Annotated in this window: 41 protein-coding genes and 1 pseudogene; 33 read left to right on the top strand and 9 right to left on the bottom strand. The window is 45.9% G+C overall.

Going from position 1 to position 42,570, the window contains the following annotated elements; all coding sequences use genetic code 11:
• Positions 1 to 41 precede the first annotated feature (41 nt).
• From B5D26_RS14030 to hrpB, 18 genes are all read left to right on the top strand, one after another.
• Complete coding sequence (locus tag B5D26_RS14030; protein ID WP_078320905.1) at positions 42 to 467, top strand: hypothetical protein; 426 nt, start codon at positions 42 to 44, stop codon at positions 465 to 467.
• Between the two features lie 27 nt (positions 468 to 494).
• The gene (locus tag B5D26_RS14025; RefSeq protein WP_078746353.1) at positions 495 to 1,274 is read left to right on the top strand and encodes an alpha/beta fold hydrolase; all 780 of its coding nucleotides are present in this window, start codon (positions 495 to 497) and stop codon (positions 1,272 to 1,274) included.
• A 134-nt stretch (positions 1,275 to 1,408) separates the two neighbouring features.
• A complete protein-coding gene (locus B5D26_RS14020; RefSeq protein WP_078746352.1) occupies positions 1,409 to 1,777 on the top strand; it encodes a PH domain-containing protein in 369 nt (122 codons plus the stop codon).
• Between the two features lie 125 nt (positions 1,778 to 1,902).
• Complete coding sequence (locus tag B5D26_RS14015) at positions 1,903 to 2,319, top strand: VOC family protein (RefSeq protein WP_078746351.1); 417 nt, start codon at positions 1,903 to 1,905, stop codon at positions 2,317 to 2,319.
• An 86-nt stretch (positions 2,320 to 2,405) separates the two neighbouring features.
• Positions 2,406 to 3,485 carry a DUF418 domain-containing protein gene (locus B5D26_RS14010; protein ID WP_078746350.1) on the top strand — a complete coding sequence of 360 codons (1,080 nt, stop codon included), beginning with the start codon at positions 2,406 to 2,408 and terminating at the stop codon, positions 3,483 to 3,485.
• Positions 3,486 to 3,575: 90 nt separating this feature from the next.
• The gene (locus B5D26_RS14005) at positions 3,576 to 3,875 is read left to right on the top strand and encodes an antibiotic biosynthesis monooxygenase family protein (protein WP_078746349.1); all 300 of its coding nucleotides are present in this window, start codon (positions 3,576 to 3,578) and stop codon (positions 3,873 to 3,875) included.
• A gap of 141 nt (positions 3,876 to 4,016) precedes the next feature.
• Positions 4,017 to 4,487: a hypothetical protein gene (locus B5D26_RS14000; protein WP_078746348.1), complete on the top strand. Its 471-nt coding sequence runs from the start codon at positions 4,017 to 4,019 to the stop codon at positions 4,485 to 4,487.
• A 136-nt stretch (positions 4,488 to 4,623) separates the two neighbouring features.
• A complete protein-coding gene (locus tag B5D26_RS13995) occupies positions 4,624 to 5,079 on the top strand; it encodes a DUF6998 domain-containing protein (protein ID WP_078746347.1) in 456 nt (151 codons plus the stop codon).
• A gap of 111 nt (positions 5,080 to 5,190) precedes the next feature.
• Positions 5,191 to 5,928 carry a hypothetical protein gene (locus B5D26_RS13990; protein ID WP_078746346.1) on the top strand — a complete coding sequence of 246 codons (738 nt, stop codon included), beginning with the start codon at positions 5,191 to 5,193 and terminating at the stop codon, positions 5,926 to 5,928.
• A 121-nt stretch (positions 5,929 to 6,049) separates the two neighbouring features.
• Positions 6,050 to 7,227 (top strand): IS3 family transposase gene (locus B5D26_RS13985; protein ID WP_407668538.1). Its coding sequence is split into 2 segments (ribosomal slippage): positions 6,050 to 6,320 and positions 6,320 to 7,227, totalling 1,179 coding nucleotides; the frame shifts between segments, so codons are not numbered across the junction.
• A gap of 234 nt (positions 7,228 to 7,461) precedes the next feature.
• Entirely contained in the window at positions 7,462 to 9,267 is a 1,806-nt protein-coding gene (locus B5D26_RS13980; RefSeq protein WP_078746345.1) for a protein adenylyltransferase SelO, read from the top strand.
• A gap of 475 nt (positions 9,268 to 9,742) precedes the next feature.
• Positions 9,743 to 10,384, top strand: a complete 642-nt coding sequence (locus tag B5D26_RS13975) for a hypothetical protein (protein WP_078746344.1) — start codon at positions 9,743 to 9,745, stop codon at positions 10,382 to 10,384.
• Between the two features lie 127 nt (positions 10,385 to 10,511).
• Positions 10,512 to 10,877: a DUF4870 family protein gene (locus tag B5D26_RS13970; RefSeq protein ID WP_078746343.1), complete on the top strand. Its 366-nt coding sequence runs from the start codon at positions 10,512 to 10,514 to the stop codon at positions 10,875 to 10,877.
• A 109-nt stretch (positions 10,878 to 10,986) separates the two neighbouring features.
• Positions 10,987 to 11,493, top strand: a complete 507-nt coding sequence (locus B5D26_RS13965; protein ID WP_078746342.1) for a hypothetical protein — start codon at positions 10,987 to 10,989, stop codon at positions 11,491 to 11,493.
• A 103-nt stretch (positions 11,494 to 11,596) separates the two neighbouring features.
• Positions 11,597 to 11,902, top strand: a complete 306-nt coding sequence (locus B5D26_RS13960; protein WP_078746341.1) for a DUF1330 domain-containing protein — start codon at positions 11,597 to 11,599, stop codon at positions 11,900 to 11,902.
• Between the two features lie 112 nt (positions 11,903 to 12,014).
• Entirely contained in the window at positions 12,015 to 12,476 is a 462-nt protein-coding gene (locus B5D26_RS13955) for a hypothetical protein (protein WP_078746340.1), read from the top strand.
• A 223-nt stretch (positions 12,477 to 12,699) separates the two neighbouring features.
• The gene (locus tag B5D26_RS13950) at positions 12,700 to 12,948 is read left to right on the top strand and encodes a DUF6868 family protein (RefSeq protein ID WP_078746339.1); all 249 of its coding nucleotides are present in this window, start codon (positions 12,700 to 12,702) and stop codon (positions 12,946 to 12,948) included.
• A gap of 107 nt (positions 12,949 to 13,055) precedes the next feature.
• Positions 13,056 to 15,737 carry an ATP-dependent helicase HrpB gene (gene hrpB, locus B5D26_RS13945; RefSeq protein ID WP_078746338.1) on the top strand — a complete coding sequence of 894 codons (2,682 nt, stop codon included), beginning with the start codon at positions 13,056 to 13,058 and terminating at the stop codon, positions 15,735 to 15,737.
• A gap of 91 nt (positions 15,738 to 15,828) precedes the next feature.
• Here the strand turns inward: hrpB and B5D26_RS13940 are convergent, their stop codons facing one another.
• Positions 15,829 to 17,013, bottom strand: a complete 1,185-nt coding sequence (locus tag B5D26_RS13940; RefSeq protein WP_078746337.1) for a pyridoxal phosphate-dependent aminotransferase — start codon at positions 17,011 to 17,013, stop codon at positions 15,829 to 15,831.
• 194 nt (positions 17,014 to 17,207) lie between these two features.
• Between B5D26_RS13940 and uvrB the strand changes: the two genes are divergently transcribed.
• The 4 genes from uvrB to B5D26_RS13920 all read left to right on the top strand — a co-directional run bounded on the left by uvrB (position 17,208) and on the right by B5D26_RS13920 (position 24,359).
• Positions 17,208 to 19,229 (top strand): excinuclease ABC subunit UvrB, encoded by a 2,022-nt coding sequence (uvrB, locus tag B5D26_RS13935; RefSeq protein WP_078746336.1) that lies wholly within the window; start codon positions 17,208 to 17,210, stop codon positions 19,227 to 19,229.
• Between the two features lie 66 nt (positions 19,230 to 19,295).
• Positions 19,296 to 22,982 (top strand): PAS domain-containing hybrid sensor histidine kinase/response regulator, encoded by a 3,687-nt coding sequence (locus B5D26_RS13930; protein WP_159445673.1) that lies wholly within the window; start codon positions 19,296 to 19,298, stop codon positions 22,980 to 22,982.
• 79 nt (positions 22,983 to 23,061) lie between these two features.
• Positions 23,062 to 23,802, top strand: a complete 741-nt coding sequence (locus B5D26_RS13925; RefSeq protein ID WP_078746334.1) for a sporulation protein — start codon at positions 23,062 to 23,064, stop codon at positions 23,800 to 23,802.
• A gap of 38 nt (positions 23,803 to 23,840) precedes the next feature.
• Positions 23,841 to 24,359 (top strand): glycine cleavage system transcriptional repressor, encoded by a 519-nt coding sequence (locus tag B5D26_RS13920; protein ID WP_078746333.1) that lies wholly within the window; start codon positions 23,841 to 23,843, stop codon positions 24,357 to 24,359.
• Between the two features lie 92 nt (positions 24,360 to 24,451).
• Here the strand turns inward: B5D26_RS13920 and B5D26_RS13915 are convergent, their stop codons facing one another.
• Positions 24,452 to 25,714, bottom strand: coding sequence for an SLC13 family permease (locus B5D26_RS13915; protein WP_078746332.1), 1,263 nt, complete (start codon positions 25,712 to 25,714; stop codon positions 24,452 to 24,454).
• A 354-nt stretch (positions 25,715 to 26,068) separates the two neighbouring features.
• Complete coding sequence (locus tag B5D26_RS13910; RefSeq protein WP_234985308.1) at positions 26,069 to 27,250, bottom strand: pyridoxal-phosphate-dependent aminotransferase family protein; 1,182 nt, start codon at positions 27,248 to 27,250, stop codon at positions 26,069 to 26,071.
• Between the two features lie 427 nt (positions 27,251 to 27,677).
• Between B5D26_RS13910 and B5D26_RS13905 the strand changes: the two genes are divergently transcribed.
• Complete coding sequence (locus tag B5D26_RS13905) at positions 27,678 to 28,646, top strand: pentapeptide repeat-containing protein (RefSeq protein ID WP_078746331.1); 969 nt, start codon at positions 27,678 to 27,680, stop codon at positions 28,644 to 28,646.
• 349 nt (positions 28,647 to 28,995) lie between these two features.
• Here B5D26_RS13905 and B5D26_RS16210 read toward each other — a convergent pair whose 3' ends face one another.
• Entirely contained in the window at positions 28,996 to 29,331 is a 336-nt protein-coding gene (locus B5D26_RS16210) for a hypothetical protein (RefSeq protein ID WP_159445672.1), read from the bottom strand.
• Here B5D26_RS16210 and B5D26_RS13900 point away from each other — a divergent pair.
• The 8 genes from B5D26_RS13900 (at position 29,320) to B5D26_RS13865 (ending at position 38,025) form a co-directional block, all read left to right on the top strand.
• A complete protein-coding gene (locus tag B5D26_RS13900) occupies positions 29,320 to 29,814 on the top strand; it encodes a DUF3305 domain-containing protein (protein WP_159445671.1) in 495 nt (164 codons plus the stop codon). The two genes, B5D26_RS16210 and B5D26_RS13900, sit on opposite strands and share 12 nt — an antisense overlap.
• Positions 29,814 to 30,494, top strand: a complete 681-nt coding sequence (locus tag B5D26_RS13895; protein WP_078746329.1) for a DUF3306 domain-containing protein — start codon at positions 29,814 to 29,816, stop codon at positions 30,492 to 30,494. The genes B5D26_RS13900 and B5D26_RS13895 overlap by 1 nt, the downstream gene beginning before the upstream one ends.
• A 222-nt stretch (positions 30,495 to 30,716) precedes the next feature.
• On the top strand, positions 30,717 to 32,459 hold the full coding sequence (locus tag B5D26_RS13890) for a 4Fe-4S binding protein (protein WP_078746328.1): 1,743 nt from the start codon (positions 30,717 to 30,719) through the stop codon (positions 32,457 to 32,459).
• A gap of 15 nt (positions 32,460 to 32,474) precedes the next feature.
• Positions 32,475 to 33,110, top strand: coding sequence for a TorD/DmsD family molecular chaperone (locus tag B5D26_RS13885; RefSeq protein ID WP_078746327.1), 636 nt, complete (start codon positions 32,475 to 32,477; stop codon positions 33,108 to 33,110).
• Between the two features lie 11 nt (positions 33,111 to 33,121).
• Entirely contained in the window at positions 33,122 to 33,349 is a 228-nt protein-coding gene (locus tag B5D26_RS13880; protein WP_078746326.1) for a twin-arginine translocation signal domain-containing protein, read from the top strand.
• Between the two features lie 17 nt (positions 33,350 to 33,366).
• Positions 33,367 to 36,222, top strand: a complete 2,856-nt coding sequence (locus B5D26_RS13875) for a formate dehydrogenase subunit alpha (RefSeq protein ID WP_078746325.1) — start codon at positions 33,367 to 33,369, stop codon at positions 36,220 to 36,222.
• A 61-nt stretch (positions 36,223 to 36,283) separates the two neighbouring features.
• Positions 36,284 to 36,934, top strand: a complete 651-nt coding sequence (gene fdh3B, locus B5D26_RS13870) for a formate dehydrogenase FDH3 subunit beta (protein WP_078746324.1) — start codon at positions 36,284 to 36,286, stop codon at positions 36,932 to 36,934.
• A gap of 86 nt (positions 36,935 to 37,020) precedes the next feature.
• On the top strand, positions 37,021 to 38,025 hold the full coding sequence (locus B5D26_RS13865) for a formate dehydrogenase subunit gamma (RefSeq protein ID WP_078746323.1): 1,005 nt from the start codon (positions 37,021 to 37,023) through the stop codon (positions 38,023 to 38,025).
• An 87-nt stretch (positions 38,026 to 38,112) separates the two neighbouring features.
• Here B5D26_RS13865 and B5D26_RS13860 read toward each other — a convergent pair whose 3' ends face one another.
• The 3 genes from B5D26_RS13860 to B5D26_RS13850 all read right to left on the bottom strand — a co-directional run bounded on the left by B5D26_RS13860 (position 38,113) and on the right by B5D26_RS13850 (position 40,536).
• On the bottom strand, positions 38,113 to 38,442 hold the full coding sequence (locus B5D26_RS13860; protein ID WP_078746322.1) for a DUF4156 domain-containing protein: 330 nt from the start codon (positions 38,440 to 38,442) through the stop codon (positions 38,113 to 38,115).
• 42 nt (positions 38,443 to 38,484) lie between these two features.
• Entirely contained in the window at positions 38,485 to 39,786 is a 1,302-nt protein-coding gene (locus tag B5D26_RS13855) for a sensor domain-containing diguanylate cyclase (RefSeq protein ID WP_078746321.1), read from the bottom strand.
• Positions 39,787 to 39,987: 201 nt separating this feature from the next.
• Positions 39,988 to 40,536 (bottom strand): VOC family protein, encoded by a 549-nt coding sequence (locus B5D26_RS13850; protein WP_078746320.1) that lies wholly within the window; start codon positions 40,534 to 40,536, stop codon positions 39,988 to 39,990.
• Between the two features lie 181 nt (positions 40,537 to 40,717).
• Here B5D26_RS13850 and B5D26_RS13845 point away from each other — a divergent pair, with 181 nt between their 5' ends.
• Together B5D26_RS13845 and B5D26_RS16560 are read left to right on the top strand one after the other, a co-directional pair.
• Entirely contained in the window at positions 40,718 to 41,182 is a 465-nt protein-coding gene (locus B5D26_RS13845; RefSeq protein ID WP_078746319.1) for a MarR family winged helix-turn-helix transcriptional regulator, read from the top strand.
• A gap of 152 nt (positions 41,183 to 41,334) precedes the next feature.
• A complete protein-coding gene (locus B5D26_RS16560; protein WP_268808417.1) occupies positions 41,335 to 41,457 on the top strand; it encodes a hypothetical protein in 123 nt (40 codons plus the stop codon).
• A gap of 153 nt (positions 41,458 to 41,610) precedes the next feature.
• Here the strand turns inward: B5D26_RS16560 and B5D26_RS13840 are convergent, their stop codons facing one another.
• Both B5D26_RS13840 and B5D26_RS16475 read right to left on the bottom strand, forming a co-directional pair.
• The gene (locus B5D26_RS13840; protein WP_078746318.1) at positions 41,611 to 42,120 is read right to left on the bottom strand and encodes a MerR family transcriptional regulator; all 510 of its coding nucleotides are present in this window, start codon (positions 42,118 to 42,120) and stop codon (positions 41,611 to 41,613) included.
• A 67-nt stretch (positions 42,121 to 42,187) separates the two neighbouring features.
• Positions 42,188 to 42,570 (bottom strand): annotated as a pseudogene (locus tag B5D26_RS16475) (hypothetical protein); the annotation flags it as partial.

The following is a 42,570-nucleotide window of genomic DNA, read 5'->3' as shown; positions in this document are numbered from 1 at the left end:
GCAGCCCCACATTGAGGCGTTAGTGTTCAAAAGGAGAGAACATGTTTTTTACTTTACTACTCGTAACATTTGGATTGTCAGTCGCTGTTTCATTCGGCGTAGTCCAACTATTTAAGAAGCCCATTGGTGAGATATTCCATCGCATTATAAAAGATCCAATTAGTATCGCGTGGCAAAAATATATTACGTTCGCCACATACGTTGTAGGCATTTCTGGTGGAGTTAGGATTTATCAATTAGAAAGATATATTTCTGCAAGACATAAGGATACGGAGATACTCGAACTGACTATCGAAAGGTGGACTATTGAGGTTTATAGAGCAATCATAGAAACACTTCAAAGTATTGCGTGGATGTATCTAGTTATTTTTATATTTGCGTTAATAGCTTACGTTATTGTTCGTGGTTTTGAGCTTAAAAACACTAACAAGTCAATCCAGCCGACCACTGACGTGTCGGCTGATTGAGGCGTTAGCCCTTAATAGGAATATCATGTGAAATATTTTCAAAAAGGTAGTGGTGAATATTTAGTCTTGGTTCATGGAGCATTAACAGATGGTTCTATGTGGCTCCCTCATACAGATTCGTTGTCTCAGTATTTTGATGTAGTTTCAGTGACTTTAAGTCATTTTGATAATGATGATAACTTAATTTTTGGTCTGAACTCACACGCTCAAGAACTATGTGAGCTTGTGAAAAAGTTAGTTTCAGATAAGCCCGTGAATGTTGTTGGCTGGTCTTATGGTGCAGATGTTGCATTGAACATGATAGCAACGTCTCAATTGCCATTGTCTAAGGTATTTTTGTATGAGCTGGGATATCCCGGTTGTGTTCAAGAAGATGAAATGAAAACTTGGGTTGCGGATGCAGAGTCAATGTTTGAGCCTGTTTTTAATCATGTACATCAGGGGAATTTGAGTTTAGCTGTTGAATCATTGATTGACGGTTCTGGGAGTTGTCATGGTTACTTCGATAAGCAACCAACTGAGGTGAAGAGTTTACAGTTAAAGCAAGCTTATACATTGCCTTTGCAACTAAATCAGCAAGAACATCCATCGATTGATGCCCAAAGTTTATCGAATATCGATCTGTCTTTGATATTTGGGCATGGCGATAAAACACGAGACTTATTTAAGCTGGCCACACAGAGTGATGCACGAGCTTCAAGACACTCAAAATTGGTGGTTATTGAAAATGAATCTCACATGTTACCTCAAGAAAATCCAGAAAAGTTTTCGAGTTTACTAATTGATTTACTGGGGAAAAAGGGCTAACAAACGCTTCAAGAGGGACAGCCAACGCGCGGCATTTTTATTATGCGTTGGTTTTTGTGATTACGGTGTTTGCGGAAAGTTAGTAGTAGCGTTGTCTGCCCCTTAAGCGGGCGTTAGCAGAACAAGGAATAGTCATGATCGACTTTAACAATAAAGGTTTTTTCAAGCTCAAGCAGAACAGTGAATATGCAGAGAAAATTACCGCATTGCTGTTAGACAATGAGGAAATCATTGACTCATACAAATCCATGCGTGATGGCGTGGTTTTCACCAGCAAGAGAATTATTGCCGTCAACGTTCAAGGGTTAACCGGTAGCAAAAAAGATTTCACGTCCATTCCTTATAAAAACATTGTTGCCTATTCGGTGGAAACATCAGGAACGTTTGACCTTGATTCAGAATTGGAAATATATCTATCTTCTGTCGGCAAGGTTAAATTCGAGTTCACCGGAAAAACCTCAATGGTAGAAATATCGAAACACATATCAAAGCATCTGCTTTAATTTCAACTTACACAGTCAGCCGTTTGCTAACAACTGGTTCAAGTCGTTCGCTACGCTTACTCGGGACCGGCTAAAGCCGGCCCCTTAACCAAACGTTAGCCTAGGATAAGGAGGAGAGGTTAAACATGATTGAAACGAAAAGTTCATTTGTTGTATTTATTGTCGAGGATCTCGACGCTGCAAAATCTTTCTATACGAGCAACCTAGGTTTTGAAGTTGTATTCTCTGGTGAGTGGTACATTCATTTGATTTCAAAGTCAGGTATCCAGATCGGTTTCATGTTGCCAGATCAACCGTCCCAGCCAGAAATATTTCGAAAGGCATTTCCAGGGGAAGGTGCGATTTTCAGCTTGGAAGTAGAAGACGCGGATGCGGCATATGAAATAGCAAAATCACAATCACTTCATGTAGTGCTTGGGTTGAAGTCAGAAGATTGGGGGCAACGACATTTCTGCATTCAAGATCCCAACGGTGTTTATTTAGATATTGTTCAGTCATTTGAGCCAACGGAAGAATATGAGAGTGATTATGTCTCGGGGTGAAATTCTTCATTCTTAATTATCGGCTAACAAGTACAGCCAGCAGGACAAACCTACGCTGTAGGCGTTAGCTTTCTCAAGGAATTAATATGAAGAAAAGAGTTACTGGGTTTGACCTTGCAAGAGCTTTGGCGATATTCGGCATGGTCATTGTTAATTTTAAAATTGCCATGAACGCTGAAACTGGCAACTTGCTATTGATCAAATTTGCTGGGCTTTTTGAAGGTCGAGCATCCGCCTTGTTTGTTATTCTTGCAGGTGTTGGTGTGACATTTCTGACCAATAAAGCAAGAGAGTCTAGTGATGGGGCGTTTGTATTAAAAAATCGTTTATCGCTGATAAAGCGCGGGTTATTACTGATTGCGATTGGTCTTCTATATACTCCAATATGGGAAGCTGACATCCTCCATTTTTATGGATTTTATTTTTTAATTGCTGCAGCCATATTCACAGTTAAAGACAAGGCCTTGTTAATTATATCGGCGGTTATCATGCTAATATTCCCAGTCTTAATGCTGTTTCTGAATTATGAGCAGAATTGGAATTGGTCAACATTAACCTATGAAAATTTATGGTCATTCGATGGAATGATTAGGCATATAGTATTTAACGGCTTTCACCCCGTCTTTCCATGGGCAGCATTCTTGATATTTGGGATGTGGCTGGGGAGGCAGGATTTATCTCAAAGCTTGATGAGAAAAAAGTTGCTTGCTTGGTCACTCATCACTTTGCTTGTGACCGAATTTAGTTTTTATTTGATAAGAGTAACTATTGGAGATGGTAGTGCGCTTGAAATGACATCTGAAGAAGTAACATTTCTGTTTTCAACATCTATTATACCTCCATTGCCCCAATACATAATCTCTGCTGGCAGTTCCGCCGTTGTTGTGCTAATTGCCTGCTTATATTTTTCAGATAGATTTTCTGAAAGCAACATCAACAAATGGCTGTACAAAACAGGGCAATTGTCTTTGACCTTGTATGTTGCTCACGTCATTATTGGTATGGGTACTCTTGAGTCAATCGGTCGGTTAGAAAACCAGACAATAAATTTCTCACTACTTAGCGCATTAATATTTTGTGTTTGTGGGATAGTTTTTAGTGTTGTATGGCTTAAGTTTTTTAAAGCTGGACCGTTAGAGTGGGTTTTCCGTAAATTAGCAAGCTAACAAAGCATTGCAGCGGACAAGCTGCTGAATGCGGCGTTATGTGCCTAATGCTTTTCAACATCTATGCTAGTTGTCTTACAAGGAAATCATATGTTTAGAGTTATATATGAGTGGCGAGTGCCGGTTGATAAAATGGATGAATTTCAAAAAGTCTGGTGCTCTACAACTGACTCTATTCATCATACAGTCGAAGGTGCTCTTGGCAGTTTTATGCTTAATTCCTTTGAGAAACCAGAAAAGGTACTAACGATTGCTAAGTGGCGCTCTCGACAAGATTGGGAGTTATTTTGGGAAAATAGTAATCCTGAAAAAATGCAGAAAATGCGCGAAATCGCTGAACGAATTTCGGTTGAGTCATTCGATGAAATAGAAGATCGGACTAAATCATGACCCCGGCACATAACAAACGCTTCAAGAGGGACAGCCAACGCGTGGCATTTTTACTGTGCGTTGTTTTTTGTGATTACGGTGTAATGCGGAAAGTCAGTAGTAGCGTTGTCTGCCCCTTAAGCAGGCGTTATATAGAAGTTCATGAAAACATTTACTATTGAAAATAAACTAAGAGCAGACTCAGGCATTAGCTCTTCTTTTAGATGGCCGTTCATAGCTCTATTCTGGGGGCTTTTCCTTTTTAGCTATGTTAGTTACTCCCAAATTAACTTTGTAGCGTTAGTTTTTGGTGTCATTTACACATTTGGCTTTTTCTATAAGCCTTCACGGAAGGTAAACGATTATTCATTTGGCTTTACAAGATTGGAATTTGGCGAAGAAAACCTCTTGTATAAAAATGGGGACTCAATAATTTGGCACATTCCATATAAAAGGCTGGAGAAAATTCAAGTTTCTCAGCATGGCTCTGGAAGCTTTCTTTCACCTGTGATCAAAGAAATTCTCATTCTAACGAATGACAATGATTCCTATAGTCTAATGGGCGCACTGCCAGATAGTGAGATTGAGGAAATTCAGAAAGAAATCGAAATAGCCAAGAATAAGAGCATATAACAAAGTGCTCCAACTCGCGCACTGCGTGCGCTGGACAGTTTGTAATTCGCGGCTTTGTGGTTTTGCTGCGCAAAAGTATTCCACAAAACCACGAATTACAAACTGCCGTTGAGCACGGCGTTAGGCAGAACTAGCTATGAATGAGAGACAACAGCGTGCGCTGGTACGTTTCAACAATTCTATAGAAGAGCTAAAAGCAGCAGGCGTGATTCGGTCCGACCGATACCTAGGCGATATAGCCGAATTTCTTTGTGCTGATGCTTATGGAATCGATCTCGCTACTAACCAGCGGCAAGCTGGGCACGATGGGTTCAGGCAAGATCTGAAGGTCCAAATTAAGTACGGTGGCGGTAAGAAAACGAACATGGATTTGGGCGACCCTTCGACGTATGACGAGGTTTACGTTGTGCTTGGCAAGGACAGCGTCGTCAGAAAGTATGTACACCCTGCCGACTTTCTCGTATATCGGCTTACTGCGGACGAAGTCAGGAACATGGGAACCACACCTGGGGGGAGTTATTCGTGTGGCGCCAGTCAATTCAATCGTCCTGCTGACCGTTGTATCTCAATTATTAAGGCAGAAAGTGCCTAACAATCGCAGGCACGGCGACGCCGACTACATTGCGCCTTGGGCTCCATTTCGCGGGCGCGCATGCTGCAAGCGTTAGAGAGCACTTCAAACATGTTTAGTGGGAATCGGTAAATGAAAGATGTCGTTGATGCAATCAATTCTAGAATAAAATCGCCATATTTTGGATATGCTGTTTTGGCGTTCTTTGCGCTTAACTGGCGTGGGATATTCTTATTGGCAGTATCAACGGGTTCACCAGCTGAAAGGCTACAGTTGTTTGATACAGAAACAAGTTTCTGGAGCCTTGCCATACTGCCTTTAATTATTGGTGCCTTAGTTGCGGCATCAACTCATTGGCTAAGATACTTATTTCTCCTAGTTGCAAAAAAGCCGCTAGGGTTGATAGAAAATTCAAACCTTGAGGCTGAGCATAGAAAATTTATTCGTCAGGCAGAGCTTGAGCAGGTGCGAGCTGACTTGGCTGCACAGAGAGAAAGCGAACTGATTGATAGAGCAAAAAGAGATGAGTCTATTGCGGAGATATCAGATGAATCCAAGAAGAAGGAGCTCGAAGAAGAAATAAAGAAAATCAGAAACGAGAGGGATGTCAAACTATCGGAGAAGGCTAGAGAATTGCTATTGTCTGCCGCATCAGAAGATAAAGGAGTAATCATGACTCCGAAAACTCTGGGAGAGCAAAGCATACAAGCAGGGAAAAAATCTTTCGGAAAGAATTCAAAAAGAGATTATGCGGAATATCAATCCGCACTTAATGAGCTTGTTACGAGTCGCTACGTTCAGCCTGTTGGCCACAAAGGCGAAATCTATGAGTTAACGCATGAAGGGTGGCAGCTCGCGGATGCTCTCTAACAAAGCCATTAAATTCGCTCCCTACGGTCGCCGGACGCTCGCAAGCTCGCGTGTAGTGGCACACTAAATTTGGCCACCTAATTAGAAGTGATAAAATCACCATAACTGACTAGGTGCAAATATGACAAAACGAACTAGAGCTACTTACTCTCCAGAATTTCGACTAGAAGTCGCGTTACAGATCGTTGATCAAGGACGCTCCATCCGTGAAGTCTCAGAAGCGATGGGGCTGGGTAAGTCCACCGTTGATAAATGGGCTAGGCAACTTCGAGAAGAGCGCAACGGTAACCTGTCAACTGCGATGCCCTTAACGCCTGATCAAATCAAAATCCGTGAGTTAGAGCGTAAACTTAAACGCCTTGAAGAGGATAATGAGATCCTAAAAAAGGCGTCAGCTCTCTTGATGCAGGACTCCATAAAAGGTTTTCGTTAATCCAAGACCTCCAAGAGAGCTGGGCGGTTAAACGGCTGTGTAAACTGTTTAGCACCCATCGTAGCAGCTATCGTTACTGGCAAAGACGCCGCAAAGCCTTAGCACCTGATCGTATCAGTCTAACAGCAGAGCTGAAGCGCTGGTTTGTTCGGAGTAATGGCTCTGCGGGTGAAAGGACCTTGGTACAGCTACTCGCCACATCAGGTTTTAAAGTCAGTCGTTGGCTTGTTAACAAGCTAATGAAGCAAAATGGCTTGGTGAGTCGCCAGTTGCCGACGCATCAATATGCGAAGGCAGAAAGAGAGCACCTCAGTATCCCCAATCAGCTCAACCGTGAGTTCACAGTTAAAGCGCCCAATCAAGTTTGGTGTGGTGATGTGACTTATGTTTGGACAGGATCAAAGTGGTTATACCTTGCAGTGGTATTGGATCTGTATGCACGTAAAGTAGTGGGATGGGCAACGTCTGCAAGCCCCGATAGCGAACTCACCAAGAAAGCATTGAGAATGGCGTATGAAAGCCGTGGCAAGCCTAAGAGGCTGTTATTCCACAGTGATCAAGGTTGTCATTACACCAGCAAAAGTTTCCGCCAACAGCTATGGCGTTATGGCATACGCCAAAGCTTAAGTCGTCGAGGCAATTGTTGGGATAATAGTCCAATGGAGCGATTTTTTAGATCATTTAAAACAGAATGGATGCCGAGAAGTGGCTATCGAGATTTTAACTCTGCGCTAGACGCCATACGGCAGTACATAGTGACGTACTACAACCGTCACCGTCCCCATCAGCATAATGGGGGTTGTTCACCGATGGTAATGGAGCAGGTTTACTGGAAGACTTATAACAAAGTGGCCAAAAACAGTTGACCACTACAAGTATAATTATTTGTGCGAAATGTTCAATTTAATTAAATCGTGCGATTTTTTGCAAAAGTTAAACTAACAATAAATTTAAGAGTGATTCACAATACTTGGCTTTTTTTTGCCCAAAAATTCCGCCAAAAAAATAACCCTACCTTGTGTCCAGTTGTTTGCCTGCCGCCGTACTGCCTATAATTCACTCTCGACAGACACCACTCTCCAGAAATCAAAGGCGCAGGCGTGATCGTGAAAACTTCTACAGAATCTACCCCAACCATCAACTCTCTGGATGATCTGGCGAGCTGCCTCGATTACTCTCTGATCGACAGGCTAACCCCTGATCCGGATGCGACGGATGATGGCGCTGACCATACCCCCCGTCAGGTGTTCAGCGGGCACTATGTGCCAGTTACACCAACCCCTATCGGGCAGCCGGAATATATCGCCCATAGCCCGACCTTCTTCCGCGAGCTGGGGTTGAGTGATGATCTCGCGCAGGATGACCACTTTACCCGTCTGTTCAGTGGTGATCTGGCGAACCTGCCGGAGGGCTTTCGCAAAACCGGTTGGGCGACGGGTTATGCCCTGTCGATTTACGGTACGGAATACATTCAGCAGTGCCCGTTTCAGACCGGTAACGGTTATGGCGATGGTCGTGCGGTGTCGGTGGTGGAAGCGGTGTTGGGCAACCAGCGCTGGGAGATGCAGCTGAAAGGCGGTGGCCGTACGCCCTATTGTCGGGGTGGTGATGGCCGTGCGGTGCTGCGCTCCAGTGTGCGGGAGTTTCTGGCGCAGGAGCACATGCACGCTTTAGGTGTGCCCACCAGCCGTTCGTTAACCCTGTATGTGTCTAAAACTGATGCGGTGAAACGCCCTTGGTATTCCGAAGGTTCCCGCTCCATGGACCCAGATCGTATGGTGGCTGAACCCGTGGCGATCACCACCCGTGTTGCGCCGTCGTTTATTCGTGTCGGTCAGTTGGAGCTGTTTGGCCGTCGTGCCCGTAAACGGCAGCCTAATGCTTTGGCCGAGCTGGAACAGCTGGTGCGCCATCTGATCCAGCGGGAATATTCTGATGAAATCCAAACTGAGCTGAGCCTGCCGGAAAGCGTTCTGACCCTCGCCAAAGCCTTCCGTGGTCGACTGACCCAACTGGTGGCAAACTGGATCAGAGTGGGTTACTGCCAAGGCAACTTTAACAGTGATAACTGTGCCGCTGGTGGCTACACGCTGGATTACGGCCCCTTTGGTTTTATCGACGCCTTTAACCCCCATTACCAGCCGTGGACGGGGGGCGGTCAGCACTTTGCCTTTATGAATCAGCCAGTGGCGGCGGGTAAAAACTTCGGCAGTTTCTGCAGGGCGTTGCAGCCGTTACTGGCGGACGAGCCGGAGGCATTACGCCAACTGCACGAGATCGAGCGTGATTTTGATAACGCCATGCAGGCGGAGATGGAAGCGATGTGGGCGGCCAAACTCGGGTTAAGCCTGTTTGATATCGAGCTGTTCCGTCGTCTGGAAATGCTGATGCTGCTGATGCCTGTGGATTACACCCGTTTCTTCCGCATCCTATCGGAGCTGTCTTTTACAAGCTTGTCCGCTGAAGAATTGGCGCAGGATCTGAATACCCTGAAAGCCAGCTTCTACAACGGCAAAGGCTATGAGGCGGTTGCCCTGCACCCCCGATACAATCTGGATTATGCCGAGATGGAGCACCGCTGGACCGAGTGGTTAAGCCAGTGGCGGCAAGCGATTATGCGTGAGGCGGTAGAAGCCGATAAGTGCGGTGAAACCCCACGCTCAGAAGCACAAGTACGCGCCGGAATGAAAGCGGCTAACCCGAAATATACGTTAAGGGAGTGGTTGTTGGCTCCCGCCTATCAGGCCGCCGCGCAGGGGGATTACAGCCTGATTCATGAGCTGCAAAGCGTGATGACGCAACCTTACGCGGAGCAATCCGCAGAGATCGACGAACGCTTCTATCGCCTGAAGCCGATAGAAGCCTTTGGTGCTGGTGGTGTCTCGCACCTGAGTTGTTCTTCTTAATTCGTTTCAACTATGGAGAATAAAAGGAAAGCCGAGACACCCATAATTTACTCTACCAACGCCAGCTCTATGATCTGCGTTTAAAGCACAGGTGTTACGAATAGCTGATACGACTTAGCACCGAAACCTTGATCAATAACAAAAGTGTTAGTCATTTCGGGTATAGCCTGATGGCTGGTAGTTGCCAGCGTATCAAAAAAGAGGTAAAAAGAGCTTTGCTAGAAGCAAATAGTGAACCAATCGAGCGACTTAGGCGTGGAACAGGCCAAAAAATAGCGCGTAGATAAGCCACAGGTTTACAGGGAAAGCATCACGTTAAAAAGCCCCCTTAGAGTCTTGCGGCTGTTAAAAAAACTGTCATAGCCATGGCTTTGCCATCTATATAACTGCCTAATAGTTAAGCTTTCAACTGGGAGTTAGACTTTTAAACGTCTATGTCTAACTACCTTCAAATCACAGGACGTGGAGAAATAAAGTGAAAAAAATAGCGTTAATGTTAATGATGGTAATACTGAGTGGCTGTGCAAGTCATGCGGAAATAAAAATGGCAACTGTCACAAAAGTTCATGATCCAGTATATGAAAATAAAACACTAAATTATGAGGTGTTATATAGCCAGCCAAAACCAGGGGTGTTTTCTGGAGGAGAGCAATTAGCATTAGTACCATTAGAACAGGCTGAGCTTTCAGTTGCATCAGCATCTACCTTAAAAGAACTACCTAAGCTTATATTTAGTCAACTGCCCGTTTCAGTAAAGCACTTGGCCGAAAATCCTGATTTTATATTAAAACTTGAAATTATCGCTCACGATAAAAAAGGGCCTGCTTATGCAGAGCATGAATTTGCAAAAAGTTTAGGTAAAGGTTTGCTTACTCTAGGTTTAGGGTCACAAGAATATAACATTATAGCTGATTTTGACGTTAAGTATTATCTGATACAAAATGGAAAGGAAATTTTTACCAAAGAGTTTAAGGTGAAAGATGAAGTCGATCACGAAAAAGGGAGTTTTGATTCTCTTAATACGTTGAAAGAATTTACGTCACAAATGTTAGAAAAACATTTAATTCTAACCCTGCATGATTTCTTCACTGAAGCAGCAGTGTACGTGAAAGCCTAACAAGCCAGTCAAGCAGGACTAAAAACAGTATGCTAGGTTTCGCTTTACTGCCAGTTATAGCAAACTGTTTTTAGCCTCTTATTGGAGTATTATGAATTTCATTAAACTGACTACAAAGGAGAAATCAATGTCAGATATGCAAGAAGCAACCGCAGCACCACAGTCTTTATCCACTAAAGATGATGCTGCAAAAACAAATGCCCTTATTGCTTACGGCCTTATGGTTGTTGGTCTATTTACGGGTATCTTTTGGATCATTGGGGCAATTTGGGCAATGGTTAAAAAGGGAGAGGCACAAGGAACGATATTTGAAGATCATTATTCAAACATTATAAAAACATTCTGGTGGGGTCTTGGTCTTTCTATATTGGGCTTTATTTTAGCGTTTGTTGTTGTTGGCTATTTCATATTGTTAGCTGTTTGGATTTGGTCAATTTACAAAGTCATTAAAGGCCTGGCAAAAATAACTTCAAACAAAGCATACAATTCATAACAAGGCCAGTCAGTAGGACGCAGCAAAGCTGCGCCTCTGCTGGCGGCGTTAGGTGTTAAATCGTCCGGCACTTAACTTAAATTAAAAGGACAATACTTAGGGAAAAAACATGAAAAAGGCTGTATGCATATTTGCGCTATCCGCGACGCTTCTCGGTGGTTGCGCGACAATAGTTGGGGATAAAACTCAGGTCGTACCAATATCTAGCAACCCTAGTGACGCGACAATACTTATCACTGACGAAAAAGGTGTGCAAATATTTAAGGGGCAGACCCCAACAAGCGTAACTCTACAAAAAAGTAATGGTAGCTACTGGGGCAAGAAGAGCTTTACTGTCGAAATAACGAAGTCAGGATATGAAAACCAGGTGATTCCAATCACTGCTAGCGCAAATGGATGGTACATTGGTGGGAATATTATTTTCGGTGGGCTAATCGGTTGGTTTATTATTGATCCATTAAATGGCGGTATGTATACCTTGTCTCCTGAGCAGATAACATCAACTCTCGGTGAGAAGGTGGCACACAACAATACTGCAACTGATGGAAGTATTTCCATTGTTCTTCTCCAAGATGTGCCGCCATCATTGCGTGGTCAAATGAAGAAAATCAACTAAAACACCTAACAATGGCATCGTGTGGGACTGGCAACCGCATCTCTTCGCTCTGCGGTTGCCAGCCGTCAGATATCCATTGAATAATTCGAGTTTAGGAGTGTAAATGTTATATGAAATATTGGTTGGTTTGAATGTGGTGGATGATATCAGATATAATGATTATCGTGATGCTATGAAATCAATCCTTTCTGATTATGAAGGTCGATTTGGCTATGACTTTATAGTTTCGGATGTATTGGCTTCAGAAGGTCATACTGATATTAACAGAGTATTTACAATAAATTTTCCCAGTAAAAACAAAATGGAAGATTTTTTCTCTGACCCTAAATATTTAGAAGTTAAAGAAACATATTTTGTTAAGTCTGTAGGTAGTGTAACGATAATATCTAGCTACGAGAAAGAGGCTTAAAAAGGCTTTTAAAGTCGGGAAAAGTTGAGTTGGCCTTTATTAGTTCTTCATTTTCTTGTTAATCTAAGTTAAATGGCATTATATTTTTTCATTGAGGAAATTAGGGGTTGAATTGAGATCAATATTAGCATTGCTTATCGTATTATATTCAATCAGCGCACAAGCTGATCCAGTTAAGTTCGATAAATATGGCTTTAGCATTGATATGCTAGACGGAAACGCGGGTAATGCAGGTGCACAAGTGCTTCAAATGTATTTACCTGCCGATAATGGATTTGCTTCAAATGTAAATGTGTTAATACAACCGTATCCAGGTACGCTCGAAGACTACAAAAAACTATCTGATGCTCAATTTGCTCAGCTAGGACTAACCATTATCACGTCTACTATTAGTGATGGAGTTTTAATATTTGAATATAAGGGAGTGGTGCAGGGTCAAAATCTGCATTTCTATTCAAAGGCAATTAAAAACGGTAATAATTTCTATCTCGCTACCGCAACAGACTCAGCTTCGAATTGGTCAAAGAATAAAGGCCTGCTTATGAAGAGCGTTAATAGTTTTAAAGTCCCGTAAATATAACAAGGAGGCAGATCCACCCTTCGGTGCTGACCTCCGCTACTCTACAGCTTCTCTGTGCTGTCTAAACTGGTCAATATCTGGTATTGGGAAAAATCATGGCGAGTGCCTTTGAAAGTATTGCTCAAGGTGTGCAGGAAGCCATCCAGAAATCTTGTCATATATCGCAAAACTTTATCTACTAGGCTTTAAGCAATGCTATCTATTAAAGGAATGAGCGATGATCACACTCTCACAGTTAACTGAGTTACTAGGCTGGGCGTCGGTAATCAATATTGCCTATCTTCTACTCGCAACAATCATGATTGTGTTTATGAGAGATACAGTATCTTCCATTCAGAGCAAGATGTTTGGGATAGATAAAAAAGAGCTTAATGTTAAGTATTTTGATTTTATAAGTACTTACAAAATTGTGACGCTAGTTTTTATCGTGGCGCCATATCTTGCTTTAAAGGCCATGGGTCAGTAGAGCTTAAACAAGAGGGCAGCGAGTAGCTTCGCTGCCCACAAATCCCTCTTATTGGGCGCTAATCCTTAGCCCTCTGTTTTTCACGCTTTACTATCGGTGCTTTACCCATGACATCCTCGGTTTCATCCGTTAACTGCTCCCCATCTAATCAAAACGACTTGCCGATTCTGGCGCAGGTGCCTGAGTTGGTGGCTCAGCTGCACGCTCAAGAGCTGGCGTTGCTGTCGGCGGAGCCGGGTGCGGGTAAAACCACGCGTTTGCCTATTGCGCTGATGCAACACCCTGCCTTCCAAAACGGGAAGATCATCATGACTGCGCCCCGTCGAGTAGCCGCGCAGGCGGCAGCATCTTATATGGCGGGGCTGATTGGGGAGTCGGTGGGTGAGCGTATCGGTTATCGAGTAAAGGGGGAGTCTAAGGTTAGCGCGCAGACTCGCTTGGAATTAGTGACCTCTGGCGTACTGTTGCGGATGTTGCAGCGTGACCCAACATTAGACGGTATCAGTCTTGTGATTTTGGATGAGTTCCATGAGCGCACGGTGGACTCTGATCTGATTTTGGCGCTGTGCCGCCAGATGAATCAGCTCTATCGGGATGACAATCCGGCGGGGCTTTTGGTGATGTCGGCCACGTTGGCGCAAGAGGCGTTGGAAACCGCATTGCAAGTGCCGATTCTTTTCTGCGAAGGTCGCGTTTATCCACTGGAATACCACTACAACCGCACCAGTGTGCCGTTATCTGATCGAGTGCAGGCGACCATTGAGCGCTGTTTAGAGGTGATAGACACTCAGAATGGCGATCTTCTCTGTTTTCTGCCTGGTGTCGGGGAGATCAATCGGGTAGCAGAAGCCCTTTCTGCCCGCTGCCAGCAAGCCAATATTGACCTGCGCCAACTGCACGGCCAGCAGAAACTGGCAGAACAGCAGGCGGCTATTGCTCCGGCACAAAAGGCTATGCGCCGCTGTATTCTGGCTACCGCTATTGCGGAGACCAGCCTCACCATCGACGGCATCTGTTTAGTGGTGGATTCCGGCCTTGCCCGTGAAGCTCGCTTCGATAAAGAAGCCGGAGTGGTGCGCTTGCACACCCGCCCCGTCACCCGCGCCGAGGCCAAACAACGTGCGGGTCGTGCGGGGCGTACACAGGCCGGTCAGGTGTTCCGCTGCTGGAGTGAGGATCAGCAGGGCGCGCTGTCGCCTCAGCCAGAGCCGGAGATCAATCGGCAGGATCTATCAGAGTTGGCGCTGCAACTGGTGCAGTGGGGTTCCGATGATCCTGATGAATTTGATTGGGTCACGCCGCCGCCAAAATCCCGTTGGCAAAGTGCGCTTTCCCGATTGCAACAATTAAAGTTGCTGGAGATGGCGTCCGGTAGCAGTAGCTTGCAGTTAACTGCTTTCGGACAAGCCTCCCGTGAGTTGGTGCTGTCCGCTCATCTTGGGCGTGGTTGGCTCAGTCTGTTACAGGCAGCAGACAAAGGGGTTGATACACTCAAAGCCGAGCAGTTGGCGGCCTGTGCCTTTGTCTTCAGTTTGTTACAGGAAGGTGCACATCTGCCAGAAAACGCGCTGTTATCTGCTTGCGAACATCTGATTTTATCCCCTGATCCGGCCAATAAAGCCTTGTGCAAACGTATCGAACAGGGTGCTATTCGCCTGCTGAAAGAGAGCCATCACCTGATTCAGAGTAGCAAAAGCACAGATACTGTATATAAAAACAGTTTCAATTTACTTTCAGGGTTAAGCTCAGCGCAGAAGCCTGCCGCCTGCCTGATCGCTCAATTGCAAAATACAGTGTTTATCGACCTCATGATTGAAGGGCTTTGTCACGCTTATTCGGATAAGGTTGGCCTCAAACAAACACAGAATACCGCTAACACAGGTGATGCAGGGATCTACAAACTGAGCAATGGCCGACAAGCGCAATTGAAAAGCCATCAGCAGCCAGAGTTTGTGATCGCCCTACACGCCCGCTCATTCAGTCAAGACAGTCGGGAAACCCTAACCCTTTGGTTAGAACTGGATAAAAAAACAGTCACCGATCACTTGGCGGATCAGATTCAGCATCAGCCTTTCTGCCACTGGCAGGGGGATCGCCTGATCAACAGTGTACAAACTCGCCTTGGGGCGCTGGTGTTAGATGAGAAACAGGGGGAGAAGCCGAATCAGGCGGCACTGAATCAAGCAGGTATCCTACGTTTGCAACAACAGGGGATTGATGCTCTACCTTGGCAGGAGGCCGATATCGCCCTACGCCAGCGCATTGAGTTCTTGCGCCAGAACCTTGCGGATCAGAGCGATGAACAATGGCCGGATCTGACAGATCAAGGTTTGCTAGATTCTGTGGAAGCGTGGTTAGTGCCATTTCTAACGGGGGTCAACAATCAGCGCCAATGGCAACAGTTACCCATCAGCGACATGCTGAAAAGCCTGCTCAGTTGGCCGCAACAGCAGGCGTTGGACACTCTGGCTCCGGCGATGTTTCAAGTCGCCTCAGGCCGCTCGGTGAAGATCGACTACAGCCAGAACCCGCCCACCGTCAGCACCAAACTACAAGAGATGTTTGGCACGGAACAAGTGCCGACTATTGCAGGCATTCCCGTAACTATTCACCTGCTTTCACCAGCGGGGCGACCACTGGCCGTCACCTCAAACCTCGCTACCTTCTGGCGAGAGGTTTACCCTGAAGTGCGTAAAGAGATGCGCGGACGTTATCCCAAACACCCTTGGCCGGAAGATCCACTCACCGCAGAAGCGACCCATAAAACGAAAAAGAAGCTGGGAAATTGAGTAATTGAGTATAGAAAAAGAACTTGAGGAAAGGCGATAGGCTTGAGACTGAAGCCACCTTTTAAATAAAGGTGGCTTCTTGGCGAAGAGATTAACCTAATGTCTTCGCTAAACGATCTAGCGCGTCTTCTAACTTAGCACGGCTAGTTGCAAAAGAGATGCGTAGACAACCTGGGGTGCCAAAAGCAGAGCCTGGCACCATTGCAACGCCTGCTTTTTCAAGCATCACTTCGGCAAACTCGACGTCATTTTCAACGCCTGGGTAAGCTTTAATCGCTTCAGAGTAATCTGCAAACGCGTAGAAAGTACCATCGCCCGGTAGGCAGTTTACACCCGGAATGCTGTTCAGTTTTTCAACAACAAAGTCATGGCGCTCTTTGAAGGACACTAACATCTCTGCGATACATTCTTGCGGGCCGTTCAAGGCAGCTTCAGCTGCGGCCTGAGAGATTGACGCAGGGTTTGAGGTGCTCTGAGACTGCATCTTTTTCATAGCGCCAATCACTTTAGCAGGACCCGCTGCGTAACCAATACGCCAGCCTGTCATGCTATAAGCTTTAGAAACACCGTTAAGAACGAAAGTACGGTCATACAGTTCTGGGCAGGCGTTCAGGATGTTGCAGAACTTCTCCTCAGTCCACAGAATATGCTCATACATATCATCACTTGCGATCATAACATGAGGGTGTTTCTTCAATACTTCAGCCAGTGCTTTCAGCTCATCAAGCGTATATGCCATACCACTTGGGTTTGATGGGCTGTTGATCACAAACAGTTTAGTACGTGGCGTAATTGCGGCCTCTAACTGCTCTGCTGTAATTTTAAAACGGTTAGCTGCACCAGTTTCAATGAAAACAGGCTTACCTTCTGCAACCAACACCATATCAGGGTAAGACACCCAGTAAGGTGCTGGAATGATCACTTCGTCACCGGGATTGATCAGAGCTAAAGACAAGTTGAAAAAGCTCTGCTTACCACCTGAAGAAACCAAAATCTGGTTTGGCTCGTATACAAGGCCATTGTCGCGTTGAAACTTATCAATAATGGCTTTTTTCAGGCTTGGTGTTCCATCAACTGCGGTATACTTTGTGAAACCCGCTTTGATTGCTTCAATAGCCGCTTCTTTAATATGTTCAGGGGTGTCAAAATCAGGCTCACCAGCACCAAGGCCAATAATATCCTTGCCTGTTGCGCGAAGCTCCGCAGCACGATTGGTTACTGCTAAAGTCGGAGAAGGTTTGATTGACTGCACGCGGTCTGACAGTTGTACGTCCAAGCTGGTATCCTCGATTCATTTTCGCTCAGAAAATAGGCGTTTAACATTGAGAATCATACAGGAGTTAATGGCCTGCCGTGAAGTGTAGAAATGGTAAAAAGTGTGTGCGAATCACTGTTTATAGCCTGTACCGAAAAGATGTAGTGATCTTTTCTGGCAAATAAGTTTTTAACAAATAATTGGCCTGATAAACCATGGAATTACAGAAAAAATTTACTTTAAAGTCCCGTTTTGAACCAGCGGGGGATCAACCTGCGGCAATTGATGCACTTTGCAAAGGTTTAGACAGTGGTTTAGTACATCAAACACTGCTGGGCGTTACAGGTTCTGGAAAAACTTTTACGATGGCAAACATCGTAGAAAAAGTGCAGCGCCCAACCATTGTACTGGCACACAATAAAACACTAGCAGCCCAGCTGTATGGTGAGTTCAAAGATTTTTTCCCTAATAATGCTGTAGAGTACTTTGTATCTTATTACGACTATTATCAGCCAGAAGCCTACGTGCCCTCATCGGACACCTTTATTGACAAAGATGCTTCTATTAATGAGCACATTGAGCAGATGCGTTTATCTGCTACCAAGGCGTTACTGGAGCGACCTGATTGTTTGATAGTGGCAACCGTTTCAGCTATCTATGGCTTGGGCGATCCGAAGTCTTATCTGAAAATGGTGCTACATATTGACCGTGGTGAGCGCATTGATCAGCGCAAAATATTACGCCGTTTAGCAGAGCTTCAATATACCCGTAACGATATTGATTTTCGTCGTGCTACTTATCGTGTGCGTGGCGATGTGATTGATGTATTTCCTGCCGAATCAGAAAACGAAGCAGTGCGGATTGAGTTATTTGATGATGAGGTAGAGTCTATTTCGATCTTTGATCCATTAACAGGGCAGCAGCTGCGTAAGATGCCTCGGATCACTATTTATCCGAAATCACACTACGTTACACCTAGAGAAAAAGTACTGGAAGCCGCTGAGAATATTAAGGTTGAGTTGCAAGAGCGTATCGAATGGTTTCGTCAGCATGACAAACTCGTAGAGGCTCAGCGTGTAGAACAGCGCACATTGTACGACATTGAAATGATGATGGAGCTAGGCTACTGCAACGGTATCGAAAACTATTCCCGCTATTTATCTGGCCGCAATGATGGTCAGCCACCACCGACATTTTTTGATTACCTACCCGATAATGCACTACTCTTTATTGACGAATCCCATGTGACGGTGCCCCAGCTGGGCGCAATGTATCGTGGAGACCGCTCTCGTAAAGAGACATTAGTGCAGTATGGTTTCCGCTTGCCATCTGCCTTAGACAACCGCCCGATGAAGTTTGAAGAGTGGGAACAGATCTCACCGCAAATGATCTTTGTTTCAGCAACGCCCGGCAACTATGAAGCAGAGCACCAAGGCCAAGTTGTAGAGCAAGTGGTACGCCCTACGGGCTTGCTTGATCCAGAAATAGAAGTGCGTCCAGCAGGTCAACAAGTTGATGATTTGCTATCGGAGATCCATCTGAGAGTAGCCGTTAATGAGCGGGTATTAGTGACAACCCTTACAAAGCGGATGTCTGAAGACCTAACCCATTATCTTTCAGATTTAGGTGTAAAGGTACGCTACCTACACTCTGATATTGATACGGTTGAGCGGGTTGAGATTATCCGTGATCTACGTCTAGGTGTATTTGATGTATTAGTAGGCATTAACTTGCTACGTGAAGGCTTGGATATGCCTGAAGTGTCTTTAGTGGCTATATTAGATGCCGACAAAGAGGGCTTCTTACGCTCTGAACGCTCTTTGATACAAACTATCGGTCGAGCTGCACGCCATGTAAATGGTAAAGCTATTTTATATGGGGATCGCATCACTGGCTCCATGCAGCGTGCTATTGATGAGACCTTGCGTCGTCGTGCAAAACAGATCGAACACAATCAGCTACAGGGAATTACCCCAACAACGGTGCAGAAAAATGTTGCTGACATTTTAGAGGGCGCACGTATTCCCGGTAAAAAAGTCAGCAATAAAACACGCAAAGTGGCAGAAGATTCCGCAATTTATCAAACAGATGTAGACACTATGTCTCCAACTCAGTTATTAAAAGCCATCAGCCAGTTAGAAGATAAAATGTATGAAGCGTCAAAAGCTTTGGAATTTGAACAAGCTGCTAAAATAAGAGATGAAATTCACCGTTTGAAGGCTCGATTGATACTATGATTGTGTTTGGGTATTTAACAATATGCCTCGTCAGAGCATAGTAAGTTTAAGGATTTTATGATGCCTATGGAAAAGCAAACTCGATGGGGCACTTTAGCTGTTGCGTTATTAGTTTTGCTCGCTTCAACAGTAGGATTTATTCAAATTAATGAAATTGAAACTGAGCAAAAGCGTACGCTAGCACAGCAAGAGCTAACAATGCTGAGCGATCTGACATCGCACTGGGTGAATGAACAAAAGACACAGATCGAGGTTTGGGCACAGTTACTTGAGGCGCTACCCACTCTTGATCAAGAGCATCTAGTCGCATTGTTAGATAAGAATGCGTTATATACCTACTATATACTGGACAGTAATGGTTATGTTCAACATGCACAGGATGAGCAGTGGCTAGGGCAAGTTCATCCTATCGTTTACCAACAGGTTTTATTCCAGAAAGTGTTGCAAGGCGACACTCAGTGGTTATTGCCTTATCGCTATAAGCCGCCAACTCGCGACCTATCTGGTAACGTTAAAAGTGACTTAGAGCAATTGCTAATTGCAGTACCTTTGAAGCATAACGCTAAAATTAAGGGCGTGCTGATCGCTACAATTAGTTTTCAGCCTCAGTTATATCCGATTTATCGAAATCTTTTACCTGCTAATACAGCCTTTTTCTCTGTATCTCATCAGCAGCAAGGCATTATTTCTATAGGGCAAAGAAACCCAGAGAAGCGCAATCAAATACAAGCAGAGATTCAAAACAAATCTTTGGAGCTTGATTTTTACTTAAGCTATCAGCCTTATATTTTTATGGACAGTTTGCAGTTACATCACTGGTTGTTGCTGTTTACAGGAGGCCTATCGCTGACCAGTATTTGTTTTTTATTTCTTTCATTTCAGTCAAAAGGCTCACAAAAGCTACCTGCTCATCAACTTGGAAAGCTCATGTTTGAGCATTCCGGAGAGGGCTTAATTCTTTTGAACCATAATGGAGATGCTGTCAGTTTTAATGCACTCGCTCAGCAACTTTTAGCAGGAGAAAATGAGATAGGACTCGCTGAGTTAACAACGTTATTGTTAGAACTAAGCTTGCGACTTAAAACAGATTCTGGCGATGACGCACCAAATTTCACTTCTCTAATCCAGCAGGCAGACTCTGACACTTATTTTGGTTTATGGAGCCAAGGAGAGTCACAAAAACTACTCTCCTGCCATTTCAATAAACTTGAAACCCAACGTCAGGTCACTTTAGTACAAATAAAAGATGTTTCTGTCAGTCGAACCGAGTTGATTCAGCTAAAGCGCCAAAGCGACACCTTAGAGCAAGCAGCAGAGCTAGTATTTTGGGTTAAAGAGGACGGCGGAATTATTTATGCCAACCAAACTAGCCTGCAAATATTAGGTTACTCAAAAGCAGACATGCTCAACCTGCGCTTAAAAGACATTGATGCAGCCATTAATGAAGATAGCTGGCACTTGCTTTGGTCAAGAGTGCGTCGTGGCGAAACAGTTCAACATGAGGCAAGTTTACTCAAACGTTCTGGCATGAGCTTTCCGGCCGATACTCACATGAGTTTTTATCAGGATAGCTATGACGCATTTATCTGTGTATTTGCCCGTGATATCTCTTTAAGAAAGCGCCTCGAAGTTGATCTCTATAGAAACCGTGCACAACTTGCCGACAAGCTTTCAGTCACTTCACAAGAGTTACAGGTTAGAGAGGCTGAAAACGAAGCTTTACTAGAAGCACTGCCTGATCTGTTATTGGTGTTTAACGCACGTTTTGAACTGCTGCACTATCAACAGCCCAAAGGAGACCCCCTTAAGATCTCTCTACGTAATGGTATTAATCTGTTTGATCTCTTCTCAGTGCTATCTGAGGAAGAGTTAAGAAGAACACTACTAGAGCCAAAACAGAGCGCTCAAGCCCGTTATTTTGCTGAAGTAACTCGTGCAAGTGCTAATAATTTGCAAATTTTAGAGTTGAGATTTGCTAGAGCCTCAGACAATAGAATCATTGTGATGGTGCGCGATATTAGCACACGTAAAAAAGAGGAGTTTATACGCCAGTTTAACAATAGCTTGTTGACCCATATTTCTACTTTGCAAACACGCTTTATCTGCGCCAAAGAGAAAAAGCCAGATTTGACCTCACAACTCAATAACCTAATGCACTTGGCACAAGCAAACTTTGGCTTTTACGCACTAACAGAGCCACTGCAACAGAAAATTGGTGAAGGCGCAATTTGTGAGCAAATTAACGCAAATGAAACCGCACTTACTACAGAGTGCCGATTAAAATTGCGCGAATGGGGGCAACAATGCGTGACCAAGTGGTTACACCATGAGCGCCCACTTAACCCAGAGCTGGTTCTAGTTGATGATATTCTACCGGGTTATTGCAGCTCATCCTCTGATCCATTACAAAAGTCAGGCCTTCTTATCTTGCCCGTTCTTTCAGGTGTTGACCTGCAAATGGGTTTTTTCATATTAGTCAACGATACAAGAAGCTGGTCGGCGGAGGTCAGCTTGTTTGAACCTTGGATTGCCACTTGCGCAGCAATTCTAGCGGGTTATGAAAATGACCAAGAACGCCTTTGGGCAGAGTTTGGCTTAAAGCAAGAGAAAGAGAGAGCCGAGCAAGCAAACCAAGCCAAAACCCAATTTTTGTCTCGAATGAGCCATGAGTTCAGAACACCATTAAATGCGATCCTTGGTTTTGGACAGCTCATTATGTTGGAGTCAGAGGATCTCAGTGAGGATCACTACGAACAAGTGGAGCAAATTGTAACCTCAGGGCAAGAGATGTTGGCACTGGTCGATGAAATACTGGATCTGGCAAAGCTAGAGCGTAACGAGTTCAAGCTGATGCTAGAACCTATTGATATTAGCCAAGTATTAAAACAAGTCGTAACAGAGCATACGCCCCAGCTTACCCGTGACCAGTTGCAGCTTAATCTTGAGATACCTGATCAAGTCATCATAGTGCAAGCCGATCAAGCGCGATTAAAACAGATGATTAACTGCTTGTTGCATAACGCGATAAAATTTAATCAGCCTAATGGTAGCGTATCGGTCAGCCTACTCAGTACAGCTGAACACTGCATATTCAAAGTACAAGATACAGGGCTAGGTATTGAAGAAAGTTTCTTGTCACAACTGTTTTCGCCTTTTGAGTCTGCCGAGGGTAGCATTCATGCTCAAGGCATTGGAATCGGTTTGGCACTAAGCAAGCACATTGTAGAGGCGATGGGCGGCTCAATTGAGGCTGAGTCTAAACTGGGCGTTGGTAGTTGCTTCACCGTTCGATTACCTTTGTATTCGCAAGTTAAAAATACTCAACCCTCCAATATAATGCAGCCGAATCATTCATCTAATAGCGTCGACTCCCAACGTTTTGAGCTGTTATACATTGAAGATGAAGTCAGTAATCAGCAGCTACTAGAACGCTTCTTCGCGCGGGAAGAGCACCAAAAAGCAGGCTTTGTCCTAACCATAGCCTCAACGGTGGAAGATGGCCTTGAGGCTTTTCTAAACCGTTGCCCTGATTTAATTATTATGGACATGAACCTGTCAGGTATCTCAGGCGCGGAACTTTTAGCCGTCATTCGAACTCAACCCATGGGGGATGAACTGCCGATAATTGCACTAAGCGGGCAAGTAGAGCCTGAGTATATTGATGAAGCACTAGAGCAAGGCTTTGATGACTATCTTTGCAAACCTCTAGATTTTCAGCTGTTAATGTCAGTGATACAACGTTATCGCAGCTAAAATAACTGTTATGTAGAAATATGTGATTATTTAACTTAGATTTTGTGATTTAAAACATTAAAAACAGAAGGGAAAACGGATGTTTAAAAAGCTACTTGCAACTGTGGGTATTGGCGGTGCTAAAGTTGATACCATTTTAACCTCTGAATTACTAAGCCCTGGTGACAACTTTAGTGCCAATATCGTAATTACAGGTGGTGATACTGAGCAAACAATTTCAGGCTTAGACTTGGCCTTAATGACAAGAGTCAAAGTGAAACGTGATGAAACGGACATGATTGCCAATCAACGTATTGCGCAATGGCGTATTGCTGACAGCTTTGTGATTAATGCGGGTGAAACCAAAACAATACCCTTCAGCGCTCAACTACCATATGAAACCCCTATCAGCGCTAATGGCGCACGAAATAACCAAACTAAAGTTTGGATCTCAACAGGTCTAAACATTGATATGGCAATAGATGCAAGCGATAAAGACCCGCTTAACATCATCGCAACGTCTATACAAAATAAAGTGCTGCAAGCTATGGATCTTTGTGGTTATAGTCTGGTGAAGGCAGATGTCGAGGAAGGACAGCTACGAGGCAACGGCTTTGTATCCAGTATCGGATGCTATCAAGAGCTAGAGTTTAAGCCTAATAAATTCGCATTATTTGGTTTAAATGAAGTTGAAGTGTCATTTGTGGCAACGCCGCAAGTAACACATGTATTACTAGAACTGGATCGCAATTTTGGTGGCGATAGCTATCGTAGTATGAGCTTGGATAATGGGTTGTCTCAAGACCAAGTGACCGCTCAGATCAAGAACTTCTTGGGCTAAGTGTCCAATATTAACTTTAATATCGCAGGAACAGACTTATGATGACTTCTTTGGTGCTCACCCTTATTGGCCCAGATAAACCAGGATTAGTAGGATTACTATCACAAACCATTGCTAGCCATCAAGGTAATTGGCTTGAGTCTGGTATGTCTCGGCTTGCGGGTAAGTTTGCTGGCATATTAATCACAGAAGTGCCAGAAGACCAAGCAGATGCATTAATTGCAGCACTGCTTGACTTAGAAAGCCGTGGCTTAAAAGTAACGGTGGAGCGTACAGTAGAACCTGAGCCAATTGAAAGCCAAGTCAAGTTTACGCTAGAACTTGTTGGGCATGACAAGCCCGGGATTGTGCGTGAAATCTCTCAAGCACTGGCTAAACGTCACATCAACGTAGAGCGCCTGAACACCGAGTTAGTCTCTGGTTCAATGTCTGCCGAACTGTTGTTTAAAGCAGATGCAGATCTATCAGCAGGCGAAAACGTTAGCTTAGATGAATTACAAGATGCGTTGGAAGCAATTGCCAGCGACCTGATGGTTGATATCACTCTCAACAGCTAACAAGCCTGTCTGAATAGCTGAACCAAAGTAATACAACAAGCCACCCTGCCCACTACTCAAATAAGCGGGGAGGCTTGCGCATAGAACACCGGCTAATTAAAACCCAGTCCCATAAGTACAGGTAAAATTACAACACTTAGAATAGATCCCACCCTTAACATCTCTCTTTGCGGTACAAAGCCACTGCCAAACACAATAGCATTAGGTGGCGTGGCCACTGGCAGTGTGAAAGCACAAGAGGCACCAACCGCAATTAGCAGCGCCAAGCCTATTTGAGATACACCTAGCCCTTCAGCCAATGGTAAAAATATCGGCAACAGCAGCGCAGCACTGGCGGTATTACTGGCAACGGCAGTTAGCACCATAATAAAAACAACCATACCCAGCACAAACAATATTAATGGCATTTCCGTGATCAGTTGAATAATCTGCTCCGCCATAAATGCACTGGCACCAGAGCTAGACAGTAATGCGCTTAGCGTTAACCCACCGCCAAACAGTAGCAAAATCCCCCAATCTGTTTGCTGATCAAAGGTTTGCCACGTCAGTAGCTTCATACTGCCCAGCAATACAATTGCTGACACTGCAACCAATGCATCAACACTACCCTTTATACCTAACCATAAGCCAATTTGTTGACTAAAAACCCAGCCTAACACCGTAAGAGCAAAGACAAGCAGAGTCAGCTTTTGAGCACTATTAAGAGGGGAGGGAGCAGACTGTTCAAACTCAACTTGCGCTCGCAAGTCTGGTTTAAAGCAAAAACGAAGGGTGTATACCATAATCGGCATCAACACCAAGACAACAGGAATCGCATACATCATCCACTGAGTAAAGTTTAAACCCACTGCTGCGGCTGCAATTGCATTTGGAGGGCTGCCAACTAAAGTGCCTATGCCGCCAATATTGGCAGAGAATGCAACACCCAGTAAAAAATAAAGATAGGTTTGACGATGTTCTGAATAGTCAAGAGATGACAACACACCCAATGTTAATGGCAGCATCATAGCCGCTGTAGCAGTATTAGACACCCACATCGACAACATAGCAGTGGTCATAAAAATCAACGTAGCCGCTCGGGACAGCTGGCCTCTTGCCAGCCTAATAATAGTCTGTGCAATACGCCGATCTAATTGCTGCCTATGCAATGCCGCTGAAAGGGCAAAACCCCCTAGAAAAATGAAAATAATCGGATTAGCAAAAGACTTAAAAGCCTCATTAACGTCGAATATACCACTAAGAATGGCTAAAACAGGTATTAGCAGAGCGGTTAAACTGACATGAATCCACTCAGTAACCCACAACGTGGCTACAACAAATAGAATCAAACAGCCAAGACTCACAGAGTCTAACATTTTGGTGTCCTTTTTATGAGAATCGGTCAAGTACGGGGAGTTTGTACAGCGGTAAGCTTAAAGCAAAATAATTACGCAGTGATGATAGTGGCTTTATCGGGGGGATTACCATCGGATAGATATTTTTTAAAGAGTCTGCTTTTAATAGGTTTTATTCTAAAAGAGCCTAATCAATCATCAACAAAAGTGCTCGATGATATGGCAAAATCAGGCTCCTATCATTCCCTTATCATTCCCCTCTGTTGTGTTAACAGACCGAGCGCTGATACTAAGATAAGCACGCGATGCGTGCTTATCTTGAGATACTAGAGCAAAGTTAAGTGATACAAAGTACATCAAATCAGCGTATCAAAACTAGCCTTGATAAACTTTTGCAGCGGCATCTGCTGCACCAGCGTTTACCTGTACACCTTGGGCGCGCATTGTGTTCTCTAAAGCATCTAAGCACAGCATCACGTTACGACGAGTACAGCCTGCCCCCATTAAACCAATGCGCCAAACTTTACCCGCTAATGCACCAAGACCTGCACCAATTTCTAGGCTGTAATTGTCTAATAAGGCGCTACGCAATGCAGCATCATCAACCCCTTCAGGGATTTTCACTGAGTTAAGCTGAGGCAAACGATCAGCCTCATCCACAAGAAGCTCTAAGCCCATCGCTTCTAAGCCTGCTTTCAGCGCTTGATGATGCAGGTTATGACGCGCCCATGCATTCTCCAACCCTTCTTCTAGCAACATCACTAGCGATTCATGTAAAGCATATAGTGCATTAACAGGTGCAGTATGGTGATAAGCGCGCTTACCACTGCCGCCCCAATAACCCATCACCAGATTGGTGTCTAAGAACCAGCTTGGCACTTTTGATTTGCGCGCTTTAACCACTTCAACTGCTTTCGCGCTGAAAGTAACTGGCGAAATACCCGGTGGGCATGACAGACACTTCTGAGTACCACTATACAGCGCATCAATACCCCAGCCATCAACATCTAGCTCAATGCCACCCATAGAGGTAACTGCATCAACAATAGAAAGCGCATTGTTGGCCTGAGCAATTTTACACAACGCTTGAGCATCAGAGCGCACACCAGTAGAAGTTTCAGCGTGTACAAAAGCTAGAATTTTAGCATCAGGATTAGCTGCAAAAGCCGCTTCTACTTTTGCAAGATCAATAGCAGTGCCCCATTCATCTTCAACCATGATTGCAATGCCGCCAAAACGCTCGACATTCTCACGCATACGGCCACCAAAAACGCCATTTTGGCAGACAATAACCTTATCACCCGGCTCTACTAAATTAACAAAACATGCCTCCATGCCCGCAGAACCTGGAGCTGAAACAGGCATTGTTAACTCATTGTTTGTCTTTAGCACAGCTTTCAGCATCGCCTTAACTTCGTCCATCATAGTGATGAACTCAGGGTCTAAGTGACCAATAGTAGGTCGCGCCATTGCCGCTAAAACACGAGGATTAACATCAGAAGGGCCTGGTCCCATTAGTGTGCGAACAGGGGGATGAAAAGAGCTGTAAGTGGTCATTTTTGTAAGTCCTTAAGATAAAACCTGCATCAATGCTGCCTACATGGGCGATTATGATAGCAATTGATTAAAGGGTCATATAATGGCGTCCATACAGTTGTATGAATGCTGAAAAATGAGACAGTATGCTGATCTGACAGCTGGTCGGCAATAGTAATATACTGGTGATTAAGGCATTTTTGACCTTAAGTCGTATGTGTAGCCAGTAGTAAAGCCAAAATTATGGCATGTAAATAAAAAGCTACATTTATGCCTCAGGATAAAGTCTATTGGCCCCTGCAGCATTTGGGCTCCTATGTTAAGGAATAGCGTGAAGGTTAAGCTGATTAGGAAAGAAGGGAGGGCAAGAAATTAATTAAGATTCAAACTTGCGCTATCTTTAATTCATTGCAACACTTTGTAACATTAACAGGCAAAGAGGTTGTTTATGACAGAAGAAATTTGCCGCTATCGCAGCCCTGAGGGCGTGGCTTGCGCTCATTCTGCTCTACACCATGGATTCTGTTTTTGGCATGACACTGAACAGATCAAGACAGAACCTGACCTAATTACTAACCTTGAGACACGTGCCAGAACAGACTTACCTATGCAAGGCTTTTCTTTGCGCAATGCCACTCTAACAGATGTGAATTTGGTACATCATGGCAGTAAAAGCGGCTATGACCTGAGTCACTGCGACTTTTACCGAGCCGATATGCAACTGGCCCACTTATTTAATGCCAATCTAAAAGGCGCCTCGTTGATGAAGGCGGATTTACGTAGGGCAAACCTACACTGCGCCAATTTAGAAGGTGCCAACCTGCTTGGTACTAGGTTAGAGGAAGCACGCTTAGACAATGTCCATTGGGGGCATTACGTGATGCAGGAAAATTTAGCACTAAAAGCAACCAATAAAGTGGAACGGCTTGATTACTTTGAACAAGCCGAAGAAGTTTATCGCAATCTGCGACGTGTTTTAGAAGCAGAGGGTTTGTTTGAACAGGCAGGATATTTTTTTCGTAGAGAGATGGTCATGCGTAGAATGCAAATGCCCCTTTTCTCTATCCCTCGTTTGATATCAAAACTTGTTGATCTATTCTGCGGTTATGGTGAGCGCCCTTTACGGGTCATCTCTTTTTCAATCGTACTTATTCTGAGCTTTGCGCTGCTTTTCTTCATTAATGGAGTAGAAGATCGTGATCAGCTTCTGCAACTGAGTCTCTCTGCCAGCTTAGAAAACAATCTCTACGCCTTTACAAACTGCCTTTACTTCAGCGTTGTCACCTTTACCACTTTGGGCTACGGCGATATTACGCCCGTAGGGGTTAATCGTTTGTTTGCTGCAACTGAGGCTTTTCTAGGTAGCTTTACCCTAGCACTATTTGTGGTTGTCTTTGTAAAAAAGATGACTCGGTAGAAGCATCTGGTATCGCAACAGATTGAGTTTATGTCATAAGAGAGTATTCGGTTCGACCGCCCTAAAATAACGTTGTGGATACGACATTTCGCCTCAAGTGTGTCGCCAAAATGACACACTTTTATTTGAATCACTAAAAAACCTTTGTTTTATTAAGTATTTGGGTGACTCATGCAGAATCTAGTCTATAGATTTTGTGGCACCGCCTTTGCAATATAAGGGGTGTTGCTCGATCTTAACGGACGGCCCCCCTGCACAGTTCTGTCTTTGGCGTCCGTTAGCTGCCATGTATCGAGTAACAGTTTGGGGTTGTTCTGCGCCGACTGTTGACCTACATATGCAAAATTTGTCAGCAGGCTGCCTTGTTATTAAAACGCTCTCTCCTGATAAAGAGCATCTTAATGACAATGGCAGCGGCGCGTTTTTTCTCCTGAATTCCTGAAGACCTAAATCGCTTGATCATGTTTCGATCAGTCCAGCTATGGCTCTTATATCTGGCGACCATCCAGAGTGTTTCTGGTGCCCACCGCTCTTTAGTTTGGCGGTGGGCTTTTTTTTTACCTATTTGGGCTTTTTCGCCCGATTTATCCCTTTTTTTCCAAATCGCACTGGCGCACTCCTTGCGGTAGTCAGGGTTATTTCGATCGCTGCTACCAATCCAAGGGATCTGTCTATGTCGATACACACCTCTACCATTCTCACGACGCAGAATTGCAAGCGACTGGGTGTCGCACTTGAACCTATCAAAATCAGCGTGGGGCAATGGCAATGCGATGAATGGCAGGTGTCGACGCTCTGGCCGGAAGCGGCGGTGTGCTCTGATACGCAGCACCCCGTTACGGTTTTGGAGTTGATTCTGTACCGCGATGAACGTATGGCCTACCGCTTTAACTTAGATTCAGTCTGTCCGCACCTGTTTGTACTTTGCGATGAGGGGGTGGAGCCTTGGTTGCCTGTTCAGATCACCGCTTGCCAAGACCTTGCGGCTTCTTGGTTGGATGGTGAGCAGAAAGTGTTGGAGTACCCGATGCCGGAGGCGATTCAGTGCTGGATTGAGGCTTTTTTGTCGCTGCATGGTGAGCTGTTAGAGGTGAAGCGCAAAAAGCAGTATGCCGGATGTGACGAGCTGAGTGTACAGGACGAAACCACCGGTCAAGGAGATCAGTAATGGGGCCGTCTTTCTTCTCACGCTGGTCGCAGCGCAAGCAGGCGGTTGCAGATGCGCAAAGCACTGAGGTCACTGATCAAGTCTGTGAGTCAGAGGCACTATTCCCAACCCCTTTATCTGAAAATATGGCGTCGCCTCAGCTTGTCACGCCCCCTGAAGCGGCTGAGTCGACCGCGCAAGCGCCCATTGCCCAAGAGGTTGAGCCGCTGACTGATGCGGATATGCCTGAGATTGCCAGCTTGGACGGTAATAGCAATGTCAGTGCGTTCTTTTCTGAGGGGGTGAGTGAAAAGCTGCGTCAAAAAGCCCTGACCGCACTGTTTCTGAAGCCTGAGTTCAACTTAAGAGATGGCTTGGAAGACTACGACGATGATTACAGTCAGTTGACCGAAATGGGGCAGGCGTTGGCGGCCGAGGTGCGTCAGTGGGTGCGGGACAAGCCATCAGAGGTGGTGGAGCAGTGGGAGTCCGATCTGTCAAAACCGCCGTCAACAACAGGTGATGCGCCTGCTGCGCGGGTGGAGCCTGATCCATCTGCGGGTGCACCTGAATCATTAATGCCTGTCGCAGAGTCTGTCCAACCTGAGTCAGAGGTCGTGGAGGTTGAGACGGCTTTGTCTCAGTCCGATTTGCCCCAAGGCTCAGAATCAGCATCGGACAAAATGCCACACATTTCATAACCCGATAAAAGATCGGGACAAAATGTCCCGAACCGTTAAGCCAATAAAAGAAGCATCAGAATAGGGTGGAATGCCAGTCGCTTTGTTTTCGTAAAGTGCGGCCTCGGGTTTGCATTTTTTAGCCTGTGTTGCGCTTTCTCAGACAACAAGACAACGCTAACAACAATAAAAGACGGCCTTGCCACCGATTTTGAGCCATTCAAAACCGGATGAGGAAAAAACATGACAGTTCAGAGCACTGAACAGCAACCACTGAATCAGTATGCACGTCATCATGTGCTGACGGCGTTGTCACGCCCTCAGAATTTGGCCGCACCCAGCATCAGTTATCAGTCTAAAGGTCATCTACTGATGATTGGTGCTGACGATCTCGCCCGACTGGCGGCAGTTCAACTTTATGCACTGCATGGACCACAAGCTGTCGCCAGTCTTTCTCTTTTGATCACCGACCCCGTGCAGGATCTGAATAACCCTGCACTGGAAGAGGCGCTCAAGCAAACCGAAAAGCTGCCTATTGCCTACGGCAAGCCAACCCAGATCAAAGGTTATATGGGGCAGTTCGAGGTTTGGGTTAAAGCAGAAGGTGCAGAGACAGAGGAGGCGATCCATTTAGCCCCTGCACTGATTGCCAAAAAACAGTTTGATCTGATCATCGACTTAGGCCAAACGCCCTCGCTGTCTCAGGAGTTGTCGCCACCGGGTTATTTTTACATTCAGGGGGAGCGCTATACTCAAGAGAACAGCACGACACACAAGCTGCATGAGTTGTTAGAACAACTGCCAGATTATATTGGTGAGTTTGAAAAACCGATGTTTTTGCGTGTCAATCATGATCTGTGCGCGCACAGCAGTCGAGGTTTAACGGGTTGTACACGTTGCTTGGATGTTTGCCCAGCCGATGCGATTCAAAGCCTCAATCGTCAGATCGAGGTTGATCACTACCTTTGCCACGGTGCAGGCGGTTGCTCAACGGCCTGTCCCACTGGGGCGCTCAGCTTTGCAATCCCCAAAAGCAGCATGATGCTGGAGTATCTACAGCGCCTACTAAAACAATATCGAGAGCAGGGCGGCGAGCAGCCTGTGTTGGTTTTTCATGGTGCGGATACTGAGGTCAACTTAGAACACTGGCCTGCTCATCTGATTCCTGTCGAGCTAGAAGAGATCACCAGCGTAGGGCCGGAGCTTTGGCTACAGGCATTTTGCGCGGGCAGCGAACAAGTTGTGCTGTTAACCGACGCGCAAACCCCTGACAGTTTGTTAACACTGTTGAGAAAAGAGTTGAAACTGGCTCAAAGCTTACTTCGTGCAATGGGGTATGCCGAAAGCGCCCTGCGCCTAGTCGAAGATCAAAATGCGCTTAGCGCGAATCCCTATGCCCACGACGCAACGAACAGCATCAAAGTACCCAGCCTACAAAACAAAGTTCAATTAGACCCCTTGGCAAAACGTGACCTGTTACTGGCGGCCATTGATCATCTTTATCAATATGCGCCGGAGACTATCGAACAGCTCCCGTTACCAGCCTTTGCCCCTTTTGGGCAAATCAGCGTTGAGGCCGACGCTTGTACTTTATGTTTTTCCTGTGTGGCGGTCTGTCCTACGGCCAGTTTGAGCACCACTCAAACCCATCCGGCTTTAAATTTTACCGAAGCCAACTGTGTGCAGTGCGGTTTATGCCAAGCGGCCTGCCCTGAAAAAGCGATCAGTTTAGACACACGCTTTTTGTTTAATGCCGACCTACGCCACGCCCCCCGAGTGGTCTGTCAAGATGAGCCGTTCTGCTGTCGTGATTGCGGCACCGCGTTTGCCCCTGCCCGTACCGTGCAGCGTATCAAAGAGAAGCTACAACACCACAGTATGTTTGCAGGTGATGCGATTCGCCGCCTAGAGCTGTGCGAAGACTGCCGTGTTAAAGATATTTACCGTGACTTGGTGGCCGACCCTACCAAGCAACTTTCAATTTAGGACGAGACTTAGAATATGAACGCCAATTTATATGCTCCCGCCCTAACCGAACAAGATCAGTTACGCGCAGATATTTACAGCTTATTGGCAGCGTTGTTACGCGCAGTGCCAAGCCCTGAGCTGATGAGCTGGTTGCAAACGTTAGACACAGACAACCAAGACGGCTCTGAAATGGGCACCGCTTGGTTAACGCTGCAACTGGCGGCGCAACGCTGCAATCCTGCGTTATTAGAGGAAGAGTACCAAGACCTGTTTATCGGTTTAGGCCGAGGTGAGCTGGTGCCCTTTGGCTCTTGGTATCTCACAGGATCTTTGATGGAAACCCCGTTGGCGATTTTGCGCCAAGATTTGAAACTGTTGGGTTATGCCCGTGCAGAATCGGTGTGTGAACCTGAAGACCATGCTGCTGCACTTTTTGAAGTGATGGCCAGCCTGATTGAAAACGGTCATCCCTTGACCACCCAAAAGAGCTTTTACCAACGCCACCTGAGCGATTGGATAGGCCGTTTTTTCCGTGATCTACAACGTGCAAATGCCGCAGTGTTTTACAGCAGTGTTGGCAGTTTAGGCCGTGCTTTTACCGACTTTGAAACCGATGCGCTTGCGGCTGTTGAAGCACAGTGTTTAACGGTTTCAGCAGACGAAGAATGAGGACTGTACCGATGAACCCAAAAAATAAGAATAACTTGAAACCTGATGAGTCTTTACTGACCAGTCGTCGAGGCTTTTTAAAAGTCTTAACCGCAGGTGGTGCGGCGGCAGGCTTGCTGACAATGGCCAGCACAGAGGTGTTGGCTGATGCGCCTAAGCTGAACCAGCCCCAGTCAAAGCCAAAGGCGGGTTATCACGAAACTGACCATATTCGCAGCTACTACGATAGCCTGCGCTAAGCCACCGGAGAATTTTTATGAAACTGACAAAAAAATCAAATACCAGCTCCGGTCAGCAGCAAGGTTTAGGTTTAAGCCGTCGTGCATTTTTGAAAAACACAGGGGTGACAACCGGTGGTTTGGCGGCAGCTGGGTTTATGGGACAAACCATGATCCGCAAAGCCGAGGCACAAACTGCGGTTTCTCCTAACGCCCCTAAAGAGGTGAAGCGTACCATCTGCTCACACTGCTCTGTGGGTTGCGGTGTGTATGCGGAAGTACAAAATGGCGTTTGGACGCATCAGGAACCCGCCTTTGATCACCCGTTTAACCGCGGTGCGCACTGTGCCAAAGGTGCAGCGCTGCGTGAGCATGGTCATGGTGAGCGTCGTCTGAAATATCCGATGAAGCTAGTGAACGGCAAATGGCAAAAAGTCAGCTGGGATCAGGCCATCAATGAAGTGGGCGATAAAATCCAACAGATTCGCAGTGAGTCAGGCCCTGATTCAGTGTACTGGTTGGGTTCAGCCAAACATAACAATGAACAAGCCTATCTGTTCCGTAAGTTTGCGGCGCTTTGGGGCACCAACAACGTCGACCACCAAGCCCGTATCTGTCACTCCACTACGGTGGCGGGTGTTGCTAACACTTGGGGTTATGGGGCGATGACCAACTCGTTTAACGACATGCAAAACTGCAAGTCGATTATTCTGATCGGTTCAAACCCTGCCGAAGCGCACCCCGTGTCGATGCAGCACATTTTGCTAGCGAAAGAGCGCAACAAAGCCAAAATCATTGTGGTAGACCCACGTTTTACCCGTACTGCGGCCAAAGCCAATGAGTATGTGCGTATTCGTCCGGGCACCGATGTGGCTTATGTTTGGGGCTTGCTGTGGCATATCTTCCAGAACGGTTGGGAAGATCAAGAGTTTATCCGTCAGCGTGTTTACGGTATGGAAGAAGTGCGCGAAGAAGTGGCGCGCTGGACGCCTGCCGAGGTTGAAAATGTCACAGGTGTGGGCGAAGCCCAGATGTACAAAGTGGCAAAAATGTTGGCAGAGAGCCGTCCCGGTTCAATCGTTTGGTGTATGGGTGGCACGCAGCACACCACGGGTAACAATAACACCCGCGCTTACTGCATTTTGATGTTGGCGCTGGGCAATATGGGCAAAAGCGGCGGCGGGACTAACATCTTCCGTGGTCACGACAACGTACAGGGCGCAACAGACCTTGGCGTTCTGTCTCACACCCTACCGGGCTATTACGGTTTGGCCGATGGGTCATGGAAGCACTGGTGCCGTGTTTGGGGATTAGATTTTGAGTGGGTGCAAAACCGCTTTGATCAAAACCAATACAACGGTAAAAAGCCGATCAACAACAACGGTATTCCGGTGTCCCGTTGGGTCGACGGTGTGCTGGAAAACAAAGCCAATATCGAACAGAAAGACAACATCCGCGCGATGGTGTACTGGGGACACGCCGTGAACTCTCAGACCCGTGGTGTTGAGATGAAAAAGGCGATGGAAAAGTTGGATTTGATGGTGATTGTTGATCCATACCCAACCCATGCCGCAGTTATGCATGACCGTAAAGACGGTGTTTACCTGCTGCCAGCGTGCACCCAGTTTGAGACCTATGGTTCGGTTACGGCCTCTAACCGTTCGATGCAATGGCGTGATCAGGTGATTGAGCCGCTGTTTGAGTCTAAGACTGACCATGAAATCATGTACTTGATGTCGAAAAAGTTGGGCTTCTCTGAGCAACTGTTCAAAAACATCAAGGTGAACGGCAGCATCCCACTGATTGAAGACATCACCCGTGAATTCAACCGTGGCATGTGGACCATTGGTTATACCGGCCACAGCCCTGAGCGTTTAAAAGAGCACCAGCAAAACTGGCACACCTTCAGCTTCCAAACCTTGCAAGCAGAAGGCGGAAGTGCGCATGGTGAATACTACGGTTTGCCTTGGCCGTGCTGGGGCACGCCTGAGATGAAGCACCCGGGCACACCGATTCTTTATGACACCAGCAAGCCTGTTGCAGAGGGTGGTTTGAACTTCCGTACCCGCTTTGGTGTTGAGCGTAATGGTGTCAGCTTGCTGTCAGAAGACTCCTATCCTGTGAATGCAGAGATCAAAGGGGGTCACCCAGAGTTCACCGACAAACTGATCAAGCAGTTAGGTTGGTGGGGCGATTTAACCCCTGAAGAGCAAGCGGCGGCAGAAGGCAAAAACTGGAAAACTGACCTATCTGGCGGTATTCAGCGTGTGGCGATTAAACATGGTTGCGCACCTTTTGGTAACGCCAAAGCCCGTGCGGTGGTCTGGACCTTCCCTGACCAAGTACCTAAGCACCGTGAGCCGCTCTATACCAATCGCCGTGATCTGTTAAAAGATTATGCGACTTGGAAAGATGCCGCTTCAATTTACCGTTTGCCAACGATGTACGAGTCCATTCAGAAGAACGATGTCTCGCAAGAGTATCCGATTATTCTGACCTCAGGTCGTTTAGTGGAATACGAAGGCGGCGGTGAAGAAACCCGTTCAAATCCTTGGTTAGCGGAGCTGCAACAGGAGATGTTTGCAGAGATCAATCCGTTTGATGCCAACAACTTGAATGTACGCGATGGCGCTGACATTTGGGTAGAAGGTGCCGAGGGTGGGCGTATCAAAGTTAAAGCGATGGTCACGCATCGTGTGGGGCGTGGTGTGGTGTTTATTCCATTCCACTTCGGTGGCAAGTTCCAAGGTAAAGACCTCACCAGCAAATACCCGCAAGGCAGTGCGCCTTACGTGGTGGGTGAAGCCGCCAATACGGCAACCACCTATGGCTACGACCCCGTAACCCTGATGCAAGAGACCAAAGTCACGCTGTGTAAAGTGACTCCAGCTTAAAACTTGATGTTTGCGTGGCAGGGCTAAGGCTCTGCCATGAACCACCTTTGAGGATTGAACAATGGCAAAGATGAAATTCCTGTGTGATTCAGAGCGCTGCATCGAGTGCAATGGCTGCGTCACGGCCTGTAAAAATGCGAACGAAACCGAATGGGGTATACAGCGTCGTCGAGTGGTGACCATTGAAGATGGTAAACCGAATGAAACCTCGATCTCTGTAGCCTGTATGCACTGTACCGATGCGCCTTGTATGGCGGTGTGTCCAACCGACTGTTTCTACCAAACCGAAGACGGCATTGTGCTGCATGACAAAGACCTTTGTATCGGTTGTGGTTATTGCTTGTTTGCTTGCCCATTTGGTGCGCCTCAGTTTCCAAAACAGGGCGCGTTTGGTGAGCGTGGCAAGATGGACAAGTGTACCTTCTGTGCGGGTGGCCCAGAGCCTGACCCGATCAAACAGAAAGAGAAATACGGTGCGAACCGTATCGCCGAAGGTAAGTTGCCGCTCTGTGCAGAGATGTGTTCTACCAAAGCGCTATTGGCGGGTGATGCTCAGAAGGTGTCAGACATTTTCCGTGAGCGTGTAGTATACCGTGGCCATAAAAATGGCGCATGGGCTGCAACCACGCCATTGCAAATGTCACCTGAAGAGATGGCTTTGAAAGCACAGGCTTTGGCTTCAGACGCCAGCAACATTATCGCTAAAGCTTAATCTCAACCGACTCTCCCTATCAGACAGCCGTAGTGGAGAGTCGGTTTTTTTTAGGCTTTAACAGGTCGTTTACAGGTTCAACAATTATGATGAAGTTAATGCAGCGCTCTGGATTAAGATCTGCTTGGACACTTTTGACATTGTTGTCATTATGCGTCATCTGGGCATGGCTAACGCCAGCCTATGCCAACGATAGTGCCAACCAAAAAGTGCAAGGCAACTTTGCCGGAGCCGATTACTGGCGTGAGGTGTCAGACGGCACTGAAGGCTATACCACCTCCAAAAGTGCAGAACATGGTCAGCTGATCAACATTGATGGTGAGCGCTGGCGGCAGTGGCGTAATGAGTGGATCAGTCCCGCAGGTTTGATCGCCATTGGTGGCAGTCTCGGTCTGTTGACGTTGGTTTATCTCTTACTGGGCAAAATGAAGTTAGACAAACCACGGACGGGGCGGGTGATCGAACGCTGGAAGCGTTTTGACCGTGCCATGCACTGGTACGTGGCCATCAGCTTTTTGATTCTGGCCTTCAGTGGCTTGCTGATTTTGTACGGTAAACACTTTGTACCTGATCTTTTAGGCTATACGGTTTGGAAAAACCTGATCGCACTGTCAAAGCTGCTGCACAACTACATTGGCCCGTTGTTCGCCATCGGTTTGCTGGTGATGATTGTGCGCTGGATTGGCAACAACTTTTTCAACCTGACCGATTTAAAATGGTTTTTGCAGGGGGGCGGCCTTATTGGTGGCAAACACCCAAGCGCAGGCTTTTTAAATGGCGGTGAAAAAGGCTGGTTCTGGGCGCTAACGCTATTAGGCTTAGTGGTTGTGGGGTCTGGCTTAGTGCTAGATTTCCCGATTTTCGGTCAAACCCGTGACGATATGCAGTGGGCCAACTTGATCCATGCGGGTACTTCGCTGCTGCTGTTCGCGATCTCTTTAGGGCACATCTACATCGGTACGATTGGCTCTGAAGGCGCTTTAGAGGGGATGAAAACCGGTTACGTGGATGAAACTTGGGCCAAGCAACACCACGACCTTTGGTATAACGAAGTGAAAGACCAAGCGATTGATGCGAAAGAGCTGAAGTAGAAGCTTACATCGTTGTCGCAACACCGCAGAAAGAGAGGCACAAGGCCTCTCTTTCGTTTTTAGATCTGAACTTTCAATAGACTTTGATCAGCGTTTACACCGAAAGATCTCAAACTCCATTTTGCCCTCTTTGAGTTCAGAGGTTTGTACAATCGAATCACCACCCATTTCCACGGCTTGGTTTTTGCCCAGTGTCACCAGCTCTTCTGTTACCGTTTTTTGGTTGCGGGCTAGCCCTGCCACCTGATCTTTTACGAAAGAGGTGGTGTGTCCCAGCTTTTGGCAACCCGTTAAGTTGCTGGCTTGCACAAGATTAACCTGATCGCTGCCTTCTACGGGTTTAACCCAGTTGCAAGCAGAAATAAGTACCAAGCTTAAACTAATAACGGCGGTTTTCAGCACGCGGTAGCACTTCATTTGTGTTGTCCTTAATGCATGTGTTGTAAGTTGCTGAGAGTGTTATGCATAGCAATACCCATTTTTACCTGATCTTTTGACTCGATACATGGCGTGATCCGCTTTTTTAATCATTTCATCAGAGTCACAGCGAATTTCTGGGTAAAGTGCAATGCCAATGCTGGCGCCTATGTGTACATCAGTTGTGCCAGTGGAGGCTAGCTTTACAATGTCGGTTTGTATCGGAAAGGGTGCCGCGAGCACTTCTAATATTTGAGTCGCTAACGCTTCAGCCTCTCTTTTTGAATGAATAGGCGTTTGTAGCACGAGAAACTCATCACCCCCAATTCGAGCCAGAGTATCAGTGTCTCGTGTAATGCTTTGCAAACGTTGAGCAACCTCGACCAGAACTTGATCGCCACAAGAATGCCCATACTGATCATTTACAGCTTTAAATCCATCAAGATCAATAAATAGCAGCGCTACCTGATGCTGATCTCTTTGGGCAGAGAGTGTGGCTTGCGACAATCGTGCTTTGCACAGATGAGTGACGGCTAAGCCTGTCAAGGTATCGTAGTGAGCCAGCCTCTCCAACGCCTTTTGGGCATCTTCTGCTGCGGTTAATGCTTCCCTCAGCGCTGTGACATCATACTCGCTCACCAACAGCACATAGTCCCCTGTAATGGGGTGTCGGCTGGTTCTAATATCAACGGTATGGCGGCGGGGGCCTTTGCGAGTCATCATCAGATGTTCCTCACTGCCATCTTGATGCGCTTGCCCTTGGGCTAGCCGCTTAAGCCCCTCATCAGGATTTAAAAATCGACTAACAAAGGTGCTACCGTGCTCAGGTTTTTCTTTAAAGCCATATAGTTTAGCGGAGGAGGGGTTTTCAAATAATGGCTCGCCCGCCATTGAAAAGTTGGTTACGGCAACGGGCGTGTAACGCACGGCTTCGGCAAACAGCAGTTGTTCAGGTTGTTCTGACAGAGAAACATTCTCGCTGATATAGGCCACTATGCCCCGATGTTGCTCTGGGCCAAGTAATACCGCTTTATGGCGCATCAGCAGCATTTTGGGTTTGCCGTTGGGATAGGTCGTCCAAGGGTCTTCTGTCATGCCCTCTGCAACTGCTTTATAAAACGTCTGCTCGGTGCGTTTACGGGCGCTTTCCGTGTCTGCCGACAAATCTTTAGCGATCAGTTGTTCAACATCTGTTAAGCCCCAAAATGCAAGGGCTTTGCTGTTACCCCACCAAAAGCCATGCCGATCAAGATCAAATATCCAAATAATATCGGGCACATGCTCTAAGATGGCGATCTCTTGATGGTTCAGGAAAACGGGGAGCTGGCTAAAGTCCTCAGACATAGGCAATGCGGCTCTCTTTAGGTCAGTTTATGGCGGTCATATTGGCTCTAAAATATAGCGCTATCGCCTTGAAATAGCGAGAAGCCTACAAAGCTTGTGGTCCTTTTACTTCTATAGACTTTTTCCTTTTCTTCTGACCTCCTAACTTGTGGTGTGCTTTATGCCCACAAGTTAGGAGTTATACGCAGGTAAGAGTGTTTGTTACTTAGCTTGGTCTGAAAACTCTTTCTCATGCAACCACGCGGCGTGCTTAGGCGCTTTTTTCGTTACTGACCACTCTTCTAGCATAAGAGGTGCAACCTCTTTCAGCTTCTGCATCTGTTCTTCAGTACCATCACGATAGGTCAGCTCTAATCGGTGGCCATTTGGATCAAAGAAGTAGATCGAATGGATAATCTCATGATTGGTAATACCTAATACCTCAACACCTTTGGCCTCTAGCTCTTCTTTTGCAGCAATTAAAGCGGCACGGTCTTCCACCTCAAATGCGATATGTTGGCACCAAGCAGGTGTATTCGGGTCGCGTCCCATTTCAGGCTTAGTAGGCAGCTCAAAGAACGCCAGAATATTGCCATTGCCTGCATCTAAAAACAGGTGCATATAAGGATCTGGCTCTTTGGTAGAAGGCACTTGATCTTCAGCAATCGCAACCAGAAACTCCATGTTGAGCTTGTCACGATAAAACTCAACGGTTTCTTTTGCATCTTTGCAGCGGTAGGCTACGTGGTGTATCTGCTTGATATTGATCATATTTCTACCTTTTTTATTGTGCAGGCGATTCGTCAACGCCGTTTTATTATAGTTTTACCGCTTGGGAGTTTTTATTTAGTAACAGATGTTACCAATTCAGATTAGTATCATTTGTTACTATTGTCAATTCGCCTTATCATCTTGCAGATGAAAACAATAAGCTAAACCACAGGATGCCACGATGACCGAAACCAATGCAGAAACCTTGCTTAATTTAAGCTCGTTTTTTCCTTTTCAATTGTCTGTTCTGGAAAAACAGGTGAGTGAATCTATTGCTCAATATTATGCGGTACGGTTTCAGTTGACGCGCTATGAATGGCGAGTGATGGCAGCATTGGCAATGCATCAAAGTATGTCGGCAAAGGATGTTGCCAATTTTACTCGACTTGACAAAATGCAGGTCAGCCGCGCTATCAGCGTGTTGAAAGAGTCAGAACTTATCAACCAACAAAAAAGTGCTACCGACCGTCGAATCTCAGAGTTGACTTTGACAGCAAAAGGCCAAGCCCTTTACAGCCAAATTGTGCCCCTAGTGATTGAACAGGAGCAGAAGATTTTGGCTATTCTCAGCGAGCAAGAGCAGCAACAATTACAACAGCTGATGGAAAAGCTGAGCTTACACGCTGAGAGCCTAATTCACAGTTAGGTTTTCTAGCGTGTAAACCATGCGAGATTTCAGATAATAAGCGCGATTTATTTACCCTTTTGCTGCAAACAGAGCTGGAGACACTTCAGGTAAAAGCTTTTATATTGGTGCTATGATCAAAAGCATCAAGAGCAAATATTGGGTGAGTCATCATGTTGAATATAACTGAGGGCATGATTGATCGTACACTTTACCCAGAATTAGATCATATCCTTTGGGACTTTCATGCACGATTGATTGCCCTGATATTAAACGATTTAGCACCAAAACCTTGATCAATAGCAAGGTGTTAAGCGCTTCGGGTATAGCCCGAGGGGGGTGATTGTTGCCAGCGGCCGTTTAACAAACGGTTATAGCCATGGCTTCGCCATCTGTATAACCGCTTAATAGTTATGCATAATAGCCTCTCCCTTGAGGCTATTTTCACGCTATAGAGCTCGAATCTTAGTGATTTCGTCACCAGAAATACCGAGAGATTCAAGGAATTTCTGGTGTTCATTGGGCTCTAGTTCTTCAAACTTCTGATGCCACTTGACCATATCGGTTTCAGTGAATCCAGCGGCAACCATGATTTCGACCCAGCGTTCTTTATTCACAATATTTTCCTCTAATAGACTTGGTTCTTGAAGCAACACGACCACAGCCTTTTGCTGTGCTCGTAGGTTTTGGATTTCTCTTTCGAGTTCATTGAAGTGCTCTTTCAATATTTCGGCTTGAGACTCTCCATTACGGTCTAATAACGTGCGAATACTGGAAACTGACAGCCCGTACGAACGATAGGAGGTAATCGCTTCTAATCTTGCAACCTCTTTCTCACCATACCAGCGGTATCCATTCTCAGAACGATAAGCAGGTATCAGTAGTTCTTCTTTTTCGTAGTACAAAATAGTTGTACGAGAAACTCTGAACTGTTTTGCGATTTGAGTGACAGTTAGCATCTTTGCTCCATTGCTTGACCGAATGTGCATCTTGAACCCTAGCCTTATAGACGGGTCAACAGTTTAATTATACATTCCTCTGGTGTGGCAAGACTTCGAAGTGGATGCTCAACTGAGACAATGTCACGTTCCAGTTTTGCACCGAATGCGTCCACTTCTCTGATGCCTTCAACATACCCGCGTATAGCAGCTTGAGTAATGCATTTTCATTAGCAAAGCCTCCTTTCGTCTTGGTCAGTTTACGGAAATGACGGTGCACCGAAACCTTGATCAATAGCAAGGTGTTAAGCGCTTTGGGTATAGCCCGAGGGGTGATTGTTGCCAGCGCATCAAAAAGCAGGTAAAAGAGTGCTTTATTAGAAAAAAATAGTGAACCAAGCGAGCGACTTAGGCGTGGAACAGGCCAGAAAGTAGCGCGTAGATAAGCCACAGGTTGACAGGGAAAACATC

The sequence above is a fragment of the Oceanospirillum multiglobuliferum genome, assembly GCF_900167095.1.
Taxonomy (GTDB): Bacteria; Pseudomonadota; Gammaproteobacteria; order Pseudomonadales; family Halomonadaceae; genus Oceanospirillum; species Oceanospirillum multiglobuliferum.
The sequence above is the reverse complement of the archived record's forward strand: the minus strand, read 5'-3'. Positions and strand labels throughout refer to the sequence as shown.

Excerpts from the sequence above, each read along its gene's own strand:
- B5D26_RS13965 (WP_078746342.1), top strand. The coding sequence starts at position 10,987 with ATGAAAAAGGCTGTATGCATATTTGCGCTATCCGCGACGCTTCTCGGT.
- B5D26_RS16560 (WP_268808417.1), top strand. The coding sequence starts at position 41,335 with ATGTTGAATATAACTGAGGGCATGATTGATCGTACACTTTACCCAGAA.
- B5D26_RS13915 (WP_078746332.1), bottom strand. The coding sequence starts at position 25,714 with ATGTTAGACTCTGTGAGTCTTGGCTGTTTGATTCTATTTGTTGTAGCC.
- hrpB (WP_078746338.1), top strand. The coding sequence starts at position 13,056 with ATGACATCCTCGGTTTCATCCGTTAACTGCTCCCCATCTAATCAAAAC.
- B5D26_RS13970 (WP_078746343.1), top strand. The coding sequence starts at position 10,512 with ATGTCAGATATGCAAGAAGCAACCGCAGCACCACAGTCTTTATCCACT.
- B5D26_RS14015 (WP_078746351.1), top strand. The coding sequence starts at position 1,903 with ATGATTGAAACGAAAAGTTCATTTGTTGTATTTATTGTCGAGGATCTC.
- B5D26_RS13905 (WP_078746331.1), top strand. The coding sequence starts at position 27,678 with ATGACAGAAGAAATTTGCCGCTATCGCAGCCCTGAGGGCGTGGCTTGC.
- uvrB (WP_078746336.1), top strand. The coding sequence starts at position 17,208 with ATGGAATTACAGAAAAAATTTACTTTAAAGTCCCGTTTTGAACCAGCG.
- B5D26_RS13910 (WP_234985308.1), bottom strand. The coding sequence starts at position 27,250 with ATGACCACTTACAGCTCTTTTCATCCCCCTGTTCGCACACTAATGGGA.
- B5D26_RS13865 (WP_078746323.1), top strand. The coding sequence starts at position 37,021 with ATGATGAAGTTAATGCAGCGCTCTGGATTAAGATCTGCTTGGACACTT.
- B5D26_RS13855 (WP_078746321.1), bottom strand. The coding sequence starts at position 39,786 with ATGTCTGAGGACTTTAGCCAGCTCCCCGTTTTCCTGAACCATCAAGAG.
- B5D26_RS13880 (WP_078746326.1), top strand. The coding sequence starts at position 33,122 with ATGAACCCAAAAAATAAGAATAACTTGAAACCTGATGAGTCTTTACTG.
- B5D26_RS13920 (WP_078746333.1), top strand. The coding sequence starts at position 23,841 with ATGATGACTTCTTTGGTGCTCACCCTTATTGGCCCAGATAAACCAGGA.
- B5D26_RS13875 (WP_078746325.1), top strand. The coding sequence starts at position 33,367 with ATGAAACTGACAAAAAAATCAAATACCAGCTCCGGTCAGCAGCAAGGT.
- B5D26_RS14030 (WP_078320905.1), top strand. The coding sequence starts at position 42 with ATGTTTTTTACTTTACTACTCGTAACATTTGGATTGTCAGTCGCTGTT.
- B5D26_RS13950 (WP_078746339.1), top strand. The coding sequence starts at position 12,700 with ATGATCACACTCTCACAGTTAACTGAGTTACTAGGCTGGGCGTCGGTA.
- B5D26_RS13850 (WP_078746320.1), bottom strand. The coding sequence starts at position 40,536 with ATGATCAATATCAAGCAGATACACCACGTAGCCTACCGCTGCAAAGAT.
- B5D26_RS14020 (WP_078746352.1), top strand. The coding sequence starts at position 1,409 with ATGATCGACTTTAACAATAAAGGTTTTTTCAAGCTCAAGCAGAACAGT.
- B5D26_RS13845 (WP_078746319.1), top strand. The coding sequence starts at position 40,718 with ATGACCGAAACCAATGCAGAAACCTTGCTTAATTTAAGCTCGTTTTTT.
- B5D26_RS13885 (WP_078746327.1), top strand. The coding sequence starts at position 32,475 with ATGAACGCCAATTTATATGCTCCCGCCCTAACCGAACAAGATCAGTTA.
- B5D26_RS14005 (WP_078746349.1), top strand. The coding sequence starts at position 3,576 with ATGTTTAGAGTTATATATGAGTGGCGAGTGCCGGTTGATAAAATGGAT.
- B5D26_RS13990 (WP_078746346.1), top strand. The coding sequence starts at position 5,191 with ATGAAAGATGTCGTTGATGCAATCAATTCTAGAATAAAATCGCCATAT.
- B5D26_RS13890 (WP_078746328.1), top strand. The coding sequence starts at position 30,717 with ATGACAGTTCAGAGCACTGAACAGCAACCACTGAATCAGTATGCACGT.
- fdh3B (WP_078746324.1), top strand. The coding sequence starts at position 36,284 with ATGGCAAAGATGAAATTCCTGTGTGATTCAGAGCGCTGCATCGAGTGC.
- B5D26_RS13840 (WP_078746318.1), bottom strand. The coding sequence starts at position 42,120 with ATGCTAACTGTCACTCAAATCGCAAAACAGTTCAGAGTTTCTCGTACA.
- B5D26_RS13995 (WP_078746347.1), top strand. The coding sequence starts at position 4,624 with ATGAATGAGAGACAACAGCGTGCGCTGGTACGTTTCAACAATTCTATA.
- B5D26_RS14000 (WP_078746348.1), top strand. The coding sequence starts at position 4,017 with ATGAAAACATTTACTATTGAAAATAAACTAAGAGCAGACTCAGGCATT.
- B5D26_RS13860 (WP_078746322.1), bottom strand. The coding sequence starts at position 38,442 with ATGAAGTGCTACCGCGTGCTGAAAACCGCCGTTATTAGTTTAAGCTTG.
- B5D26_RS14010 (WP_078746350.1), top strand. The coding sequence starts at position 2,406 with ATGAAGAAAAGAGTTACTGGGTTTGACCTTGCAAGAGCTTTGGCGATA.
- B5D26_RS13925 (WP_078746334.1), top strand. The coding sequence starts at position 23,062 with ATGTTTAAAAAGCTACTTGCAACTGTGGGTATTGGCGGTGCTAAAGTT.
- B5D26_RS13960 (WP_078746341.1), top strand. The coding sequence starts at position 11,597 with ATGTTATATGAAATATTGGTTGGTTTGAATGTGGTGGATGATATCAGA.
- B5D26_RS13930 (WP_159445673.1), top strand. The coding sequence starts at position 19,296 with ATGGAAAAGCAAACTCGATGGGGCACTTTAGCTGTTGCGTTATTAGTT.
- B5D26_RS13895 (WP_078746329.1), top strand. The coding sequence starts at position 29,814 with ATGGGGCCGTCTTTCTTCTCACGCTGGTCGCAGCGCAAGCAGGCGGTT.
- B5D26_RS13900 (WP_159445671.1), top strand. The coding sequence starts at position 29,320 with ATGTCGATACACACCTCTACCATTCTCACGACGCAGAATTGCAAGCGA.